The 56,959-nt window shown below is 56.4% G+C and carries 55 protein-coding genes, 1 other RNA gene and 4 pseudogenes (2 of these 60 running past the window's edge); 26 read left to right on the top strand and 34 right to left on the bottom strand.

The annotated features are described in order from the left end of the window. Positions 1-1,388 carry the 3' portion of a DNA repair protein RecN gene (gene recN / locus AB4N76_RS18195; protein ID WP_046031917.1) on the top strand. It extends 286 nt beyond the left edge of the window, so only the last 1,388 of its 1,674 coding nucleotides appear in the window; the start codon falls outside the window, past its left edge; the stop codon is at positions 1,386-1,388. A 75-nt stretch (positions 1,389-1,463) separates the two neighbouring features. Here recN and fur read toward each other — a convergent pair whose 3' ends face one another. After that, positions 1,464-1,868, bottom strand: coding sequence for a ferric iron uptake transcriptional regulator (gene fur, locus AB4N76_RS18190; protein ID WP_003197684.1), 405 nt, complete (start codon positions 1,866-1,868; stop codon positions 1,464-1,466). A gap of 97 nt (positions 1,869-1,965) precedes the next feature. On the opposite strand from fur, the gene AB4N76_RS18185 reads away from it, so the two are divergent. Beyond that, positions 1,966-2,493, top strand: coding sequence for an outer membrane protein assembly factor BamE (locus tag AB4N76_RS18185; RefSeq protein ID WP_046031916.1), 528 nt, complete (start codon positions 1,966-1,968; stop codon positions 2,491-2,493). A 61-nt stretch (positions 2,494-2,554) separates the two neighbouring features. Here AB4N76_RS18185 and AB4N76_RS18180 read toward each other — a convergent pair whose 3' ends face one another. The 3 genes from AB4N76_RS18180 to AB4N76_RS18170 are packed head-to-tail and all read right to left on the bottom strand — an operon-like array spanning position 2,555 to position 4,707. Next, positions 2,555-2,869 carry an RnfH family protein gene (locus tag AB4N76_RS18180; protein WP_046031915.1) on the bottom strand — a complete coding sequence of 105 codons (315 nt, stop codon included), beginning with the start codon at positions 2,867-2,869 and terminating at the stop codon, positions 2,555-2,557. After that, entirely contained in the window at positions 2,862-3,296 is a 435-nt protein-coding gene (locus AB4N76_RS18175; protein WP_046031914.1) for a type II toxin-antitoxin system RatA family toxin, read from the bottom strand. Before AB4N76_RS18175 ends, AB4N76_RS18180 begins: the two co-directional genes overlap by 8 nt. Positions 3,297-3,303: 7 nt before the next feature. Next, positions 3,304-4,707, bottom strand: a complete 1,404-nt coding sequence (locus tag AB4N76_RS18170) for a sodium-dependent transporter (RefSeq protein ID WP_109787586.1) — start codon at positions 4,705-4,707, stop codon at positions 3,304-3,306. Positions 4,708-4,825: 118 nt separating this feature from the next. On the opposite strand from AB4N76_RS18170, the gene smpB reads away from it, so the two are divergent. Then, a complete protein-coding gene (smpB, locus tag AB4N76_RS18165) occupies positions 4,826-5,308 on the top strand; it encodes an SsrA-binding protein SmpB (RefSeq protein WP_028623113.1) in 483 nt (160 codons plus the stop codon). 131 nt (positions 5,309-5,439) lie between these two features. Here smpB and AB4N76_RS18160 read toward each other — a convergent pair whose 3' ends face one another. Beyond that, positions 5,440-6,207, bottom strand: a complete 768-nt coding sequence (locus AB4N76_RS18160) for a GntR family transcriptional regulator (protein ID WP_046031912.1) — start codon at positions 6,205-6,207, stop codon at positions 5,440-5,442. A gap of 263 nt (positions 6,208-6,470) precedes the next feature. Here AB4N76_RS18160 and AB4N76_RS18155 point away from each other — a divergent pair, with 263 nt between their 5' ends. The 17 genes and pseudogenes from AB4N76_RS18155 to AB4N76_RS18075 all read left to right on the top strand — a co-directional run bounded on the left by AB4N76_RS18155 (position 6,471) and on the right by AB4N76_RS18075 (position 22,694). Continuing rightward, positions 6,471-8,165, top strand: a complete 1,695-nt coding sequence (locus AB4N76_RS18155) for a lactate permease LctP family transporter (RefSeq protein ID WP_046031911.1) — start codon at positions 6,471-6,473, stop codon at positions 8,163-8,165. 151 nt (positions 8,166-8,316) lie between these two features. Then, positions 8,317-9,141 (top strand): (Fe-S)-binding protein, encoded by an 825-nt coding sequence (locus tag AB4N76_RS18150; RefSeq protein WP_046031910.1) that lies wholly within the window; start codon positions 8,317-8,319, stop codon positions 9,139-9,141. Beyond that, positions 9,138-10,592 (top strand): LutB/LldF family L-lactate oxidation iron-sulfur protein, encoded by a 1,455-nt coding sequence (locus AB4N76_RS18145; RefSeq protein ID WP_046031909.1) that lies wholly within the window; start codon positions 9,138-9,140, stop codon positions 10,590-10,592. The genes AB4N76_RS18150 and AB4N76_RS18145 overlap by 4 nt, the downstream gene beginning before the upstream one ends. Further along, positions 10,592-11,263 carry a LutC/YkgG family protein gene (locus tag AB4N76_RS18140; protein ID WP_077430895.1) on the top strand — a complete coding sequence of 224 codons (672 nt, stop codon included), beginning with the start codon at positions 10,592-10,594 and terminating at the stop codon, positions 11,261-11,263. The genes AB4N76_RS18145 and AB4N76_RS18140 overlap by 1 nt, the downstream gene beginning before the upstream one ends. Then, a pseudogene (locus tag AB4N76_RS18135) lies at positions 11,260-14,071 on the top strand (FAD-binding and (Fe-S)-binding domain-containing protein). Before AB4N76_RS18140 ends, AB4N76_RS18135 begins: the two are co-directional and overlap by 4 nt. A gap of 200 nt (positions 14,072-14,271) precedes the next feature. Beyond that, on the top strand, positions 14,272-14,547 hold the full coding sequence (locus AB4N76_RS18130) for a hypothetical protein (RefSeq protein WP_046031906.1): 276 nt from the start codon (positions 14,272-14,274) through the stop codon (positions 14,545-14,547). 301 nt (positions 14,548-14,848) lie between these two features. After that, positions 14,849-15,100: a hypothetical protein gene (locus AB4N76_RS18125; RefSeq protein ID WP_077430897.1), complete on the top strand. Its 252-nt coding sequence runs from the start codon at positions 14,849-14,851 to the stop codon at positions 15,098-15,100. Positions 15,101-15,214: 114 nt separating this feature from the next. Continuing rightward, positions 15,215-15,612, top strand: a transfer-messenger RNA (tmRNA) gene (ssrA, locus tag AB4N76_RS18120). Positions 15,613-15,727: 115 nt separating this feature from the next. After that, entirely contained in the window at positions 15,728-16,522 is a 795-nt protein-coding gene (locus tag AB4N76_RS18115) for a DUF6538 domain-containing protein (RefSeq protein ID WP_460163355.1), read from the top strand. Then, positions 16,491-16,787, top strand: a complete 297-nt coding sequence (locus AB4N76_RS18110; protein ID WP_460163354.1) for a hypothetical protein — start codon at positions 16,491-16,493, stop codon at positions 16,785-16,787. The genes AB4N76_RS18115 and AB4N76_RS18110 overlap by 32 nt, the downstream gene beginning before the upstream one ends. Beyond that, a complete protein-coding gene (locus AB4N76_RS18105; RefSeq protein ID WP_460163353.1) occupies positions 16,763-17,557 on the top strand; it encodes a site-specific integrase in 795 nt (264 codons plus the stop codon). Before AB4N76_RS18110 ends, AB4N76_RS18105 begins: the two co-directional genes overlap by 25 nt. A gap of 1,107 nt (positions 17,558-18,664) precedes the next feature. Next, the gene (locus AB4N76_RS18100; RefSeq protein ID WP_460163352.1) at positions 18,665-18,952 is read left to right on the top strand and encodes a hypothetical protein; all 288 of its coding nucleotides are present in this window, start codon (positions 18,665-18,667) and stop codon (positions 18,950-18,952) included. Between the two features lie 170 nt (positions 18,953-19,122). Next, positions 19,123-19,779, top strand: a complete 657-nt coding sequence (locus tag AB4N76_RS18095) for a recombinase family protein (protein WP_460163351.1) — start codon at positions 19,123-19,125, stop codon at positions 19,777-19,779. 1 nt (position 19,780) lies between these two features. Further along, positions 19,781-20,422, top strand: coding sequence for a hypothetical protein (locus AB4N76_RS18090; protein WP_460163350.1), 642 nt, complete (start codon positions 19,781-19,783; stop codon positions 20,420-20,422). A gap of 411 nt (positions 20,423-20,833) precedes the next feature. Next, on the top strand, positions 20,834-21,355 hold the full coding sequence (locus AB4N76_RS18085) for a hypothetical protein (protein ID WP_460163349.1): 522 nt from the start codon (positions 20,834-20,836) through the stop codon (positions 21,353-21,355). Between the two features lie 449 nt (positions 21,356-21,804). Beyond that, a complete protein-coding gene (locus tag AB4N76_RS18080) occupies positions 21,805-22,236 on the top strand; it encodes a hypothetical protein (protein WP_460163348.1) in 432 nt (143 codons plus the stop codon). A gap of 47 nt (positions 22,237-22,283) precedes the next feature. Beyond that, positions 22,284-22,694 carry a response regulator gene (locus tag AB4N76_RS18075; protein ID WP_460163347.1) on the top strand — a complete coding sequence of 137 codons (411 nt, stop codon included), beginning with the start codon at positions 22,284-22,286 and terminating at the stop codon, positions 22,692-22,694. Positions 22,695-22,753: 59 nt separating this feature from the next. On the opposite strand, the gene AB4N76_RS18070 is transcribed toward AB4N76_RS18075, so the two are convergent. Together AB4N76_RS18070 and AB4N76_RS18065 are read right to left on the bottom strand one after the other, a co-directional pair. After that, positions 22,754-22,969, bottom strand: coding sequence for a hypothetical protein (locus AB4N76_RS18070; RefSeq protein WP_460163346.1), 216 nt, complete (start codon positions 22,967-22,969; stop codon positions 22,754-22,756). 586 nt (positions 22,970-23,555) lie between these two features. After that, on the bottom strand, positions 23,556-23,957 hold the full coding sequence (locus tag AB4N76_RS18065) for a hypothetical protein (RefSeq protein WP_460163345.1): 402 nt from the start codon (positions 23,955-23,957) through the stop codon (positions 23,556-23,558). Between the two features lie 99 nt (positions 23,958-24,056). On the opposite strand from AB4N76_RS18065, the gene AB4N76_RS18060 reads away from it, so the two are divergent. Then, complete coding sequence (locus AB4N76_RS18060; RefSeq protein WP_460163344.1) at positions 24,057-24,308, top strand: helix-turn-helix domain-containing protein; 252 nt, start codon at positions 24,057-24,059, stop codon at positions 24,306-24,308. Between the two features lie 550 nt (positions 24,309-24,858). Next, positions 24,859-26,114: pseudogene (locus AB4N76_RS18055) on the top strand (integrase domain-containing protein). Between the two features lie 167 nt (positions 26,115-26,281). Here the strand turns inward: AB4N76_RS18055 and AB4N76_RS18050 are convergent. The 5 genes and pseudogenes from AB4N76_RS18050 to AB4N76_RS18030 all read right to left on the bottom strand — a co-directional run bounded on the left by AB4N76_RS18050 (position 26,282) and on the right by AB4N76_RS18030 (position 30,863). Beyond that, a complete protein-coding gene (locus AB4N76_RS18050) occupies positions 26,282-26,551 on the bottom strand; it encodes a hypothetical protein (protein WP_460163343.1) in 270 nt (89 codons plus the stop codon). Then, positions 26,548-27,529, bottom strand: a pseudogene (locus AB4N76_RS18045) (integrase domain-containing protein). The gene AB4N76_RS18050 and the pseudogene AB4N76_RS18045 overlap by 4 nt, the downstream one beginning before the upstream one ends. Then, a complete protein-coding gene (locus AB4N76_RS18040) occupies positions 27,513-27,866 on the bottom strand; it encodes a hypothetical protein (protein WP_460163342.1) in 354 nt (117 codons plus the stop codon). The pseudogene AB4N76_RS18045 and the gene AB4N76_RS18040 overlap by 17 nt, the downstream one beginning before the upstream one ends. Next, complete coding sequence (locus AB4N76_RS18035; RefSeq protein ID WP_460163341.1) at positions 27,853-29,259, bottom strand: YfjI family protein; 1,407 nt, start codon at positions 29,257-29,259, stop codon at positions 27,853-27,855. Before AB4N76_RS18035 ends, AB4N76_RS18040 begins: the two co-directional genes overlap by 14 nt. Positions 29,260-30,326: 1,067 nt before the next feature. Beyond that, positions 30,327-30,863 (bottom strand): LasR-specific antiactivator QslA, encoded by a 537-nt coding sequence (locus AB4N76_RS18030; RefSeq protein WP_460163340.1) that lies wholly within the window; start codon positions 30,861-30,863, stop codon positions 30,327-30,329. Positions 30,864-31,399: 536 nt separating this feature from the next. Between AB4N76_RS18030 and AB4N76_RS18025 the strand changes: the two genes are divergently transcribed. Next, the gene (locus AB4N76_RS18025) at positions 31,400-31,732 is read left to right on the top strand and encodes a hypothetical protein (protein ID WP_460163339.1); all 333 of its coding nucleotides are present in this window, start codon (positions 31,400-31,402) and stop codon (positions 31,730-31,732) included. Between the two features lie 215 nt (positions 31,733-31,947). Here the strand turns inward: AB4N76_RS18025 and arsJ are convergent, their stop codons facing one another. The 11 genes from arsJ to AB4N76_RS17970 form a co-directional block, all read right to left on the bottom strand. Continuing rightward, a complete protein-coding gene (gene arsJ, locus AB4N76_RS18020; RefSeq protein WP_460163338.1) occupies positions 31,948-33,168 on the bottom strand; it encodes an organoarsenical effux MFS transporter ArsJ in 1,221 nt (406 codons plus the stop codon). Between the two features lie 9 nt (positions 33,169-33,177). Beyond that, the gene (locus tag AB4N76_RS18015) at positions 33,178-34,182 is read right to left on the bottom strand and encodes an ArsJ-associated glyceraldehyde-3-phosphate dehydrogenase (protein ID WP_460163337.1); all 1,005 of its coding nucleotides are present in this window, start codon (positions 34,180-34,182) and stop codon (positions 33,178-33,180) included. Between the two features lie 24 nt (positions 34,183-34,206). Then, the gene (locus AB4N76_RS18010) at positions 34,207-34,719 is read right to left on the bottom strand and encodes a phosphatase domain-containing putative toxin (protein WP_460163336.1); all 513 of its coding nucleotides are present in this window, start codon (positions 34,717-34,719) and stop codon (positions 34,207-34,209) included. A gap of 12 nt (positions 34,720-34,731) precedes the next feature. After that, entirely contained in the window at positions 34,732-35,448 is a 717-nt protein-coding gene (gene arsH, locus AB4N76_RS18005) for an arsenical resistance protein ArsH (protein ID WP_169888955.1), read from the bottom strand. Continuing rightward, positions 35,441-36,514, bottom strand: a complete 1,074-nt coding sequence (arsB, locus tag AB4N76_RS18000; RefSeq protein ID WP_169888953.1) for an ACR3 family arsenite efflux transporter — start codon at positions 36,512-36,514, stop codon at positions 35,441-35,443. Before arsB ends, arsH begins: the two co-directional genes overlap by 8 nt. Before the next feature lie 17 nt (positions 36,515-36,531). Continuing rightward, the gene (locus AB4N76_RS17995) at positions 36,532-37,002 is read right to left on the bottom strand and encodes an arsenate reductase ArsC (RefSeq protein WP_169888951.1); all 471 of its coding nucleotides are present in this window, start codon (positions 37,000-37,002) and stop codon (positions 36,532-36,534) included. A 27-nt stretch (positions 37,003-37,029) separates the two neighbouring features. Continuing rightward, a complete protein-coding gene (locus AB4N76_RS17990; RefSeq protein ID WP_010455862.1) occupies positions 37,030-37,401 on the bottom strand; it encodes a metalloregulator ArsR/SmtB family transcription factor in 372 nt (123 codons plus the stop codon). A 9-nt stretch (positions 37,402-37,410) separates the two neighbouring features. Next, on the bottom strand, positions 37,411-37,824 hold the full coding sequence (locus AB4N76_RS17985; protein WP_046056646.1) for an arsenate reductase ArsC: 414 nt from the start codon (positions 37,822-37,824) through the stop codon (positions 37,411-37,413). Positions 37,825-38,145: 321 nt separating this feature from the next. Continuing rightward, on the bottom strand, positions 38,146-39,501 hold the full coding sequence (locus AB4N76_RS17980) for an FAD-dependent oxidoreductase (protein ID WP_460163335.1): 1,356 nt from the start codon (positions 39,499-39,501) through the stop codon (positions 38,146-38,148). A gap of 11 nt (positions 39,502-39,512) precedes the next feature. Beyond that, positions 39,513-40,016: an arsinothricin resistance N-acetyltransferase ArsN1 family A gene (locus tag AB4N76_RS17975; protein ID WP_460163334.1), complete on the bottom strand. Its 504-nt coding sequence runs from the start codon at positions 40,014-40,016 to the stop codon at positions 39,513-39,515. Positions 40,017-40,080: 64 nt separating this feature from the next. After that, complete coding sequence (locus AB4N76_RS17970) at positions 40,081-40,578, bottom strand: MarR family winged helix-turn-helix transcriptional regulator (protein WP_092238472.1); 498 nt, start codon at positions 40,576-40,578, stop codon at positions 40,081-40,083. Positions 40,579-40,716: 138 nt separating this feature from the next. Between AB4N76_RS17970 and AB4N76_RS17965 the strand changes: the two genes are divergently transcribed. Then, a complete protein-coding gene (locus AB4N76_RS17965; protein WP_460163333.1) occupies positions 40,717-41,919 on the top strand; it encodes an MFS transporter in 1,203 nt (400 codons plus the stop codon). 53 nt (positions 41,920-41,972) lie between these two features. On the opposite strand, the gene AB4N76_RS17960 is transcribed toward AB4N76_RS17965, so the two are convergent. Continuing rightward, positions 41,973-43,043 (bottom strand): flavin-containing monooxygenase, encoded by a 1,071-nt coding sequence (locus tag AB4N76_RS17960; protein WP_460163332.1) that lies wholly within the window; start codon positions 43,041-43,043, stop codon positions 41,973-41,975. A gap of 37 nt (positions 43,044-43,080) precedes the next feature. Next, a complete protein-coding gene (locus AB4N76_RS17955; RefSeq protein ID WP_460163331.1) occupies positions 43,081-43,431 on the bottom strand; it encodes an ArsR/SmtB family transcription factor in 351 nt (116 codons plus the stop codon). Positions 43,432-44,191: 760 nt separating this feature from the next. On the opposite strand from AB4N76_RS17955, the gene AB4N76_RS17950 reads away from it, so the two are divergent. Beyond that, positions 44,192-44,506: a c-type cytochrome gene (locus AB4N76_RS17950; protein WP_460163330.1), complete on the top strand. Its 315-nt coding sequence runs from the start codon at positions 44,192-44,194 to the stop codon at positions 44,504-44,506. Positions 44,507-44,575: 69 nt separating this feature from the next. On the opposite strand, the gene AB4N76_RS17945 is transcribed toward AB4N76_RS17950, so the two are convergent. The 7 genes and pseudogenes from AB4N76_RS17945 to AB4N76_RS17915 form a co-directional block, all read right to left on the bottom strand. Then, a complete protein-coding gene (locus AB4N76_RS17945) occupies positions 44,576-45,088 on the bottom strand; it encodes a nitrous oxide reductase accessory protein NosL (RefSeq protein WP_046046015.1) in 513 nt (170 codons plus the stop codon). Positions 45,089-45,112: 24 nt separating this feature from the next. Next, positions 45,113-45,944 (bottom strand): annotated as a pseudogene (locus AB4N76_RS17940) (ABC transporter permease). Continuing rightward, positions 45,941-46,864, bottom strand: a complete 924-nt coding sequence (locus AB4N76_RS17935) for an ABC transporter ATP-binding protein (RefSeq protein WP_046046013.1) — start codon at positions 46,862-46,864, stop codon at positions 45,941-45,943. The pseudogene AB4N76_RS17940 and the gene AB4N76_RS17935 overlap by 4 nt, the downstream one beginning before the upstream one ends. After that, positions 46,861-48,123, bottom strand: coding sequence for a nitrous oxide reductase family maturation protein NosD (locus tag AB4N76_RS17930; RefSeq protein WP_460163329.1), 1,263 nt, complete (start codon positions 48,121-48,123; stop codon positions 46,861-46,863). The genes AB4N76_RS17935 and AB4N76_RS17930 overlap by 4 nt, the downstream gene beginning before the upstream one ends. Positions 48,124-48,198: 75 nt before the next feature. Then, positions 48,199-50,118 (bottom strand): TAT-dependent nitrous-oxide reductase, encoded by a 1,920-nt coding sequence (nosZ, locus tag AB4N76_RS17925; RefSeq protein ID WP_460163328.1) that lies wholly within the window; start codon positions 50,116-50,118, stop codon positions 48,199-48,201. Positions 50,119-50,192: 74 nt separating this feature from the next. Then, a complete protein-coding gene (gene nosR, locus AB4N76_RS17920; RefSeq protein ID WP_460164622.1) occupies positions 50,193-52,319 on the bottom strand; it encodes a transcriptional regulator NosR in 2,127 nt (708 codons plus the stop codon). 903 nt (positions 52,320-53,222) lie between these two features. Further along, entirely contained in the window at positions 53,223-54,425 is a 1,203-nt protein-coding gene (locus AB4N76_RS17915; RefSeq protein WP_460163327.1) for a cytochrome P450, read from the bottom strand. A 199-nt stretch (positions 54,426-54,624) separates the two neighbouring features. On the opposite strand from AB4N76_RS17915, the gene AB4N76_RS17910 reads away from it, so the two are divergent. Beyond that, on the top strand, positions 54,625-54,972 hold the full coding sequence (locus AB4N76_RS17910; RefSeq protein WP_460163326.1) for a hypothetical protein: 348 nt from the start codon (positions 54,625-54,627) through the stop codon (positions 54,970-54,972). 311 nt (positions 54,973-55,283) lie between these two features. Here the strand turns inward: AB4N76_RS17910 and norW are convergent, their stop codons facing one another. Further along, the gene (norW, locus tag AB4N76_RS17905; RefSeq protein WP_460163325.1) at positions 55,284-56,417 is read right to left on the bottom strand and encodes an NADH:flavorubredoxin reductase NorW; all 1,134 of its coding nucleotides are present in this window, start codon (positions 56,415-56,417) and stop codon (positions 55,284-55,286) included. Continuing rightward, positions 56,414-56,959: the end of an anaerobic nitric oxide reductase flavorubredoxin gene (norV, locus tag AB4N76_RS17900; RefSeq protein ID WP_046046006.1), read on the bottom strand. The gene runs 897 nt beyond the window's last position; 546 of the gene's 1,443 nt are visible here — the last part of the coding sequence; its start codon lies beyond the right edge, outside the window; its stop codon occupies positions 56,414-56,416. Before norV ends, norW begins: the two co-directional genes overlap by 4 nt.

The following is a 56,959-nucleotide window of genomic DNA, read 5'->3' as shown; positions in this document are numbered from 1 at the left end:
TCATCACTGCCGAAGGCCGCTCCCGCGGCTACATCAACGGTACGCCCTGCCCTCTCGGCGACCTCAAGGCCCTGGGCGAGTTGCTGATCGACATCCATAGCCAGCACGAACACCAATCGCTACTCAAGACCGACACCCACCGCCGCCTCCTCGACGAGTACGCCGGAGCCACGGACCTTGCCCGCCAGGTACAACTGGCTGCCCAGCGCTGGCGCCAGACGCGCCAGGAGCTCGAACGCCTTTCCAACTCCGGCGACGAGCAGCGCGCTCGCCATCAATTGCTCAGCTATCAACTCGAAGAACTCGAAAACCTCGGCCTCGGCGAAAACGAGCTGGAACAACTGGAGCAGGAACACAAGAACCTCACCAACGCCGAAACCCTGCTGGGCATCTGCCGACAAGTCGTCGAGCAATGCAGCGAAAGTGATTCCGGCAACGTCCTGAACGCCCTGACCGCCAGCCTCAACCGTCTTTCGAGCGTGAACAATTCAATCGGCGCCCTGGGCGAAGCCAGCAGCCTGCTGACCAGCGCACAAATCCAGGTAGAAGAAGCCGTGGGTGAGCTGAACCGCTTCCTCGATAACTTCGACGCCGACCCCGCGCGACTGCAATACCTTGAAGAACGCCTGGATGCGATCTACACCATGGCACGCAAGCACCGCATCCAGCCGACTGAAGTCGCGGAGATGCAGCAGCGGCTGCTGGATGAAATCGAAACCCTGAATGCCAACGACGAATCCATCGAGCGGCTCAGCGATGAGCTGGCCTCCTATGCCCGTCATTATCAGGAGCGCGCGCGTGAACTGAGTGACTTGCGCCATCAGGCGTCGAGCAGCCTGGCCAGCGCCGTGGAGCAGGAAATCCAGCGACTGGGCATGCCGGGGGGCCGCTTCACCATCGAACTACGACCCAACAGCAGCGATGAGCTGTTACCCAACGGGCTCGAACAGGTAGAACTGCTGGTGAGCGCCAACCCTGGACAGCCATTGAAAGCCTTGGCCAAAGTAGCTTCGGGTGGCGAACTGTCGCGGATCAGTCTCGCTATTCAGGTGATCACCGCACAAACCTCACGCGTACCAACACTGGTGTTCGACGAAGTGGACGTGGGTATCGGTGGTCCGACCGCCGAAATCGTCGGCCAACTGCTGCGTCGACTTGGGGAGCGGGGGCAGGTGCTGACAGTGACTCACTTGCCGCAAGTGGCAGCGCAGGGTCACCAACACCTGTTCGTACACAAGGTGCGGGGCGAGGATGCAACTCATACGGCTGTCTCCAAGCTGAGCAAAAATGATCGCATCGAAGAAGTGGCGCGGATGCTGGGAGGCATCGACCTCACCAAGGAATCTCTGGCACACGCGAAAAAAATGGTCGTTACCGCAAAAATTTAGGAACAGCAGACAGCACGAAGGCGACCCTGGGGTCGCCTTCGTTCGTTTCGCGAATCTGAAATTCGCGCGACATGCTTACTTTTTCTTGCGTACGTACAGCACCAGATTGTGATCAACCATCTCGAAACCATACTTGTCGACGATGGCTTTCTGCAGGCGCTCGATTTCTTCGTCGAAGAATTCGATCACTTCGCTGGTTTCGACGTTGACCATATGGTCGTGATGCTTGCCGTCATCCAGCTCAAAGACCGCGTGGCCTCCGTCGAAGTTGTGCCGCACCACAAGGCCAGCTGCCTCGAACTGAGTCAGTACACGGTAAACCGTGGCCAGACCGACGTCCTCACCAGCCTCCATCAGCGCCTTGTAAACATCTTCGGCACTCATGTGGCGTTGCTCGGCGGAATCGAGCATTTGCAGAATTTTGACCCGTGGCAGGGTCACTTTGAGGCCGGCTTTGCGTAGTTCGCTATTTTCAACCATGGTCAGCTTTCTCGCGATGCTGCTTCGCAGCTTCTCTTAATGCGGGTATGATCGGCGTTTACGTTGTCCCAGCCAAGATAGTGGAAGTCGCCCACCGATGCAAAACACCAAGCTCTTGCTAACCAGTTTCACCTTTGTGGGACTGCTCGCACTCGCCGGTTGTTCATTCCCCGGGGTTTACAAAATCGACATCCAGCAGGGCAATGTCGTCACGCAGGACATGATAGACCAGTTACGCCCGGGAATGACCCGCAAGCAAGTACGGTTTATCATGGGCAACCCTCTGTTGACTGACACGTTCCATGCCGATCGCTGGGATTATCTGTACAGCCTGCAACCGGGTGGCGGTGAACGCCAACAGGAACGCATTAGCGTTATCTTCAACCCAAATGACCAGCTTGTCAGCCTCTCTGGTGATTTCATGCCAGGCGTGAGCCGCGACGAAGCCATTCTCGGCAAGGACAGCGGCACCACAGTCGCTGCGCCAGTGGAAAACGTCGAGAAGCCGAAACCAGAAAAACCGGCCAAGCCTGGTTCGTTGCTGGATCAGATCCAGAAGGACGTCGACGGTGTAGAAACCGTTCCAGTCCCGACGCCAGAACCGCTGGACACCACGCCGCAATAATTTGCGACGCAATAAAAAACCCGGAATGTCCGGGTTTTTTATTGTCTGGAATTTGATCGAATCACTGATTCCGTGCTTTGGCCTCGGCAGCCTTGGCTGCGCGCAACCGGCGAACCTCCTTCGGGTCGGCCAGCAAAGGTCTGTAAATCTCGATGCGATCCCCAGCCCGAACCCGTCGACTGTCCGGGTCAGCGATAACCTTGCCGAAAATCCCTACAGGACAAGCCGCCAGATCCAGCTCCGGAAACTCTGCACCAATGCCTGAGCATTGCACGGCGGCTCGCACCGTCGATGTTGCTGGCATCGTTACGCAGAGCAATACCTGGCGATCCACGGCGGCATACACCACTTCGACCTCAATCACCGACTCAACCATGTATCTGCTTGGCGCGCTGGCAGAACGCGTCCACCAGCGTGTTGGCCGCCTGATTGAACAAAGGCCCCAACGTTGCGCGAACAATCGGCCCGGCGTAGTCGAACGACAGGTCCAGACTGATCTTGCAGGCCTTCTCAGTCAGCGACTTGAACACCCACACGCCGTGCAATTGGGTGAAAGGACCTTCCTCGAGGTTCATTTCGATCGATTGCCCCGGCACCAGAGTATTTCTGGTGACGAAATGCTGGCTGAGGCCGCCCTTGGCCACACCCACGCTGGCACGCATGTACTCAGGCGAAATTTCCAGCACTTCGGCGGCCGAACACCACGGCAGAAACTCGGGGTAACGCGCTACGTCGTTGACCAGGTCATACAGCGCTTGTGCCGGATACGGCAGCAAGGCCGAACGTTGAATATGCGTCGTCATGTCAGCGTCACTTCCACAGCTGGGCGGCAAACACTACGAGAATGCCGATGGGCGCCACATAGCGCATCAAGAACAGGGACAGACCAAACAGCATCGGGCTGCGGATCGACAACTCGTCGCGCACCGCTTCACGCCCCATGATCCAGCCCGCAAACACCACGAAACACAAACCACCGAGTGGCAACATGATCCGTGAGGTAAAGAAATCGATCACACCAAAGAAGTCCAGACCACCGGTCGCCCCCCATTGGTAGAGGTGGAACATCCCGCCATCGTTCACGAAAAACTTGGCTTGCTTCCAGATATTGAAGGAAAACACGGTACCCAGACCGACGAACCAGCAGGAGAAAGCCAACCAGAACGTCACCCAGGCGCGGCGGATTTTGGTGCGTTCAACCAGGTAAGCCACCATGGGCTCAAGCAGCGAAATCGCCGAACTCCAGGCAGCCACCGCAACCAGCACGAAGAACACTACGCCCATCAACTGACCAAACGCTACGTTGCCGAAAGCAAATGGCAGGCTGACGAACATCAAGCCAGGGCCTTCGCTCGGGTTCAAGCCCGCTGCGAACACAATCGGAAACAACGCCAGACCAGCCACCAGCGAAACGAACGTATCCAGCAGCGCCACGCCCACGACGGTCCCGGAAATCGACGAATGCTTTGGCATGTAGGCGCCATAGATCATGATCGAACCGACACCGACGCTCAGCGAGAAGAACGCGTGCCCCATGGCAGGCAGCAAACCGTCGAGTACTTTTTCCGGGTGGAAGTCGAACATGAAATGCACGCCTTCCATGAAGTGGCCGGTGGTCATGCTGTAACCCAGCAGCACGATGACCATCACAAACAGCAGCGGCATCATGATCCGCAAGCTGCGCTCAAGCCCGGCGACCACGCCTTTGGCGATCACCACGGCAGACAACAGCATGAAAATCGTGTGCCAAAGTGTCAGGCGCCACGGATCGGCGATCACATTGCCGAAGTACGCGCCGACCTGGTCAGCCGTCACGCCCTGGAAGTCGCCTCGCCCCATGTCGATGATGTAATCCAGCGACCAGCCACCGACCACACTGTAGAACGACAGGATCAGCAACGCCGTGATCATCCCGGCAAATGCGCCCCACGACCATTTGGCCGAATGCCCCGCTTCAAGCGCCAACACCTTCAAGGCGTTGGCCGGACTTTGCCGGGCACGACGGCCTATCAGGGTTTCGGCCAGCATGACCGGCACACCGATCAGCGCGATACAGGCCAGAAACATCAGCACGAAAGCGCCGCCGCCATAGACGCCGACCATGTAGGGGAATTTCCAGATACTACCCAGGCCCACGGCCGAACCGGTCGCGGCGAGTATGAAGACCCAGCGGCTAGCCCAACTGCCGTGGACAGAAACCTTGTCTGTCGACATCGTTATCACGCCCAAGCGTTCAAAAAAGAGGCCGCATTGTCCGGGATTCAATCAACCTGCTCAAGCACGTAGCGATACCGTAGCCGACTCGCGCGCAACTCCCTATAATGCCGCCCCTATGGCTAAACAGAAGAAACACCCAACAGGGACCATCGCGCAGAACAAAAAGGCGCGACACGATTACTTCATCGAACATCGGTTCGAGGCTGGTCTGGTCCTGGCCGGCTGGGAAGTAAAAAGTCTGCGGGCAAGCAAGCTGCAACTGGTCGACAGTTACGTGCTGCTCAAGGATGGCGAAGCCTGGCTGCTTGGCAGCCACATTACGCCCCTGATGACCGCCAGCACCCACGTCATCGCTGACCCGACCCGCACCCGAAAGTTGCTGCTCAACCGCCGCGAGCTGGAAAAGCTCGCCGCGGCCGTGCAACAGAAAGGTTATGCCTGCGTATGCTTGTCCTGGTACTGGAGCAAGCACATGGTCAAGTGCGAGATCGCACTGGGCAAGGGCAAGAAGGAATACGACAAGCGTGATACCGAACGCGAGCGCGACGCCGGTCGCGAGTTGCAGCGTGCGGTGCGCAACAAGGGCAAGGAAGATTAATTCTCTTTCTGCCTGAGACCGCTTTCGCGAGCAAGCCCGCTCCCACATTGGATTTGTGAACGACACAAAACAAATGTGGGAGCGGGCTTGCTCGCGAAGGCGATAGCACAAGCACCACAAAGCCCCACTGACTACATCCCCTTGCGCCGCTCCGCCCGAGCCATGCGCTGCACTTCCTGACGCACTTCCTCCAGCACTTCCTGCACATACAAAATGTGCCGGCTGGAGACTTCCCGCGCCTGCTCCGCCCGCCCCTCGATAATCGCCAGGTACAACTCCCGGTGCTGCGTGATCAGCATGTCGCGGGTTTCGGTGCGCTGCTTGTACATGCCGCCAATATTGGTCACCACGTTGCGCTTGAGCAGATCGAACAGCCCGCGAATGGTGTGCAGCAACACCGCGTTATGACTGGCCTCGGCAATTGCCAGGTGAAATTTCGCATCTGCCGCACCCTCTTCAGCCCGACTGACGTCATCGTGACGCGAATAACAGTCCTGCAACTCATCAAACGCGGCCGTCAGCCGCTCACGGTCCACATCGGTGGCACGCAAGGCCGCGTAGTAAGCGCAGGACGCTTCCAGCGTGTGGCGAAACTCCAATAGATCGCGTTGCGCCTCAGGGTTATTTTCCAACAGCTGCAGCAATGGATCGCTGAAGGTCGACCCCAACGAATCGACGACGTAATTGCCACCGCCCTGGCGACTGACCAGCAAACCCTTGGCCGCCAGCTTCTGAATCGCCTCGCGCAATGAAGGGCGTGACACACCGAACTGCTCAGCCAGCGTGCGCTCGGCCGGCAAGCGCTCACCAGGCTTCAGCGTGCCTTCCAGGATCATCCCTTCGAGCCGCTCGACAATATCGTCAGACAAACGGCGCTGACGAATCTGATCAAACCCCATAACTCAATTCTCCACGATCCCGACAGCTTGCCGGGATCTCTATTCTGGCCTATTGGCGCGACGCCAGCATCTGGCAAGACGACGCTCGATCAAACCGATCCGATGCGCTGCACACGGCTTATTCGACAAAAGTTTTAGGGCGGCAAATTGACACGCCGCGCATAAGGCTTTTACCCTAGCCAACAGCGATTGTAAATTGGTATTACCAATTAACCAAAAACGCTGCCCAGTGCCTGACCAACAACAATTAGGGGCCACCCCATATGCAAACCTGGCAACAGCTCTACACCCCGCTCGGCAGTCTCGGCGTCTCCGCCCTCGCAGCCGTCATCCCTATCGTGTTTTTCTTCCTGGCGTTGGCGGTGTTCCGCCTCAAAGGTCATGTGGCCGGCAGCATCACCCTGGCGTTATCCATCGCCGTGGCGATTTTTGCCTTCCAGATGCCGGTCGACATGGCGTTCGCCGCCGCCGGTTATGGTTTCGCCTACGGTCTCTGGCCCATCGCCTGGATCATTGTGGCGGCGGTGTTCCTCTACAAACTGACGGTCAAGAGCGGTCAGTTTGAAGTCATCCGCAGCTCGGTACTGTCGATCACCGACGACCAGCGCTTGCAGGTTTTGCTGATCGGCTTCTGCTTCGGCGCTTTCCTGGAAGGTGCAGCCGGTTTCGGCGCGCCGGTAGCGATTACCGCCGCACTGCTCGTTGGCCTGGGCTTCAATCCGCTGTATGCCGCGGGCCTGTGCCTGATTGCCAACACCGCGCCGGTAGCCTTCGGCGCCCTGGGCATCCCGATCATCGTCGCCGGGCAAGTGACCGGCATCGACGCGTTCAAGATCGGCGCCATGACCGGTCGCCAACTGCCGCTGTTGTCGCTGTTCGTGCCGTTCTGGCTGGTGTTCATGATGGACGGCCTGCGCGGCGTTCGGGAAACTTGGCCTGCTGCCCTGGTGGCTGGACTGAGCTTCGCCATCACCCAATACTTCACGTCCAACTTCATTGGACCGGAACTGCCGGACATCACCTCGGCCCTGGCCAGCCTGATTTCGCTGACCCTGTTCCTGAAAGTCTGGCAGCCGAAACGCGCCGCGGGCCAACACATTGTCGGTGCCGTCTCCGCGTCCGTGGTGACCGCCAGCGCCGGCGGCTTCGGTCAACCGCGCACCACCGTGGCCTCGCCTTACAGCCTCGGTGAAATTTTCAAAGCCTGGTCACCGTTCCTGATCCTCACCGTACTGGTCACCATCTGGACCCTGAAACCGTTCAAAGCCATGTTCGCTGCTGGCGGCTCGATGTACAGCTTCGTATTCAACTTCGCCATTCCGCACCTGGACCAAATGGTGATCAAGGTTGCTCCGATCGTGGCGGCGCCGACTGCCATTCCGGCGGTGTTCAAACTTGACCCGATTTCCGCGACCGGCACGGCGATTTTCTTCTCTGCGCTGATCTCGATGCTGGTTCTGAAGATCAACATCAAAACTGGTCTGACCACTTTGAAAGAGACCTTCTACGAACTGCGCTGGCCGATCCTGTCCATCGGTATGGTGCTGGCGTTCGCTTTCGTCACCAACTACTCGGGCATGTCTTCGACCATGGCTCTGGTGCTGGCGGCGACGGGTGCAGCGTTCCCGTTCTTCTCGCCGTTCCTCGGCTGGCTGGGCGTGTTCCTGACCGGTTCCGACACCTCCTCCAACGCACTCTTCAGTTCGTTGCAAGCAACCACCGCGCACCAGATCGGCGTCAACGATGTGTTGCTGGTGGCGGCAAACACCAGTGGCGGCGTGACCGGCAAGATGATCTCGCCACAATCGATCGCCGTGGCCTGCGCCGCGACCGGTCTGGTGGGCAAGGAATCGGATCTGTTCCGCTTCACCCTCAAGCACAGCCTATTCTTTGCAACGATAGTCGGCTTGATCACCCTGGCCCAGGCCTACTGGTTCACCGGCATGCTGGTGCACTAAGTACTACACGTTAAAAAGCAAAAACCGACGCCGGACCACGATTCCGGCGTCAGCAATTCACAACCCGGTCTGCAAGGCTGCTGAAAGCTTCCCTCTCTATATTCAGCAGCCTCAGCGGACGGATAACCGGGACCACCCGGAGACACGCCTGATGAGCGAGCTTTTTTACAACGCCGTGCCGAATGCGACCCGCGTCGCCCCGCCACTGCACGAGCCTCGGCAATACCCTAGCGAGAAACCGTCACGGGTTTACCTGTTCGGAACCTGCGTGGTGGACTTGTTCTACCCCGAAGCCGGAATGGACGCGATTCACTTGCTGGAACGCGAAGGCATTCGTGTCGAGTACCCGCAAGGGCAAAGCTGCTGCGGACAACCGGCCTACACCTCGGGTTACACCGAGCAGGCAAGGACGGTGGCGCGCTCGCAACTGGCGCTGTTTGCCGGGGATTATCCGGTGGTGGTGCCGTCGGGATCGTGTGCCGGGATGTTGCGCGAACACTACGCCGACTTGTTCAAGGACGAGCCGCAGACGTTGAAACAGGTTCGGGCCTTGGCGGCCAGGACGTATGAGCTGGCCGAGTTCCTGCTGTTTGTCTGCAAGGTGCAGCTCAAGGACAGCGGCGAGCCGGTCAAAGTGGCGCTGCACACGTCGTGCTCGGCACGCCGCGAAATGAACACCCACCTGCACGGTCGCGAGTTGTTGGCGCAATTGAGCAACGTAGAGCGGGTCAATCACGATCACGAAAGTGAATGTTGTGGCTTTGGCGGGACGTTCAGCGTCCGTATGCCAGACATTTCCGGTGCGATGGTGGTGGACAAGACCCGGTCGTTGAAGGAGTCCGGCGCGCACAAGGTACTCAGTGCCGACTGCGGTTGCCTGATGAACATCAACGGCTCGCTGGAGAAACAAAAGGAAGCGCTGCGCGGCCAACACCTGGCCAGTTTTCTCTGGCAGCGAACCGGAGGTGCCCAATGAGCACTTCCTCGATTATTCCTACGGTTGCCGTAGAAGAGGATTTTCGCGCCCGGGCTCACAAGGCTTTGGACGACAAGCAACTGCGAAACAACTTTCGCACTGCGATGGATTCACTGATGACAAAACGGGCAGCGTCCTTCAGCGATGCCCACGAAAGAGAACATTTGCGAGCGCTGGGCAATACTGTCCGCGCCCGTGCGTTATCCAAGTTGCCCGACCTGCTCGAGCAGCTTGAACAGAACCTGACCCGCAACGGTGTGACAGTGCACTGGGCGGAAACGGTGGACGAAGCCAATGGCATCGTCCTCTCGATCATCCGCGCTCACGAGGGGCGGCAAGTGATCAAGGGCAAATCGATGGTCAGCGAAGAGATGGAGATGAACCATGTCCTCGAGGCTCAAGGCATTGAATGCCTGGAGTCGGACATGGGTGAGTACATCGTCCAGCTCGACCACGAGAAGCCTTCACACATTATTATGCCGGCGATCCACAAGAATGCCGGTCAGGTCGCGTCCTTGTTCCACGACAAACTTGGCGTGGAATACACCAAGGACGTTGACCAACTCATTCAGATCGGTCGCAGAGTCTTGCGGCAGAAATTCTTCGAAGCGGACATCGGCGTCTCCGGCGTCAACTTCGCCGTGGCCGAAACCGGCACCCTGTTGCTGGTGGAAAACGAAGGCAACGGGCGCATGACCACCGCTGTCCCACCCGTGCATATCGCCGTGACCGGCATCGAAAAAGTCGTGGAAAACCTGCGTGACGTGGTGCCACTGCTGTCGCTGCTGACCCGCTCGGCGCTGGGCATTCCGATCACCACCTACGTCAACATGATCTCCGGCCCACGCCAGGAGCATGAACTCGACGGCCCCCGGGAAGTGCACCTGGTATTGCTCGACAACGGTCGCAGCCAGGCGTTTGCCGACAGCGAATTGCGCCAGACCCTGAACTGCATCCGCTGCGGTGCCTGTATGAATCATTGCCCGGTCTACACCCGAATCGGCGGCCACGCCTATGGGGAGGTTTACCCTGGGCCTATCGGAAAAATCATCACGCCGCATATGGTCGGCCTGGCGAAAGTACCGGACCACCCCAGCGCTTCATCCCTGTGCGGCGCTTGCGGCGAAGTCTGCCCGGTAAAAATTCCTATCCCTGCATTGCTGCGTCGCCTGCGGGAAGAGAACGTCAAAGCCCCGGACAGCCCGAATCAGGTCATGCGCGGTCAAGGCAGCAAGTATTCGCGCAAGGAGCGGTTCATCTGGAACGCCTGGGCCAGGCTCAACAGTTCGCCGACGCTTTATCGCCTGTTCGGTTTTTTCGCCACTCGCCTGCGTGCCCTCACGCCGAACAATGTCGGCCCCTGGACGCAAAACCACAGCGCGCCAAAGCCCGCCGCCCGCTCACTGCACGACATGGCCCGCGAACACCTGGCCAAACAGGGAGACCGTTGATGAGCGCCAAGCAAAACATCCTTGCCAAGTTACGGAAAAGTCTGACCGGCACTACGCCCGTGCCTGACGAATTCGACGTCGAACTGGTGACCGCGCCCTACACCTACACACCTGAACAACGCATTCCACAACTGCGCAAACTGATGGAAGCGGTGCACACCGAAATCCATCTGACCTCCAGCGAAGCCTGGCCTGCATTGCTCGCCCAACTGCTGCGTGATCGCCAGTTGCCAAGCCTGCTGATCGCCCCGACGACGCCCCACGGTCAACGCATCACTGCGCACTGGACGAATCATCCTGAGCTGCCGGCGCTCAAAGCCTACGACCGTCCAGTTGAAGAGTGGAAAGCCGAGCTGTTCAACGACACCCCGGCCAGCCTCACCGGCACCCTTGGCGCCATTGCCGCAACCGGCAGCCTGATTCTCTGGCCGACGCGTGAAGAACCGCGCTTGATGAGCCTGGTACCGCCGGTGCATTTCGCGCTGCTCAAGGCCAGTGAAATCCGCGACAACTTCTATCAGGTGCAGCAGGAATTCAATTGGGCCCAAGGCATGCCGACCAACGCTTTGCTGGTATCCGGCCCGTCGAAAACTGCGGACATCGAACAAGTCCTGGCCTACGGCGCGCATGGACCGAAAGACCTCGTGGTTCTGATCCTGGAGGACCAATGAGTCTACCGACGGCGTTCCTCAGAGATGCAGAAAAACTGATCCCCCACGAGCGACGTTTCGACGACCCGCTATCGACCCTGGCCTTTGGCACTGACGCCAGTTTCTATCGGCTGATTCCGAAGCTGGTGATTCGCGTCGAGTCGGAAGACGAAGTGGTCTCGCTACTCAAGTTGGCGCAACGGGATCATGTCCCGGTAACGTTCCGCGCCGCCGGCACCAGCCTGTCTGGTCAAGCCATCAGCGATTCGGTGCTGATCGTGTTGGGGGATAACTGGAATGGTCGCGAGATCCGCGGCCAAGGCACGCAAATCCGTCTGCAACCGGGCGTGATCGGCGCGCAGGCCAACGCCTGGCTGGCACCGTTCGGCCGCAAGATCGGCCCGGACCCGGCCTCGATCAACGCCTGCAAAATCGGCGGTATCGTCGCCAACAATGCCAGCGGCATGTGCTGCGGCACGGCGCAGAACACCTATCACACCCTGGCCGGCATTCGGCTGGTGCTGGCCGATGGCAGTCGCCTCGATACCGAAGATTCGGCCAGTGTCGCGGCGTTTCGCCAAAGCCACGCCTCGTTGCTCGAACGCCTGGCGACCTTGGGCCGCGAGACCCGCGCCAATGCCGAATTGGCTGCGCGAATCCGCCACAAATACCGTCTGAAAAATACCACCGGCCTGTCACTCAATGCGCTGGTGGATTTCGACGAGCCTGTGGATATCTTGAGCCACTTGCTGGTGGGTTCCGAAGGCACCCTCGGTTTTATCAGTGCCGTAACGTACGACACGGTGATCGATCACCCGAACAAGGCGTCCGCGCTGATCGTATTCCCGGATGTGGAAACCTGCTGCAACGCCGTCAGCGTACTGAAAAGCCAGCCGGTGTCGGCCGTGGAACTGCTCGATCGCCGCAGCCTGCGCTCGGTGCAAGACAAACCCGGCATGCCGTCTTTCGTACAACACCTGTCGAACAATGCCTGCGCGCTGCTGATCGAATCCCGCGCCGCATCGTCCACATTGCTGCAGGAACAACTGGCGCAGATCATGGCGTCGCTGTCTTCGTTCCCGGTGGAGAAACAGGTCGACTTCACCGAAGACCCGGTGGAAAACGCCCGTCTCTGGGCGATCCGCAAAGACACCTTCCCCGCCGTCGGCGCCGTGCGCAAAACCGGCACCACGGTGATCATCGAGGACGTGACGTTCCCGGTGGAACAACTGGCCATCGGCGTCAATCGCCTGATCGAGTTGTTTGACAAACATCACTACGACGAAGCGATCCTTTTCGGACACGCACTGGAAGGCAATCTGCACTTTGTCTTCACCCAAGGCTTCAACAACCCGGAAGAAGTCGCACGCTATCAAGCGTTCATGGACGACGTGGCGCAGTTGGTGGCGGTGGAATTCGGCGGCTCGTTGAAGGCCGAACACGGCACCGGTCGCAACATGGCGCCGTTCGTTGAGCTGGAATGGGGCAGCGATGCCTACCAATTGATGTGGCAGCTCAAACGCCTGCTCGACCCCAACGGCATTCTCAACCCGGACGTGGTGCTCAGCGAAGACCCGCAGATCCACCTCAAGCACCTCAAACCATTGCCGGCCGCCGACGAGATTGTGGATAAGTGCATCGAGTGCGGTTTCTGTGAGCCGGTCTGCCCCTCGAAAGGCCTGACCCTGAGCCCGCGCCAGCGCATCGTGATCTGGCGGGATATTCAGGCGAAAAAGCGGGCGGGCGCTGATACCACCGAACTCGAAGCGGCCTACGAATACCAAGGCATCGACACTTGCGCGGCCACCGGTCTTTGCGCTCAACGTTGCCCTGTCGGCATCAATACCGGCGAGCTGGTGAAAAAAGCTGCGCAGCCGTCACGCAACACGTACGAAAACTGCCAACTGGCTGGAAGGCACTTTCGCCACGGCGCTGCAAGGTGCACGTTTCACTCTGCACGTCGCCAATGGCGCACGGATGCTGCTGGGAGCACCACGCCTGGCGAAACTTTCGGCGACGCTGACGAAGCTGTCCAAAGGTCAGGTCCCGCAATGGACCAACGCCATGCCGCAGCCGGAAAAAGCCATTCGCTTCAGCCCCACCGTATCGGACGAACGCCCTCGCGTGGTGTACCTGGCGGCGTGCGTGTCGCGGGTCATGGGCCTGGCGGCGGCGGATAAAGAGCAGATGTCGCTGTACGACAAAACCCGTGGGCTGCTGGAAAAAGCCGGTTACCAAGTGGTCTTCCCGGACAACCTGGACAACCTCTGCTGCGGGCAGCCATTCGCCTCCAAAGGCTACGCCGAACAGGCCGAACACAAGCGCCAGGAGCTGATCGGTGCATTACTGCACGCCAGTCGCGGCGGGCTTGATCCGATTTATTGCGACACCAGCCCGTGTACGTTACGGCTGGTTCAAGACCTGGGGGAAGTTCGACTCGACCTGTACGACCCGGTGCGTTTCATCCGTACGCATTTGATGGATCGCCTCGACTTCACACCGCAGGAAGCGCCGATTGCAGTGCACGTCACGTGCAGCACTCAGCACCTTGGGGAAAGTCAGGCGCTGATCGAACTGGCGCGCAAATGCAGTAAAAACGTGGTGATTCCTGAAGGTATTCACTGCTGCGGGTTTGCCGGTGACAAAGGTTTCACGACGCCCGAACTGAACGCCCACTCGCTGCGCACGCTCAAGGACGCGGTTCAGCAGTGCAGCGAAGGGATCTCTACCAGCCGCACTTGTGAGATTGGTTTGACGCAACATGGCGGCATTGACTACCACGGACTAGTCTATCTGGTGGACCGCGTTACCCAGGCTAGGGTGCCCTGATAGCAGGATCTAAAGGAAGAAGCATAGGCATGCCGTGCTTATGCTTCTTGCTGGAAACGACAGATTTAAAGCAAAAAAAAGAACCCTGACGTGCCGCCGCAGTCCACTGACCAAGTCCCGCTAATGCGGGACCTCCTAAAAAATCGGTAGACCGTTTTGATGGCCAGCAATGCCTGGTCCTTCAGTCCAAGGAGAAACACATGAATCGTTCTGTGCTTTTAGGTTTGTTCGTTACTGCTTCCATGATGGCTTCCACTTCGTTTGCGGCCGAAAAAACCCAATGCGATGTCAACCTGCAAACCATTGAAAACGGCAAGGCACAGGTTCCTCAGGAAATGGCGGACCAGGTGGAGGCCTCCGTCAAGCAGGCCAAAGCCGACCAGGCAAAAGGCACCAAGGAAGGTATTGATGATTGCATCGCCGAGACCAACGACATCATCAAGACCATCACCGACGCGCACAAAGGCGGGAAGTAACTCAGCTCCGGGCCAACCTTCGGGTTGGCCTTCTGGGCCGTGTTGGCGTGCTGCCTCCAGCAAATACGAAGCAAACCAAAACCCGTCAATTGCGGGTTTTGTCGCATCTGGGGTCTGGTAATCCGTTTTAGTGCCATTGCTCCTGTCACACAGTTTTTTCATCGCTTTTCTGCAAAAACCGAATTCCTGTGCCGCTCCGTAGTCTTTTGGATAAGCCCATCAATCGTGGATTATTTTTCAGACTCGGCCGAGCCGCCCGCCCATGCGGCAGCACCGAGACCATCAGTTCGAGGAGATACCCATGAAACGTACCGCACTCGCTGGTCTGTTCATTTCTGCTGCAATGCTGGCCTCTCCCGTATTTGCTGCGGACAACAACCTGTGTACGAGCAAGCTGCAAGAGCTCGAAGCCAAAGTGAATTCGCTGCCAGCGACCTCCAGCAATGCGCCGGAGATCAAAAGACTGTTGGCCAGCGCCAAGGCTTCACAAGCCGCCAACGATGAAAAAAAATGCGCCACCGAGGCCAGCCAGGCATTGTCGATGGCAAATTGAACAAGGAACCACCCCATGATCAATCGAGGCCAACCTTGCGGGTGGCCTTCTGAGGCGTGTTGGCGTACACTGCAGAGGCTTGTTGCTCACTTTGATTCACGGAGCAACAGGCTCGGGGCCGTTTAGGATTCGACGCCGGTTGCGAAACTTTAGGTGCATGCCGAGTTGGTAACAGAACTCGTAAATCCACTGTTGCAACTACTTATAGTTGCCAATGACGAAACCTACGGCCAGGAATTCTCTCTCGCTGCGTAAGCAGCTTTAGATCCTGAGCTTCTGGTACCTTCGGGTCCAGCAATCACCAGGGGATGTCTGTAAACCCAAAGTGATTGTCATATAGAACAGAATCGCCGTGCAGTACGTTGTGGACGAAGCGGCTAAAACTTACACAACTCGCCCAAAGCACCCTGCCCTTCGGGTCGCTGAGGGTTAACTTAATAGAAACGGCTACGCATGTAGTACCGACAGCGGAGTACTGGCGGACGGGGGTTCAAATCCCCCCGGCTCCACCACCACCTGTCACAAAGCCCCGACTTTCGGGGCTTTGTGCTTTCTGGACCTGCTCTTTCCGGCAGGTGTGCCATTGAGGTGTGACATTCTTGTGGGGCATCACTCGGTCCCCCCTGCATGAAACGCAACCCTTCCTACCTGACCCTCAATCGTCATGGCACCTTCTATTTCCGCATCGTGATTCCAGTCTCCCTGCGCACCATACTCAATGGCCAGCGAGAAATTAGACGAACCTTGAAAACAGACAGTCGTCGATTGGCCTGCAAACGTGCCCGGCAGTATGCTGCCCGCTACGAAGCAACATTTGACAGAGTGATTAAGATGGTGATGCGCGACGAGCTCGGCCTTACTGAATCCGACTATGCGGAAATGATGGAACTGATGGAACTGATGGAGCCCATCCCTGACTTTTCTGACCCGCTTGATGCAAACAAGCCTGTTGAACCAATCCTATCGAACGAAGAAATTGAGACTCGACAGCGCCGCCGAGAGGTGGAGCGCTTACTCGCTGGCGCTTACGGGCGATCCATTCCCGTTGAGCTGGAGCCCCTGGCTACACAACTGCTTGAGCACTCACGAACCTATCAGCCAACCGAACTTCGCAGTGCATTACCGAAACTTCGCGATGAGCTTGTTCGGCTCGGCCTCTCCCCACAGCAGGGCACGACAGCGGCTACAAACGCACTCTACACGCCTTCGAAATACGATCCGGAGATGACTGACTGGACCTTGTATGAGGTCTGGAAGCATCAATTGGGGGCGGGACAAAGCCGACACTTCCTCAAAAGGAGGTCAGGCGAACCACGGAGGCACACGCGAAGAGTCAGAACGCCGCGCCCGGGTCATGACTGTTCTCACGCGGCACAAGCCTGTAACACGATTGAGCAAGCTCGACTGGCAGACGGCTTATGACGATGCCAAGAGGATTAAGATCGGCGCCAATGCATCCGTTTCACCAGAAGCGACGGCTGTCGAAGAGATTCTGACTGACGACCCTGAGCAGATGATTGGACATGAGCGAGTGAGTGCGCTCATTACGGCAATGAAGCAGATCCAAAACCATGCAAGGCACCTCGACCTGACATTGGTCAGGGTAGATGATTTGATCATCAAACCGGTGCAAGAGAGGAAGACTGTACGCCTCGAAAAGGTGTGCCGTTTTCACCGGATGACGTAGAAGCGATCTTCTCCGGATACATCTTCCGAGGCGCGATCCCGCCTGAGCGAACGAAGGCATATCCGTTTTGGTTCTGGATGCCGATAGTGGGCTACTACACAGGCGCACGCACGAATGAGATCGCACAGCTTGATGTAACAGATATTAGGGTGATTGAGGGGCACCCATGTTTCGACATCTGCGCCGACGAACCAAAAGTGTTTGAGGCAAAGCGGGTCAAGAAGCATGAAGCCAGACAAGTGCCGATTCACCCACGCCTGATTGAGCTGGGCTTCCTCGACTTTGTTGAAAGCCAGAGACATGCCCGTCAGAAAAAGCTGTTTGGCGATGGCCTCACCTACCTTCGTCCTCGCGACGACGACACCGAGCACAACAAGGAAGGATGGGCCAAATCTGCCGGTAAATTTTTCAATGAAAAACCTAAGGGGTATCTAGTAAAAATAGGTGTTCACGTTTCCAACGACGGAAAAAGTCTCTACTCATTCCGACACACACTAGAGACAAATCTGCGCCATGCACGACGTGACGGCAAACCGGTGGATCAAAGCATCATTGATGCCATCACAGGCCACGCCCCCGACACTATAGCGAGCAAATACTATGATGGAGGTGCGACCATTCAACAAAAATTTGACGCTCTGCTACATCAACCACTGCCAGCATCCTTAGCGAATCTCACCAGCTATCAAGCAGATTTCGTCGATCGGTTCGGGGATATTCTGACCAAAAGTCTTGCGGCTCATCGAAAGAAGCATCCGCGCAACCTATGACTTACCTGACAACCTACTGAGCCACCAAAGAGCCTGCACCTCTGCTGCACGCCCGGATTTGCTTGGCGCGTGCGGCAGAAGAGCACAATCTCTCAAACTGAATATACTGGCTACTTTGCATCCACTTGTCCCGGAAACCACGCTCGCCATGCTGCATCACTACACCACAGTGAAAACCCTCGAATTGATTCTTCAGCATCAAACGCTGCGGTTCACTCGAATGGACCAGTTTGATGACGTAAGCGAAGGCCGGTCGCTGGGCCCCTTACCTTTCGGAGCGCGAATGTTTGCAAGCTGTTGGTCTGCAGCCGATGAGGAAAGCATTCCACAGTGGGCGATGTACGGAGACGCCATGCGGGGAGTCCGACTATCCTTGCGCTCTGACCCTTTCACTTGGCATCCAATCGATATCAGGTGGCACGACAATTTTCAGTTCATTGACCTAGAAGCTCCATACAGCATTGAGGAGATGCTCGCCGCGAACATCACGCTAATCCCCACGCCCTTGATGAAACAGACATTTGGTCGGCCAGTAAACTACGTTTCGGATGTCTCTGCCGCGATTGGACCATTTGTCACGATAACCGGTGACGACAGCATCACACTCCATGGTGAAGGCACTGAGATCGCATTCTTTAAGTCTGACTCGTGGGCATTCCAACAGGAGCATCGGTTCGTATTGGTCGCGGCGCCGGGTCCAACAGAGCCGTTTGCCGGCGACCCATCGGCATATATTGAATGTAGAAAAGCTTGGCATCGGAGTGGCGTCGATTTCATAAGGGGTATCCCCAGCCCCCTTCACATCGATTTGAAGCTTGACCGCAACGCGTTAAAGGATGCAACGATCTTGGTAGGACCTCTTGCACCTCCAGGCACTATGGAAATCGTTGAGTCGCTTATCGCTCGCTTTGCGGTAGGAGCCTCCGCCCGCGAAAGTAGTTTGAGGGGCTCGATTCGCCCAAAGTAGCTAGGCCGTCACCGGCGGATATATGTGATCTCGTAGGGCTCTACCCGCCTCCCTTTAGGCATTAGCTCGGTAGAGCCAGCAGAATGTTGTCACGATAAAGGCGGTATGCCAGCATGGAGTACCTGATCTAAGGACTGCACATGAACAAGCTGCTCACTACCGCGTTATTGCTGCTGATGACCGCTCACACGTCGGCCGCTACTTATGATCCTTGCATTGAAGCTGGCAACCAGATCCGAGAGATCGCAGAAGCCCGCGACGCAGGCGTCATGATGAGCAAGTTTCTGATTGAACGGACCGGGAAATTTAGTGACGACCAGGAACAGGAATCGTATTTTCGCGTTGCCGCCACTGTCTTCCTCAATCCAACTGCAACCGCCGAAAAACTCGAAGCTGCTGCGATTGATGGCTGCAGCCAAGAGTTCTAGTTATATATCGCCATTGCCCCCTCCCAACATCAATCCGGCGCTATCGAAGGAGTAGACGTATCTGGTAGCTCGATAGCCAGGAGAAAGTCACTATCAAATACCTATTGCAGATAGCTATGTGATTCAACTATCATTTGTCTATCGAACTTAACGATAAAGGATAGTCAGCAGTGAAAGCGCACCTCTACCTCAGAGCATCGACAAAAGACCAAGACGCCAACCGTGCAAAAGCTGCCTTAGTGTCGTTCGCTACCGAGAAAGGGTTGAGCATTGCTGGCGTGTATGCGGAGAACATCAGTGGAACCAAGCTTAACCGTGCAGAGCTGATCGCCTTGCTTGATTCGGCCGAAAGTGGAGACGTACTACTGGTTGAGTCTGTAGACCGGCTCAGCCGCCTCTCACAAACTGACTGGGACACGCTTAAAGCCACTATCAAGGGTAAGGGTCTCCGGCTAGTGGTAGCTGACCTGCCAACAAGCCACATGCTGGTTGAAGCGAAGGGAATCACTGGTCAAATAATGGACGTGATTAACAACATGCTGATCGATCTCATGGCAACCATGGCCCGGCTGGATCAAGAGAAACGCGTAGAGCGCATCAAGCAGGGCTTGGAGAACAAGAAGGCTGCTGATCCTGAATGGAAACCAACAGGCAAGAGTAAGAACACAGCAATATGGGCAGAAGTCGAGTCGTTGATTCAGAAGCATCCAACAATGTCTGCGGATCAAATTGCCAAGCTGGCTGATTGCGGAGTGGCAACGGTTTACCGCATCAAGCGCACGCTGAAACCTATGACGTCTCACGTTCTCGTCCCGAAGGAGGTCTGAAATGGCAGGCAAAAAGGCGACACCAGAGCAATGCACTCAAGCAGTCATCCTTCGAGAGGCTGGTTATACGCTCCCGGCAATCGCGAGCCGTTTAGATCTCAGTATTAGCACCGTGCAGCGCGTCCTCAGAGTGAACAAGGTTGTAGCTGGCGCCACCACACAGGCCCTCATCGAGAAAGCCCGAGAAGATATGCTCAATGCGGCCTATGCCCTAGAGCAAGTTCAACGCACCGCCGCTGCTTTGGTCTTGGACGATCTCGCTATCAGTCATCAGATCAGGGCGAAACTGGCGGATTGCGTTGGCCAGCTTGATCCAGCCGACTCCGGGACCCCCAGAGCTCTTGCAGCTAGCGCAACGACTCTGAAGCTCACACAAGACGTAACACGACGCGCTTTACCTCTTGATAAGCTGAACATGGCTCTGGACGTCGAGGAACTACCTGAGCTTCAGATTCATATCATGAGTGAATACGATGTAGCCAGAATGCGAGCGGAGCAACGCAAGGAGGAAGCCGAGCTGAACGGAGACACTGAAACGGTGGGAGATGAGATCGAAACACTGCACTGGCTTGAGCACAGGCAGAAGCAGCACGATGACACGTTGATGCTAAGCAATGACGACATCATCATGGAAGGGTTCTGACCAGCACTTGACCATGCCATGACCGGTCAGTGTCAAAGTCTTAGAACGCGGTGTAAGTATTGAACACCCTGGCGACATCCAGGAAGACATCAATTTGAAAATTCGTCCTTTCAGGACTGCATTCGAGCTAGGCCATGACAGACCCGCAAACCACCAATACGAGCGGTCCTTTTCCAAAATCTGCCACTTTAAAAGCGCCAGCAAAAAATCGCTGCACGCCAGCTGTCGCGGGCGTCGTGGCCGGCTTCTACACGTCCTACGTGAAGAACCCTAGCAGTATTAGCGATATTAGAAGTAGGGAAAGTAAGAGACCAGACACGGATCGACACGCTCATAGCCAACAATGCTCATCTCCAAGGATTAGCTCAAGAGGCTGCTCATGGTCTATCCCTTCCAGACTGGAAGAGAAGGTTGCCTGCTGATACGAAGAGAGCTTTCAGTTTCCTTGGCTTTGCACTGCGGCCTAATGCTCAAGCGTTCACATTTCGTCTAGGGCACGAAATCGCAGATGCTGCATTATCAGCCGCGAAGGGCCCGATAGATTTTCTCTCAGCGCTCATGAGAACGCGTGGGATCAGAGATATCGCCTTCGTCACAGAGTTCACCGACAGTAAAAGCCTAGAAAACCACCCCTTTCATATCCACGGCGTTGCCAGAATTCCGGGTGGCGTCTCAATTCAAAGCATCCAAGAATTGCTCGCCCCCAAACCAGATCTGAAGATAGACCCCCCGATAAAAGGTTACCGGTTGCGCGGAGACAATAAAGCTATCGAAGTTACTCAGCTTGAAACCCCGGGCGCTTGGGTATCGTACACAGGCAAAGAGATTGACTTCACCGCGCACCGGCTTCAGTCCGGTCCAGATTACGCAAGCCGGTCGGCCACTCTCGCAGGCCGCGAACTCTATGAGGCTATGCGCGCGTGGCTGCGCTAGTAAAGCGTCGTAGACAGGAACAGTAAGACAAAATAGAGCCCCTCAAAAACGGCCATCGACTGGCCTGCGAAGATGAGCCCGTGCCGGTTGAATCGCACAGATCTGGCCGACGTAACAGTATCGCCTTGCTCGCTTCCACGAGCTTTGTGCATTCCGGACGACCGTGTATAGGTGGCTCTAGAGGCTCTCAGGAAAGCGGTCGCGACGGATTACAGGCAGCGTCACAAAAACATCGCGGTCGACATTCAGAAGCATCGCAGCCCCGCGCATTAGCTATCTACTGCATCAAAGAACATCACCACAGCTGAAACTGTGACTGCGATGAAGCACAACGCACCCGGACTACAGCCCCCACATACTTCTTGTGAGGCCCAGACGCTCTATAGCGACATCGGAATCTGACTCAGGCATAGTCCTCCTTCGAATGAGAGCCAGTCACGCAGGTGAGCATGTTTTGGAAGAACTTAGCAGTTGTCGGCATAGCAGCATGCTGGCTCGCCGGCTGCGCTACCAGCCCAACCCCGGGAAACGTTGCGACACAAGTCCCGCTGGATCGCATTCTAGAAAAGAGTTATCTCACGCCGGACATTTACCGCACTGAGCTGGTGATGGTGGTACGAGATACGGGCTTTATGGGCAGCGGGCTTCAGCTCATCTTCAAGGTAGACACTCACCCGGTAGCCGCTTTGAAACCCGGGGAAAAGGTCGAGGTGTATCTTGCGCCAGGTAAATACGTTTTCGTGGCAGAGCAAAACCCTAACGTCTTCGACGAGCCTCCCGGCGAATCGGCGGTTGACATCATCCAAGGTCAGGGGAATAAATTCAGGCTACGCCTGATTCCTGAAGATGGCCCGAAATTCGAACGAACAATCCAACCGTAAATGAGTGGGTAAGTGAGGCCGAGAGCCCGATCGGGCAGAGGTCAGCCATGGATGTAAATTTTCAACTACTACCAATCGATGGCGAAATCGTCATTGTTGAAGACGATGTACTATTGCTTGGCTTGATGAAGGATATCCTGCTGGATGTCGGTGCGCAGTGCGTGGCATTTTCTACTGCCGATGACGCACTTATACATATGCTGGGTTCCGACACCCGGTGCGCGTTAATGATTGTTGATCACGGAGTACCGGGGCAGGTGCAAGGGGCTGAGCTTGCAGAACTTGTAAGACACAAGTGGCCAGAGACCCACATCATAATCACCAGCGGATGGACCCAAACGTTCATAGGCATCCCAGCCGGCACTGCCTTCCTTCCGAAGCCTTGGTCGCTGGAGGAACTCGTGAGAGCGGTTGCGAACCAGCTCCAGCCGGGCGTTCCACCCGACCGAAACATCTAGCTAGCGTCCCGTACGCTTTGATTCTGGCACCGTGCATCGAATGCGCAATGGCATACGAATCACGACCGCCGAATACGCAAAATCGCATCTGTAACTGCTCGTGCGTTTGTGTCCAGCGTTTCAAGCGCCTTGGTTGCATTGAACGAGACATCCCCAACGCCATTTTCAGCCAACCAGTTGGTGATTTCCTCCAAGGCAGCCGCAATGGCGTGTTGATTATGCAAAAGCAAGGTTAGTGCATCCGCCGTGGCGATTTTCACTTCTAAGTTGTCCATCGCTACCATCCTGGAATGATGAGCTGAAAATACTAGCTCATCCCACAGCGGCTCAGGCATGGAGCGCAGGCTATTTGAGGATGAAACTATCCAAAGCGCGCATGTCTCTTTTTGCGTCCGAGATCTGACTACGACACAGCCGTTGTTGCAGACTTAGATCTTCAGCCGATGGTGATGGATTACTCTTGATGCCTAGCCTGCCTATCGTCTCACCCTGCGCTTCGACACGTCGAATTAGTGCACGCACCTTCACAGGATCCGTCCCTGGATAGACCCTGAGCGCGTCTCTGAGACTGTCTACATAAGTAGCCCGCATGTCGTCGCGGTCACACTCGATTAAGCCTCCTAAAATCGTTCCAGAGCGTTCTACGATCTGTGAGATCTCATCTTTATCCTTCTTAGAAGGCGCCGATGTTGCGATGAGTGGGACGAGAAAAATTGCACACGCCAACCTTTTCATGACAAATCCTTATGTGTGGGGCCTAGTCAAGGACGCCAGGGGGGGGCAGAACGAGCAGTGACGCTTTGCAGTCAGGCATTACACACCCCATCGCGAAGAGTCCCTGCTTATCTCAGTAGTTCGCAATCAGTTGGCAACGACCTTCGTTGTCATGATGCAGTTGGTAGAGGCCTTCTCCCAGGGATTGTCAGACTCGCAGAAAGCCATGGGGGTCATGGGGGTTCCGTTTGCAGACCAAGAGTTGGATGGGACACGCTCGCGAATGTCACTAGCCTCTACTAGTCCGGAACATATCTTCTCCGAAGTCAGTACAGCGCCCTTTCCGCCGAAAGCAGGGCGGGTGTAGGTTTTAGCGTCGTAAGCTCTGACCACTTCGATAACAACGCAAGAGCTATCTTTTTGCTTGCCCTTATTAGCGAACTCACAGCGAGCCTCGCCGTTCATTTTGGCGCTGCAATCCGCCTGGATGTCGGCAAATACGGGAGTTGAAGCAAGTAGCGATACAACGAGCACGGTGGCTTTTTTCATCACGGAGGAACCTTGGTTCTAGGGGGAGAGGCATATGTGACGGTGGCAAACGACCTGACAAAGCCGAATTATGCTAATCACAGTATGTAGAACCATAGTATGCAGGCAGTCAGATTTGCAAGCATGACTATCAAGCCTCATGACTGCCCTCTCGTTAGTATATTCGCCGCGAACGTGCGACGTAGACGCCTTGAGCTCGACCTCTCTCAAGAGGCTCTTGCTGAGCGGGCCGGAGTCCATCGCACCTACATTGGAATGCTGGAACGCTCTGAAAAGAACGTCACGATCTACAACATCTGGAGGCTCGCCTCGGCTCTGGATGTTGCGCCCTCATCGCTTCTGATTGAATAGATACGCCCTTAGCATAGGAATACGCCGAGTCGATATCTCAGGCTGCCTGGTCCACGCTGAAGAGTTATTACGCGCTCTCGTTCCCTAACCCTAGCTATGAGAAAGCCAACGTCTCAGCTCCGGCCTCAGGAGCTAATGCAAAGCTACTCCTTTGATCTACGGACGGCGGTTCAACTCCCTTTTGAGCATTTCGGAATCGAGCCTATCTTGTGAATATCAAACGAGCATCGTATGGTTAGCGCTCTACCATCATCCAGCTCCACTAGAGTGTGACACTACCGGCGCGAGCGTTATGGCAAAGGCGCGGAATTCGGGGGTATGAGCGGAGCCGCTGTGTAAGGTTTCGAGTCCCCCGGCTCCACCACTTCATCATCTAAAGACGTCCACGGACGTCTTTTTTGTGCCTAAAATCCAGTAAACACGGGGGTTTCAGGGCTACTGGGGGCTTTCCAGATTTTTTGAGTTCCAGTCGGTTTGGTATTCCCAATGGTATTCCCGACTCCCCGGCGCTAATCTTGGGAATACCAAAAGGTGTCATGGAGTACTTCTCATGTGCGCTCAAACCACCCGCCTCTCCGACCGCCAGCTCAAGGCGGTCAAACCGAAAGACAAGGATTACGTCCTCACGGATGGCGACGGGCTCCAGCTGCGAGTCAGGGTCAATCGCTCGATGCAGTGGAATTTCAACTACCGGCATCCCGTCACCAAGAATCGAATCAACATGGCGCTCGGCTCTTATCCCGAGGTTTCTCTGGCACAGGCCAGGAAGAAACCGTTGATGCCAGAGAACTGCTTGCACAGGGCATCGACCCCAAAGCTCAACGCAATGAACTGCTGGACGCCAAACGGGCGGAAACGGAACACACGTTCGAGAATGTGGCCACCGCGTGGTTCGAATTGAAGAAGGATTCCGTCACCCCGGCGTATGCCGAGGACATCTGGCGCTCACTCACACTGCATGTATTTCCAAGCATGAAATCAACGCCGCTATCGGAAGTGAACGCACCAATGGTTATCAAGCTGCTTCGCCCGATTGAGGCCAAAGGCAGCCTCGAGACGGTTAAGCGAGTGAGCCAGCGCCTTAATGAGATTATGACCTACGGCGTCAACTCCGGAATGATCTTTGCCAACCCTCTCAGCGGCATTCGAGCGGTATTCAAGAAACCCAAGAAAGAGAATATGGCCGCACTACCACCTGATGAGCTTCCGGAGCTCATGATGGAAATCGCGAACGCCAGCATCAAGCGGACGACCCGCTGCCTGATCGAATGGCAACTTCATACCATGACCCGCCCTGCCGAGGCGGCCACCACTCGATGGGCAGACATCGACTTCGACAAACACATCTGGACCATCCCTCCGGAGCGAATGAAAAAGCGTCGTCCGCACACAATCCCGCTGACCGAACATGCACTCTCGTTATTGGAGACGCTTAAGCCCCATAGCGGCCACAGGGAATATGTGTTCCCGTCAGATAGAAACCCGCGCACCCACGCGAATAGCCAGACAGCCAACATGGCGTTGAAACGAATGGGCTTTCAGGACCGCTTGGTCAGCCACGGCATGCGCTCCATGGCCAGCACAATCCTGAACGAGCATGGATGGGATCCGGAGCTAATCGAAGTCGCGCTGGCGCATGTCGATAAAGACGAAGTTCGAAGCGCCTACAACCGGGCGGACTACATCGAACGCCGGCGTCCGATGATGGCCTGGTGGAGTGAACATATCCAGAAGGCGGCCACCGGCAGCCTGTCGGCATCGGCCATCAATCAAACCAGGGACCGCAACGTCGTACCGATACGCTGAGCATCCAAAGGTTGGCGACGCCGGCGACAATCCGTGTCGTGCAGCAGGGCGACAGAAGTGACGACTGTCGCTAAATCTCTGGCATGCCTGCGCTTCTTCGGCTAAGCCTCTGAGTATGGGAAGGCTCCGCATTCCCATACTCAGGGGCTCACGCTTAAAAGCGTCTATCAGACAACCACGAGTTGCGCCTTTCTGCGGCGGATCAACCCTGCTGTCAATTCGTAGTAGTAGACGGTAGCTGGAGCTGAGCATCGCAGGTAGTGCTCCAGAAACCATCTCACGTGTTTGTCCCTCCAGGACCAAGGAGTTGCGCAACTCCAGCGCTCACGAATTACCTCGTGCATCCTTTCTGCCTGTCTGATGTGCCTTTGCCGCGTGGCATGCGCACCTTTGAGCACAGGGCTCAGAAACAACGCCATGTCGAATTCAAACTTCATCGCCGGCCTCCGATGTAGGCACTCACCACATCGATGCGGTTATGTCCCAACTCATGGCTGATCTGCTGTCGTGCACGCTGATCAAGCTCTCGATCTTCTCGGTGACCAAACCCGCCATTTACCGGCGCAGAGAGGCCGGTCAGTTGCTCATAGCGCTCACAGGCGTAGGCCGCCCGCAGTTCATGAAAGCCTTTCAATCCATGCTCATGTAGGAGGTCTCGTGCCGGCCGCACGACTGTCCGCATGAAGTCTTTGTAGCTTTCATCGGGCGCCAACAAATTCCGGCTGCCATTGGGTGAGGGTCGCACGGGCCCAATCCAGGGCATCGAGGACTTGATCGGTGACCGCGACCCAACGCGGAGCGGATGCGCCTGACCGACCACCTTTGGTGCCATCCTGAATGTTGATCTTGCCCAGTCGTTGGGCCTCTCGTTGCAGCCGAGGCAGGTCCGCCAAGATCGCTTCACGCAAGCGCATACCAGCCTCCCGGACGAGGAGCACAATGGCACTCACCCTCGATTGCTGTCGCTCAGACAGCGCATGCGCAATCAGTCTGACCTGCACACGGTCCTGCCCTTGCGGTGCCTCAAAACGAACGCTTGAGCGCTGCCGGCCTAGTGCCTTACTCGGACTGGGGATTTTAACGTACTGATCACCGCGCAGCGCGGCCATCGTTCGGTTGACGCTGGACAGGCGGTTTTGCGCGGTGGCAATTCCGACGTTGCCCTGGTCAACTTGCTCCCGCATGTGGGCGGCGTACAGCATCAGGATCTCGCGGTCGATCTGTCGCGCGTCATTGAGCCTCGGTCCTTCCTCGGATCTGCACCAACGCACGAATGCCTGCCAGCGATCGCTATGGGTTTTGACGGTAGCAAAATGGCCGCCCCCAAACAGATCTCTCAGGGCTTCCGGGCCGGCATAGCTGAGTTGGCGACCGAAGCCGAAATTACACCCAGCTCGCTTACCGACCCGAGCCATTTTTCTGCTCCTGATCGACTGCAGTTAGCTCATGCAAGAGGGCTCGCCAGTTCGCACTCACGATGGCGAGCTGGACCCAATCAGTCGGGCTAAAACACAGCGTGTTATTGATGACGTAGAGATGCGCACCCTCCTCTTTCAACCACTGAATGATGGCTGTCGTCGAGACAATAGCTTTATGGGTGGTGGCGACACCGGCGACACCGGCGACAACCCTTGTCCTGCCTGGCTTTGAGGGTGGCGACAAAGTGGCGACAGTAGCGGCGACAAACTGCGCTTTCGGCTCCTTTTGGCGCTGAGCCAGATGGTTACGCAACGCCTCATCAAGATTGAACATGACGCACCTCAAAGGTATGCCCGTCGGTGATCAGCCACTGATGATCAATCAACTCGACCAGCAGCTTGGCGGCATGACGACTGCTCTTACGGGCAAAGCGGGGACCGTTGCGATTCAGCTCTCGAATACTGAAGCGTTTCCAATTCTTGATCTGCAGCCAGCGCAGCAGCCGGTCCGCCTCTTCCTTTGCCCGGCACACCGGCTCCTGTTCGGTCAGGCGCTGGATCTCGGTGAGGTAGTAGCCAACTAAGGTCGAGGCCCGTTGGATATGGTCGACCTCCACGACACAGCTCTCCTCCACCACGGCCAAAATGCCAGCGACGCGCAGCAGGTTGTCGGCGGCCTTCGATCCGCTGGGCTGCACGCTGGCCAGCTCACCAAACTCACCCAACTGGGCTTCGATGGCATCATGCAGATCAATCCAGCGACGACGAGCCAGCGGACTGAGGCTCAGCGGTGACAGCTGCAAGGCACCGTCAGCGGAAAGTGACCAAGGCTGATAAAACAGCGCCGAAAGGCGGCGCTGATATCGCTTTAGGGCAGCGTCTTTGGACAAGTCGACAGCCTGGTAGCTGCGTTGTCCGGCCAGGCTGGTGGGCCAAGTAATCAGGCAGCGACCGAGAATGCCTTGCCCCTGCAGCATCGGATCACTGAGTAACTGCATGGCCAAGTACGGTTGCAGCATCAAGTGCAGGCTCACGCGCCGGTCATAAGCCCGCAGGCTTTCGCCCGCCATGGAGCGCGCACGATCAATCGGGCTACCGTCCCAGAGCGACGATAAGGTCGTGACCGCTTTTAAACGGTTATCCCGACTCATGGTGCTGCTGCCGAGGAACTGTCCGCCTTCGTCACAGAACAGGCCCATGCTGGGCAGGTCATGGCAGAGCCCTTTGATCAGCGCCTCGATAGTTGGATCCGTGGTGATCAGCCGAGGGGCCGAGGGCTCCGCTTCGAGCAGTACGCCGTTTGTGGGGGCGGGACTGGCAGGATTGATACGCTGCGCCTGTCGCTGTGCGGCACGGTACCGAGCAAGTTGTTCGCGGTAGCGCTGCCACTGTTCACGTTCCCATTGTCGTGCTGAAAGCAATGCAAATCGGTCGGCCGCCGTCTTGCGATCACCAGATGCGGCCACTGTGATCAGGTACAGCGACAGGGGATAGTTTCTCCCGTCGAGCTGTAATCCCGCATGGCCTTGAGTGGCCAGCGCCGAGGCAGCCAAGACCGATTGCGCGGCCAGTGCCCGGGGCACACCGATGACCTCGGCCATGCGCTCAACCGCGGGCCCAAGAATTCCACCAAGTGCCTGGACCGGATAGGGTTCAGCCACGGGATTCGACTCGATTAACGGTCGAGGTGATCGTGGGAGTTCAAGCTTCGGATCTAACTGCTGCATGTGCACTCTCCTGGGTGATGGCTGGCTGTCCTCACGTACTCCCGCCACGGCTGTTGAGTGTTATCAGGGATCAAGGCCCCTGCGGCCTGTGAGGTGTTCACTGGCGCGGAACGTGCGGCTCCTTACGACCGGGAGCGAGGGCATGAACCCATGAATCTGGCCTCCTTGGCGCATCCGAAGAGGCGGGCGGGCGGAGGCTGTGCCGACTGACGAGTTCAGCACCTGGAGATCCTGGGTGGGAGAAGGCAAAGACATGGACACCTGGGGCATGCCTGACTGTCAGTCAGGTGCAGCACTTCCATGGGCTGCGGCACCGGTGTCTGTGTCGTTGCGGATAGCGACGAATCGGAGTTGTCAGGTCGATTGTCACGAGGAGAGTTGCGGCAATGCCCCGTACGGCGTGGCTTGCAGCAGCGGTAGAGCGCCCGTCTCTTTCCAGAAGAAAGAGACGGGCGCAGGTTGGCTCAATGAAATGGCCAAGCGGATAGGTTGCTGCAGCGCAGCGAGGAAGGTTCATCGTCTGCCGCAGTGGGCAGATAAGTCGAGTAGGCATCCATCACCCTTGGAGAGTGACCGTGCGAGCCGCCGGACGCTAATCGCACTTCGGAAGAACCACCACGCTAATGGCGTAGCCTTAAAGGTTCTGGCTACCTGGGCTGGTGCTGTCAACGACAGCGGTCCGTGCGCCAATTTTTATACCCACTCGAAACGACGGTCAAGCGTCACGACCAAGGCGTGCGAAAAGTGGCGACTGTCGCCAGTTTTGTCGCCACGCTCCAGGCCTCGTTCTGCATAGGTTGTCGCCGCTGTCGCCGCTGTCGCCACTCCTCCATCCATGGCCCCACGAGCAGATCCGTTCTGACACTGAAGCGGCACTTCGCTAGATAGAGATCGTGGGCAATTTACCGACGTGTAAACGACGGCGTGGCGCCAATTGAAATTTAAAATGGGGTGATGGAATGAGGTGGCTTTGAAAAAGGGCTAGTGAACCCTCCGATCGGCGCGATCAAAGATCGCTGGATCGGAGGGTTTGGCGGAAAGCAAAGTTTCAGACGTCAAATACCGCCTCAAGCATCAAAGTTGGCTGATTGGGAGGTGGGGGCCTCGCGCCGCATGCTCAACGTCTGCTGCAACCGCAGCAGAAAACCGGCCTCGAACGCTTCTTGAGAATCACCTGGGCGATGACGCTTTCGGTTCTGCGCCAGTGCCCACCATAGTGGTAGTGATGAGCCGTCAAGCCAGGTCTCAGCACAAAGAACGCCGTCCTCAATCATCGGGCCGAATTCATTGCCCCATGGGGTTCGAATACCAGGACAGCCTTCAGCGGAGGGGACAGAGAAGTACTCACCGATCTGTTGATGAGCGCGTTGAGCAGGGATACCTGTCAGATATCGGAACGCCTTATCAAACAACACGGCGGCATCATCCAGCAGCTCTACCGCCAGCTCAACGTCCTGCGGAAAATGCAGCAGAATACTCTGTGCTCCATTTAGCCGAAGAGTGGCTGCCTGCCGCAGTTTAATCGCAGCATCTTCAGGGGTAAGCGATGCAGTATCAATGGTGTTGGGTTTGGGCAGACCGACTAGAAGCGAGAGCTCAAACATCACGGAATCCTCCGAGATAGTTTGCGGTATGAAACAAACAGCCAGGGCGGCGCACGAGCTTAAAAGGGGGACAGGTCATTTTCCTTATCTCCTCGGACAGTTAAGGAGCCGTCCACCCAGCCGTTCTGACACGAAATAGGTGGCGGACCGTACGGGGGTCAGAAACCGGCGTCCGAGGGAACCGGCCAGGCCGAAGCCTGCCCCGCACGGACCGCCATAGAAAAGCAGCAGCTAAGCCTTTGTAAGCGCTTAATCGCTGGCTATGGCGCCATGCGCCTCGAACAATTCAGGTTCTGACACCCGGCCACGGGACTGACCGCGACGGGACAAAGCGTAAATGTGAAGCCGCGACAACACAAGCATGCAGTATCAATAAACTCTGCATCCGATGAAAGCTGCCGGCCAGACGCTGACGCTCCCCGTTATCTGCCGGCCGCCCCCCCGTTTCAGGCCTGACCCAGCGTCTCTCGACTATAGAATCCGGCCATGCTGATAGAATTAGACCGGTTATACATAACGCCCTTAAGAGAAATGGTATGAATACCGAGTTGACGGAAGAAGAAATGCGTAAGGCGCTATTTGGCGTACCGGAGTCCTCTGCCACGGAAACTCATTCACACTTACAAGACACTGTTCCGGATGTCTTGATGGTGCAACCGGTAAAGACAGCGAAGAAACAGAAAGTCTCAAAAGGCTTCACACCCAGACTGAGAGTCACGCTACGGGTGGGAAATGAATTTGAAGGCAAGATGCACGAGATGGTACATGAGGCCGATACGCTGAGCTCCCTAGTTGCGGAGCAAGAAGCTACCAAGACGGCCAGAAAAAAATTCAGGTTCGTGGAAGTGGTATCGATCAAGTCGATGTAATTGCCCCCGTGAATTGGTTCGCTCGCACTGCATCAAACTATCTTCGGTTATCGCGGGCCACCCACCGGCCGGGGGCCTCAAACCTCAGAGTACGTAATCGTATCGCTGACGGGCTTTAACACTGCCAACCTATCCAAACTCTCAATACTTAACCGATCGCCGGTCCGAAGCTCCATAATTGACGGTGGCAACAGACAGAAATCGGCCAAAAGCAATCATTCACTACATGCGTGACGAGGCAATGCAATCGAAATCAAAGCTGCAAACACCAAGAATGCACTCGATATCCATAAGCACGCTTCCAGTCCATACATCTGATAGATCCAACCGGATAGCACCGTGCCGATCAGGCGGCCCATGGCGTTCGACATGTAATAAAAACCCACATCCAACGACACTCCGTCTTCCTTGGCGTAAGAGACAATCAGGTAGCTGTGCAGCGACGAATTCACCGCGAACAGCACGCCAAAAACCATCAGCCCACCCAACAACACCACCTGTTGCGACAGTCCGGTGTTCAGCCCGAGAGCAATTGCCGCCGGCAGACCCGCCAGTGCAAGTGCCCAAAGAAATGCCGCACGACCATCCGGTACATGCCCACGTTTTTTGCCGGTGATGTTGGGTGCAAAGGACTGCACGATGCCGTAGCCGATCACCCAGGCCGCGAGGAAGCCACCAACCTTCCAGAAGTCCCAGCCGAACACGCTGCTCAGGTACACCGGCAAGGCCACCACAAACCAAACATCGCGGGCGCCGAACAGGAACATTCGTGCCGCTGAGAGGATATTGATCGCCCGGCTCTTGGACAGGATGTCCCGAAATTTGGGCTTGGCTTTGGCTTTGCCCAGGTCCTTCTTCAACAGGATCAAGCTGCTGATCCAGATCAGCGCCAAGACACCCGCCATGGCCAGCAAGGCGCCTTTGAAGCCGATGAGTGCCAGCAAGGCCCCGCCAAGAAAGAAGCCGACACCCTTGAGTGCGTTCTTCGAGCCGGTGAGGATCGCCACCCACTTGTAGAGCTTGCCCTGCTGCCCATCAGGAACCAGAAGCTTGATGGAGCTTTTGGCACTCATCTTGTTCAGGTCTTTGGCTATTCCCGACAGAGCCTGGGCCCCCATCACCCAAGGGATGGTTAGCGAGGTTACCGGAACCGTCAGCATCAACAGCGCCGCAACCTGAATGCCCAGTCCGATGTTCATGGTTCGGTTCAGACCCAGCCGGGCGCCGAGATAACCGCCCACCAGGTTGGTGATCACACCAAAGAGTTCGTAGAACAGAAACAACGCCGCGATTTGCAGTGGGCTGTAACCCAACGCGTGAAAGTGCAGCACCACCAACATGCGCAAAGCGCCGTCGGTGAGGGTGAAGGCCCAGTAGTTGCCCGTCACGAGCAGGTACTGCCGCACTTCCGGAGCGAGGGCTGACAACGCTTTCATTACCGCTCCTTAGACTGCCCGACCGACCATTTTGGCCAGTTCGACGGTGCGATTGGCATAGCCCCATTCGTTGTCGTACCAGGCATAGAGTTTGACCTGGGTGCCATTGATGACCATGGTCGACAGCGCGTCGATAATCGATGAGCGAGGGTCGGTACGGTAGTCGATGGACACCAATGGACGCGTCTCGAAACCAAGAATGTCTTTCAGCTCGTTCTCGGAAGCGTCCTTGAGGAACTGATTTACCTCTTCGACAGTGGTGGCCCGCTCGACCTCGAAGACACAGTCAGTCAGCGAAGCGTTGGCCAGCGGCACACGTACGGCGTGACCATTCAGTCGTCCACGCAGCTCCGGGAAAATTTCGGCGATGGCGGTGGCCGAGCCGGTGCTGGTCGGAATCAAACTCATCCCCGAAGCACGCGCACGGCGCAGATCCTTGTGCGGCTGATCGAGAATACTTTGGGTGTTGGTCAGGTCATGGATGGTGGTGATCGAACCGTGGCGAATGCCCAGCTTTTCGTGGATCACTTTCACCACGGGTGCCAGACAGTTGGTGGTGCAAGAAGCAGCGGTGACGATTCGATGTTCAGCCGGTTTGAACAGCTGATGGTTGACGCCCATGACGACGTTCAACGCGCCTTTTTCCTTCACCGGAGCGCAGACCACCACACGCTTAACGCCCTGATCCAGGTAAGCCTGAAGCACAGCGACGGTTTTCATCTTGCCGCTGGCCTCAATCACCAGATCGCAATCCGACCAGTCGGTGTCCGCAATCGCTTTGTTCGCGGTCACCTTGATGCGCTTGCCGCCAATCACAACATGATCGCCTTCTGCACTGGCTTCGTTGTGCCAACGACCGTGCACAGAGTCGAAGTTGATCAGGTGCGCATGGGTTACTGCATCACCTGCCGGATCATTGATCTGCACGAACTCGAACTCTGGCCAGCTCCAGGCTGCTCGCAGAGCGAGGCGACCGATCCGACCGAAACCATTGATGCCAACTTTGATAGCCATGTTGTTGTGCTCTGTATCTGCTGGTCAGTGGGAGTTCGACTGGGTGTCGAACTGGCCGATGTACTCAATGTGGGCTGGATGCTGAATGGCACGCGGACGCAACGACTGAACATCGCGGATGGCATCGCTGAATGGCACACCGCTCTCGATCAACAGTTGAGCGGCGACCAAACCGGTACGGCCCGAGCCGCCCTTGCAATGGATGGCGATGGTTTTCCCTTCGGTCAGCAGCTGCTGGAGTCGCGGATGGTGTTGCGCCCATGCGGCTTTAAATGCTTCGCCAGGGGCTTGATCGTCTTCTACTGGCAGGTGAAACCACTCGATGCCGAGCATCTGGCATTCTTCGGGCAGCAGGTCGATCTCGTTCTGAAGCAACTCCTTGGATGGCATCAGCGTCAGCAACGCCGATGCACCTGCATCCTTAAGGGTTTGCAACGCCTCGAAAGGTCGGGTGTCCTTCGTGCCTGGGCACGGGGTGAAGATCAATTGGCCATTGAACTGTGCCAGAGGCAGTACGGAATAAGGGTGTTGTTGCACGGTGAAATATCCTCAGATGGAGCGCTGATTGACACGTTTCATGAGTTCTTCCGCTGACTCTTTGCGCTCGGAATAACGATCAACCAGATAGTCCTGGCGGTCACGAAGCAGCAGCGTGAATTTCACCAACTCTTCCATCACATCAACGACACGGTCGTAGAACGGAGAAGGTTTCATCCGGCCGTTGTCGTCGAATTCCATATAGGCCTTCGGCACAGAGGATTGGTTGGGGATGGTGAACATGCGCATCCAACGTCCCAGCACTCGTAGCTGATTGACCACGTTGAACGACTGCGAGCCACCGCATACCTGCATGACCGCGAGGGTTTTGCCCTGGGTCGGGCGTACCGCGCCCATCGCGAGTGGCACCCAGTCGATCTGCGCCTTGAACACTGCGCTCATGGAACCGTGACGTTCTGGAGAGCACCAGACCTGCCCCTCGGACCACAGCATCAGCTCGCGCAGTTCCTTCACACGGGGGTGATCGTCGGGAGCGTCGTCTGGCAGCGGCAAGCCCGACGGATTGAAAACCCGCGCCTCGGCGCCGAAGTGCTCCAGCAATCGAGCGGCCTCCTCGACCAGCAGGCGACTGAAGGACCTCACACGGGTCGATCCGTACAGCAGCAAAATGCGTGGCTTATGGATAGAGGTCTTCTCGATGCCCAGCTTGTCAGTCGATGGGAGATCGACCAGTTCGGTATCGAGTTGGGGGATGTGGTCATCAAACATAGTCTTTGTCCTGCGCAATGGCGCTCTTGGATTCATCGAACCAGCGGCGTTTCAGCCAAAGGGCCACACCGACCAGGGAAATCAGTACCGGTACTTCCACCAGCGGACCAATCACCGTGGCAAAGGCGACCGGGGAAGCCAGGCCAAAGGTGGCAATGGCCACGGCAATCGCCAGTTCGAAGTTGTTGCTTGCGGCTGTGAAAGCCAATGCGGTGGTGCGCGGGTAGTCAGCCTTGAGCAGCTTGCCCATCCAGAAACTGATGAAAAACATCACCACGAAGTAGATCGTCAGAGGGATCGCGATACGCAATACATCCAGCGGCAATTGCAGCACCACATCACCCTTGAGGCTGAACATGGCCACGATGGTCAACAACAGTGCCACCAGTGTCAGCGGGCTGATCTTTGGAATGAAGCGCTCCTGAAACCAAGCTTCACCTTTACGGGCAATGAGGATCTTGCGAGTCAGGAAGCCTGCCAGGAACGGCACACCCAGGTAGATCAGGACGGACTCGGCAATGCTGACAAAGCTGGTCTCAATCACACTGCCTTCCAATCCAAACAGCGGCGGCAGCAGACCAAGGAAGACCCAGGCATACACACTGAAAAACAGGATCTGGAAGATGCTGTTGAACGCCACCAATCCGGCGACGTACTGATTGTTGCCACCTGCGATCTGATTCCAGACCAGCACCATCGCGATGCAGCGAGCCAAGCCGATCAGGATCAGGCCAGTCATGTATTCCGGCTGGTCCCGCAAGAAAATGATCGCCAGTGCGAACATCAGCACCGGGCCGATGACCCAGTTCTGGACCAAAGACAAAACGAGGATGCGCTTGTCCTTGAAGACTTCCGGCAGTTCCTCATAACGAACCTTGGCCAGAGGCGGATACATCATCACGATTAAGCCTATAGCGATGGGGACGTTGGTTGTGCCCACAGAAAGACTGTTGAGCCACTGCGGCCAGCCTTCGAACAGGCTCCCCAAACCGATGCCCAAGGCCATGGCGAGAAAAATCCACAGGGTCAGGTATCGGTCCAGGAAGGAAAGGCGGCTTTTACTCATGGTCATTGCTCCTGTGGTTACAGCGTGCCAATCAGGGCCAGCTCTGCCTTGAGCTGTTCGGCACTCAGTTGGGCAAGCGGTAAAGCCAAGAAAGCTTCAATACGGGTTTTGATCTGCTCCAAGGTGGCTTCAAAAGCCGCCTCGATCTCTTCTTGAGTCCCCTGGTATTCCGAAGGGTCAGCCAGCCCCCAGTGGGCTTTGGTGGCGGGTCCAAAAAATACCGGGCAGGCTTCACCAGCTGCCTTGTCGCACACCGTGATGACGAAATCAGGTGCCAAATTCACATGGACATCGCTGGACTTACTGAACAGCCCGAGCGTCGACATACCAGCGTTTTCCAAAGTTTTGAGACTCAGCGGATGCACTTCGCCTTTGGGTTGACTGCCCGCGCTGTAGGCTTTCATGCCTTCCGGTGCCAAGTGATTGAAAACCGCCTCACAAAGGATGCTGCGACAGCTATTGGCAGTGCAGAGGAACAGGATTTTCATCGAGCGATCTCGTAGTCGAAGGCGGAATCAGGCGATTTTGCTTTCACAGCACACGGCTGCCCGTTCAGGACGGTCACCCATTTCATCAAGGCGTTTGGCATCAGGGCTCAACCAGTGCTTGTTGCTTTCCAGCACGGTGGTCAGCACTTGATGAACCCAATCAGGGAGATTCGGGTGCAGTCGGTAATACACCCATTGGCCTTGCCGACGGTCCGACAACAGGCCGCAAGTACGCAGTTGCGCCAGGTGCCTGGAGATTTTCGGCTGACTCTCGTTCAACGCGCAGGTCAGCTCGCAAACACAAAGCTCTCCTTCACGGGTGATGAGCATCATCGTGCGGACCCGAGTGTCGTCAGCAAGGCATTTGAAAACAGTGGTCGGTGTCAGATGGTCAGCCATATCGTTTTCTCAGTGTTTGTTTTTGACCAAGACGAACATCTTGATGCGCTCATGAATTTCGTGAAGGGTGTGACGGAAGGCATCGGGTTTGGTGCTGGTGACCGGGTCTTCAAAACTCCAGGCCAATGCCTCACCCGCTCCAGGTAAAGACAGGCATTCCGCTGCGGCTTTATCACACAAGGTGATGACGTAATCGAAACGCTCACCACGGAATTCGTCTATCGACTTGCTACGTAATCCTTCGGTGCTCACACCGATGTGTGAAAGCGCCTCGAAGGTGCGCGGATCTACCTGAGTTGGAGTTGTGCCGGCGCTGAACGCCTCGAAATGCTCCGAATCGGTATGCCTCAGCAACGCTTGGGCCAACTGGGAGCGTGCAGCGTTGGCAGTACAGACGAACAGGACACGGGCTTTGCTGGTCATTGTGAAGCCTCAGCTCATATGCGGTTTAACGAATATATGTTTTTCCGCATGCAAGGTAAAGAGTCAACGACCCATTAATCCATCAAAACGATTGGACTCCGCCGAGCACCTTCAATGAAAGCTGTGTATTAAGGCGCTAGCCAGCCTTCCGTGTCTCTTCAAATATCTGCGGCGGTGTATATATGGTTTCTGTAATGAATCTGTTACTCACCCAGAAATAGGTCGCTCCTTGGTTCAAGGACTACCTGGACGTGCAAAAGAAAATAAGAAGGTCGCCCCTAACCCGCCCCGGTCATCGAGGGCGGGTTCGGTTGCTGCGCACTAGGCTTTGCAACAACCCGGCGAGGTACGAGGCGCGGCCTCAAGGATTGTCTCTCCGGTGCCACAACAAGACGTCTGACTTGCCGAATCCTTCAAGCGATCATCGACTTCATCGAAATCCGAGTTGCAAATGCCCGTTTCCGGGAGGATCAGCTCAACCCTTTTGGCCGCATCCCAATCACCCGCCAGCGCCGCGACGACAGAGCGAACTTGCTCATACCCAGTCATCAACAAGAACGTAGGCGCCCGACCATAGCTCTTCATCCCAACAATGAACAAACCTTCCTCAGGATGGGCAAGTTCTATCGCGCCATGAGGTCTGACCGTACCGCAGCTGTGCTCGTTGGGATCGATCATTGGAGCGAGCAACACTGCGCTTTGAGTTGCGGGATCAAGTGCGATACGCAACTCGGCGAGCAGGCTCATGTCAGGTCGGAATCCGGTCGCCACAATGATTTGGTCCACAGGTGGAAGTATCTGGTCTCCCGCCTTCACAACCAACCCTTGGCCATTGCCTACAACCTGATCAATAGCGACGTTTTTGAACAGCTCGATCACGCCGTCATTCAGCAATTGGCGAATCTTCAGGCCGAGCTTTCCGCGCTCTTCCAATTGATCATTCGCACCACCACCCAGAATGCGCTCAAGAGAATTACCCCGGATCGCCCATAGCACTTTGGTTTGCGGTGCCTCCTGAATCAGACGCACCAGATCCTGTAGGGCGTTAAACGCGGAGTGACCACCACCCACCACCAGCACTCTTTTGTTGGCATAGCGATTCCGCGCACGACCCAGCACCTCCGGAATGCCGTACGCAATGTGCGCTGCATGCTCGATCTCGCCCAATGCAGGGATGCCATGGGCGCCCATCCAGTTTGGTGTCAGGTAGGTGCCCGAGGCATCAATGACAGCACTGGCAAGCACATCCTGTTCACCCGCCGGCCCTGCGACACGCAGTAAAAAAGGAGCTGCCGATCTGCCCTGGGTCTTCATCACATCCTGACCGACGCGAGTGGCTGCCAGAACACGGGTATTGAACTGCAAGTGACGCTTGATCTGTTCGAGGTCGGCGAAAGGTCGAACAAACCGGTCCAGCAGTTCACGACCCGTTGGATACTCGCTCTCCGGTGGTGGAGTCCAACCATCGGCCAGCAGAAGATTGGCCGCCTCCTTGTCCACATTGAACTGCCACGGAGAGAACATCTTCACATGCGCCCATTCTTCAATGCTGGCCCCAGCCTCCGGACCAGCTTCCAGGATCAGCGGAGTGATACCTCTGGCCAGCAGGTGAGCGGCTGTGGCGAGGCCCACTGGGCCTGCACCGATTATGGCGACGGGAAGGTGAGTGTTATCCATGATCGACTCCTTCAGGTTGGCTGATTGTTCGCGAACAGGCGCTCGACAATCGCGCAGTCGAGCCAACGTCCTTCTAGGCAGGCGTGTTTTTCATATACCCCCACTTGGCGGAAACCGCAGGCTTCGCACAATGCGAGGCTGGAGTGATTGAAGGTAAAAATGCGTGAAAGGACTTTCCAGAATCCGCGAGCTTCGGCTTCTTTCAGCAGTGCCTGAAGTAACTGTTTGCCTAGCCCCTGGCCGCGAACACTGCGATCTAGGTAAATGGAAAAATCCGCAATGCCGTCGTAACAGGCACGAGCGCGATAACTACTGAGTCCTGCCCATCCAACAACCTGATCCGTCTCATCGACCATGACCAACACTGGATAGCGCTCCATTGATTTGATGCGATCAAGCATGTCTGCCGGGCTTCGAGGAGTCGTTTCAAACGTAGAGCTACGCTCCTCGATCCCCTGGTTGTAGATGGCGGCTATTGAAACAGTGTCTTCAGTTTCAGCTAAACGAACTCGCATTGTTGGAGCCCCATTACGTTGGTAGTAACAACATTATTGGCAAAAAAAGGGAAGTTCTTCTCTTTCATTCCTTGCTCTTCACGGCTGGGCAGCACTCATTCACGAGCCCGCAGCGAATCTCCGTGGCCCGCGTGATCTGCCTGAGCAAACTCAGCGCTCCCTGCCTGGCTTCAGCTGACAGGTTCTCGATCATCGCTCGCTCCTCTGCAATCAGGTCAGCTCTGATTTTCTCGTATAGCTCACGCCCAGCATCCGTTGCCTGGATTCGTACTGCACGCCGATCTTCATCATCCTCAACACGTGACACATACCCCTTGCGTTCCAGGGTATCGATCACTCGACTCGCCGTGCTCTTGTCCAAGAACATTTCTTCGGCCAAAACCTGAAGGCGCAGCGCGCCCCTTTTGACCAGCGTCTCGACGGCATAGCATTGGGTGACCGATACGTCGTAACAGCAAATCCGATCACGATCACGGAACTGATGGACGCGAACCAACTGATTCAACGCTTCGTATAGGTCCTCGGAATCCTGAGTCAGCTGATCGTTTTTACGCTTCGTCATAACCGTCACAAATTAGTTGTTAGCTGCAACAATAATCCTGGTATCCCGAAAGCGTCAACACCGATCTCTCGGTTGACGATAACCAAAGGAAGGCGATAGCTTGTTGTTACTGACAACAAAAAAATGAGCACGTCGGTCATGACACTTCCAGAACAGACCCATCCCCCGATCAATCGCTCCAGACTTGTATGGGTGATGGGTTTTACTCAAATTCTCGCCTGGGGTTCGACCTACTACTTGCCCGCAGTGCTTGCGTCTCCGATAGCCAAAGAGACGGGATGGTCCATCACCAATGTGGTGGGTGGCCTGTCTTGGGGGCTGCTGATAGCGGGAGCGTCCTCGCCGGCCGTTGGTCGTCAGATTGATCGCCATGGTGGGCGTTCGGTCCTAGCCGCCAGTTCACTGCTGCTGGCTCTCGGGATGCTATTGATGGGGCTCGCGGAAAACGTTGCCACCTACTATGTCGCCTGGACCCTGATCGGCGTTGCCATGGCGGCAGGCTTATACGACGCGGCGTTCTCAACCCTGGGACGACTTTTCGGGGAGGAGGCTCGAACGTCAATCACCGGGCTGACCTTGTTGGGTGGCTTCGCCAGCACCATAGGTTGGCCGGTGATAGCGGGACTGGAGAGTTGGATCGGCTGGAGAAACGCCTGCTTTACCATCGCCGCAACTCATCTGCTAATCGGATTGCCCATTCATGCGCTGTTGATTCCTGGAAGCACAAAACAACCGCCCCATCCCGTAACAGTAGTATCACCCAATGCATCCGAGCTTCGCCCTAGGGCCACCAACCAATTGTTCTTGTTGATTGCCGCCATGCTGACGGTTCTGGCGTTGGTCGTATCAGGTATCTCAGTACACCTACTCAATGTCCTCAAGCAATTGGGAATCGCGACTGCCGTTGCCTTGGCCATCGGCATGGTGATTGGTCCTTCGCAAGTCCTGGCACGGGTGGCGGAGTTTTCCATAGGTAGGAACCTCCATCCAACCTGGTCCGCACGAGCCGGTGTGTTGCTTTGTTTGATCGGGCTTGGACTGCTGATTTCAGGCCTGCCCTGGCTCGCCTTTGTAGCGATAGCACTTTACGGCGCCGGTAACGGCATCCTCACCATCGCTCGCGGCACCCTCCCCTTGGCGCTGTTCGGGCCTCAAGGATATGGCGCACGAATGGGACTGCTCGCAAGACCCGTCCTGGTCGCCCAAGCCTGCGGTCCGATCGCCGCCGCTTACGTTCTGGACAGCTTCGGAGCATCGGTACTGCTTAGCGTGATGTGCGGGTTTCTGTTGCTGTGCTTCATCGCCACTTGGCGTCTGCCAATTACGCAAAAACGCAGATAATTATGATTTTCCGGTAGACGCCGTGTTGAGCAGAAAAAAGTCGATACCCAGCATCAAGCGAACACTGGATACGATGCATTGTGAATGAAGCGCATCAAGCCAGGGATGATGTGAGAAGCATCCGGTCCAACGCCTCTAAGGGTTGCCGAAGCAAAGTTGCGCTGCTTCGGTAATCCCACAAAATACAAACCCGGCACGTGCTCCGCCTTCCCCTTGCGTTGGGTCAGGCTTTCATTGCCCGCCACATGCAGACCTGCCAAAAAACCAAGGTCCGGACGAAACCCGGTCGCGAAAACCAAACTGTCTACGTCAGTGTGCTGCCCATCAGCCCAGATCACGCCCGTTGACGTTATCTCCGTGAACATTGGCTTGCGCTCAAAAAGTCCCCGCTTGATCGCTCGACGATAGGTGCCATCATCCAGCACAGGGGTACTTTGGTCATTCAGCCAACGAGTCTTCTCCATCCCTGTCCACTTGAGCCAAGCATGAAAGTCCACACCGAGGATCTTTTGCGGAAAAAACCGAATCGATTCCCTTGTCGCCAATACGACGCTGCTGACTTGAGCCAACTCATGGGCAATTTGTACAGCTGAGTTGGCCGCACCTATGACCACTACTCGTTGATCACTCAAGCGGTCGACATTTCGGTAATCAGCACTGTGTAAACGTTGCCCGCGAAAACTCCCCAGCCCCTGAATGTCAGGGATGAACGGCTGATTGAATCCGCCAGTGCAAACGATCAATGCTTTTGAGCAGAAACGCTGACCATCAGATGCCTGAAGCAAAAAGAGTCCATCCTCCCTACGCACTCTCTGGACGCGTATGTTCTGCCGAATGGGTAGCTGGAAAGCGTCCGCGTACTGCTCCAAATAACGTACGACTTCATCGCGTAGCGGATAGTGCTTGGCTTCAGCTGGAAAGGGCATCCCAGGTAACGATGAGTAAGCAGCAGGGGAAAAAAGCCTTAGGCTGTCGTAGTAGTTGCGCCAGTTTCCACCTGGCTGGCTCTCAGCATCCAGTATGAGAAAACTGAGATTCTGCTGCCGCAGATGCCAACCGCACGCGAGCCCAGCTTGGCCCGCACCAATAACGATGACATCCGTGGGCTCATTAATTATGTTCATGTATGCGCACTCATGCATATATTGGAATGATAAAAAACTACTCAGATACACCAGGGCAGCAAAACGGAGCCAGACTCTTCATGTGCTGAAGCATGGCTTCGAGTCGTGTCACCACTGCCGGTCCATCCACCTCGTAGAACATCTGCCTGCTGACCTTGGTAGCGCGGACGATGCCGGCCTCTAATAGGACTTGCAGATGACGGGACACCACTGAACGCTCTTGAGGTAGCCCTTCGGCAATCTCACCGATATCTGCTCGCCCCAGTTGCATGACTCGCTTGAGCACAGCTACCCGCGACGGCTCGCACAGAGCTTTGAAGAAGGCTCCATCGAGAGAGTCGATGGCAGCATCAATTGCACGGGAACGCGTAGAGGTTCGGTTTGTCATGCGGATGACTATATGTGCATATCCATGCACGCGTCAATTGACCGAATGAACGTCAACAACAGATATCAATAGCGCCTGATCAATGACTGCAAGCTCCAGAATGATGAATTCGACCATCAGTTCTGGGTCGATTTCTGCCTTCCACGACGGGCAGTAAACGGCCAAAAGCAGACGGTCGTGACAGGCAGAGAGCAGCCAAAAGCGGACCCATCGAGGAAGGCTATCTGCGCTCGCTCTTTAGTTCGAGTTACCATGGGGCGTTGTGCGACCTCATTTTACCAGGGGCGGTAGGCAAGCGTCGGCGACCGTATCTTCTGAAAAAACTTTAATGCTAAAACAAATAAAAGTCAGTCAGCGAACAATGATCTTCAAACTAATTAATTACAACCATCTAATCTTCATACGCCCAATATTGTCGATTCAAACCATAAAATTCAACGTCAAGCAATCTAGCGTAACGAAGCAATAATTCCTGAATGCGACTCAGCCAACAAAGAGCAAGCGGCGATTAAATCTAGATAATGGCCTACCACCCTATAAATACACCTAATAAAATGAACATTTACAAAAAACTAAGCATCTAATGAGAGTGGCAAGGCTACCTTTCACACAAGCGGTTGGCGTATCAATAATAATTCGCCGATGCAGAAACAAGCTTGCCTGACCATAAATATAAACTTCATAATATTCAACACGATGCCTGTTGGATAATCCGGGAGCAGGTCGACTCGAATCTGCTTCATTGTCTGAGGAGACACTGATGAAAAGTATTCTTGTTCCATTGCTGGCCCTGGGTGCCGCGCTGACTCTGCAGTCAGCTCAGGCCCTTGATGGCGAGGCGCTCTTCAAGAGTAAACCCTGCGTTGGCTGCCATATGATCGACGCCAAAATGGTCGGGCCAGGCTATAAGGAAGTGGCGGCCAAATATGCCGGCCAGGCCGACGCATCGGCAACTCTGGTCAAGAGCATCAAAGAAGGCAGTACAGGCAAATGGGGGCCGATCGCAATGCCGGCCAACCAGGTGACCGATGAAGAAGCCAAGACCTTGGCCGACTGGATCCTGACGCTGAAGTAGGATTGCCCGAGAAAAAACACCCAAACCGCAGAAGCGAGCCCGCTCTCTTCTGCGAAACGGGCCACTCGACTACATCGTCGGGGTTTGCTGCAAAAGACTCAGATCGATCTCCTCAAAGCGCAACACCTTGCCGCCCTGCTCGCTGGCCAGTTTGCGTGCGGTCGCTTCTTCGGAAAATGACGCCAGGACCACACCCATGGAACCTTTAAGCCCAGTACCCACGACGTAGTAGGCTTTGGTTGCATCAATCAGAAAATGGTCGTCGGGTTTCTCCCAGGCACTTTTCCCCATGTCGTGCACATACAATTTCGCCTCAGTGTGGTGATTCTCCGGTTGAAGCCACCATCCGAGCATTTCCGCAGTGGAGCAGAATTTCTTGACCGTGCCTTTTTCCACGACCTCGCCCTTGGGCCCCGGAAAGTCGGCGATGACCATCCCGCAGACATGACACTCGTCACTCTGATGGAAGGCCACGGGCCCAAGGGTTTGCTTTTCCTCTGCGCGATCGTTGCACGCCGCCAATCCCAAACAGGTAAGGATGACGACCAGGGCGCGGAGCCAGGCCAGGTACAGAGTGTTCATCTCATTGTTCCCGAGTGTAAAAAATCAAGACAGCCGACGGCGAAACATCCAGTAGGCCAGCAGCAACGAAACCCCCAACCCAGATCAGCAGACAGAGCCAGAGCAACGAAGCCGGTACCGGTAAATCGCTGCTCAATGCCATTAGGCCGACAGCATTGCCGCTGCCTTCGAAACCGGAGAGATTGATCAGGCGATAAATGTCGGTCGGGTTGAGCAGCAGTAACCACGGCAACAGGTCCGGGTTGAAGCTGCCTTTACTGAGCACCAGCAACGCCAGCAGCGCCAGATCGAACACCAATACAAAAAGGAACCACACGCCCAACGCCATTCCGGCGGCACTGGATTTTTCACTGGCCTTGCTGCTCAACACGTAAGCCAGCGCCAGGAACACCCAGCCCAGCAGTGTGGACGACACCATGAAACGGCCGAACGCCCAGAGCAACAGCCCTAACTCGACATCATCGACCAACAGGGCGATGGCCACGGCGGCACAGCCAAATCCGATCAACGTGGCCAAAGCCAGGATCAGGCCGTGACCGACAAACTTGCCCAACAGAATTTGTCCACGGCCCAGCGGATAGGTCAGCAACAGCATCAGCGTGCCGCCCTCGTCCTCGCCGACGATGGCATCGTAGGCCAGCAACAGCGCGATCAGCGGCATCAGGAACGTCGCCAGGCTGGCCAAGCTGGCGATGGTTGCCGGAATCGACGTGAAGCCTACTTGCCCGGATGCCGCCGCGCCGAGCCAGGCGATACCCACCGCCAGAATGGCGAACAACAGACTGATTGCCAGAAGCCAGCGATTGCGCAGCCCGTCGCTGAACTCTTTGCCGGCGATACTCCAAATCTGTTTCATGGATGAGGGCCTTCTGTGCCGGTAGTCGCACGATTCATGTAATAACCGTAGAGGTCCTCGAGGGATGGCTGCAGTATCTCGATGTCCTGGGGCTGATCCTCGTGGAACAACTGGCGTAACAGATCGACTTTATGGCCGTTGACAGCCATTACCTCGACGCCGTTGCCGCCGATGGCCGTGGCGGTGTGCCCGGCGGCATTCCAGCGCTGCAACCACTGCTCGCGCCGGGAAAGACCACTGGCACGGATCCGCGCCGGCAAGTCGGCGTCTTCGCGCAGGCTGGACAGACTCCCGATCGCCTGTAAGCAGCCATTGGCCAGGATTGCCGCACGGTTGATATGCGCCTCGACGCCTGCCAACACATGGGAGCAAAGGATGATGCTCGCGCCCTGTTGGCGCAGACGGTCGATCAACAGATAAAGATCCTGGGTGGCGATCGGGTCCAGCCCCACCGTGGGCTCGTCCAACAGCAACAGACGCGGCTCGCCGAGCACTGCCTGAGCCAGGCCCAGCCGCTGGCGCATGCCCTTGGAATAGGTTTTCACCCGTCGGTCTGCGGCCCCCGTAAGGCCGACCTGCTCGAGCAAGTCGTCCACTTGCGTCAGGGCTGCGCCTTTGAGGCGAGCGAAATACCGCAGGGTTTCGCGGCCACTGAGTTGCGGGTAGAACGTCACGTTTTCCGGCAAGTAACCCAGTTGGCGACGCACGTCGGCTTGTGCCGGTCGGCAACCGAGGACGTGCACCTGACCGGCGCTGGCCTTGAGCAGACCAAGGATCAATTTCATCACCGTGGTCTTGCCCGCACCATTGTGGCCAAACAAGCCCAGCACCTCGCCTTCACCCAGACTCAGGGTCAAATCGCGCAACACGGTCATGCTGCCGTAACGCTGGCTTACGCCTTCGATCTCGACGACGTTCATAAGGTCGGCCGCTGTGTTTGAGGCATCGTCGGAAGGTTCATCAACGGGAAACTGTCTTTGACCCCCGGCGATTTCGTCACGGGAAAACTGCTCTGAACCCAACGCAGTAATTGAATGCTCGGGCTATTCATCAACAGACGAACCTGCGGATACAACCACAGCAGACGGTCGACGTTGTCATTGGGCTCGTAGATCACATCGCCCACCGCATCGTTATTGCGGTCCCAGCCCAGGTAATCGCTCCAGTAATTGCCCCGGCCATCCACCGACCATTCCTGCAAGCGGGTGGCGACGTATTTGACCTGCTGCTGATTGTCGACGAAGGCGTTGTCGGCGATCCGGTTGTCTTCGGAGCCCGCAGTGAGGTGAATCCCCACCGCGCTGCGTTCGAAATGGTTGTGTTCGATGACATTGAACAGCGAGTTGTAGATGAACAGCGCCTTGCCCTCGGCACCGCTGACCATGCCGCCATCGGCGGAACCGCTGCGCACGTCGCTGACGAAGTTGTCGCGCAACTCGGAATAGGTGATGTAGTTCATCAGGATGCCGTAGCTCTCGTCCTGCTCGGACCGGTTGCCAATCACCGTCAGTTTGCGGCTCTGCATCAAGGCATAGCCGGTGCGTGTGCGGCGGGTGGTGTTGCCGAGCAACTGGTTGTCGTTGGCGTACATGTAATGCACGCCGTAGCGCAGGTCCTCCAGGGTATTGCCCTGCAGCAGGTTGCCGTTCGACGTGTCGATATAGATCCCGTCGCGGGTCAACCGCACGTGATTACCGATCACCTTGGCGCCGTGCACGGCATACAGATGAATCCCGTTGCCGCGATCCTGGGAGCGAATGCTCGGGTCGCCTTCGATATCATTGTTGATCAAGCTGACATCGTGAGTGCTGTCCACCCAGATGCCGAAGCCTGGCCCTTTCATGCGGTTACCGCGTATCACCGCGCCCTGCGCTTTGGGACCAATGAAAATTGCCGCGTTCATCGCCGTCATGTCGCGCCCCCAGTCGAGCAATGTGCACCCCTCGATCCGCACGTCGGGGGCGCTGATGAACAGCGCGTTGCCCTGCCGTTGGGCATTGATGACCGCACCTTTTTCGCAATCGATCTGCATCGGCTGATCGACACTGAACTGCCCTGGGTACTCTCCGGCCGGCAACGTCCAGTGGTGATCGCCATCGGGTTGCAGGGGCAGCTCGGTGATGGGCCGTGGCGACGCCTGGGCGAATACCGATAGCAACACCAACACCAAAAGTGCCATGCCGTGTAGTGAGTCATCTGCCAGGGATCTGCACACTGCGTTTACCTTTTTCGCGGCCCCGATGTGCCCAGCCGCTCAAGCCTTCTCGACGAGCATTCGGCCGACCATTTCCATGTGCAGCGCATGGCAGAACCAGCTGCAGTAATACCAATGCAACCCCGGCTTGTCGGCGACGAAGGTGATCGATGAGGTCTGCTGCGGACTGATCTCCATGCTCACACCGTGGTTGGTCATGACAAAACCGTGGCTCACGTCCTCCACCTTATCGATGTTGGTGATGGTCACCGTGACCTCGTCACCCTGCTTGACGGTGAACTCGGTGACACCGTAGACCGGGGCCATCGAGGTCATGTAGACGCGCACCTTGTTGCCGTCATGGATGACCTTGTTGTCGGTCTCCAGTTTGATCCCGTCCTTGGCGGCGACCGCCACGGTCTCGGCGAAAAACGGGTCGTCGCGGTCCCAGATCTTTTTGGTCCGGATCTGGTCGCGACGGGCCATGACGCAATCGTGGGGTTCGGCGAAGGCCGGGCCGTCGTGCACCAGTTTCATCTCGTCGCCGGAAATATCGATCAACTGGTCGTTCTCCGGGTGCAGCGGACCGGTCGACAGGAAGCGGTCCTTGGAAAACTTGCTGAGCACCACCAGCCACTGGCCGTCGGCCTCACTGGTCTCGGTCAGCGAGGCATGGTTGTGGCCCGGCTGATACTGCACGTCGAGTTTCTGCTTGATGCAGTTGACCTTCTCGCCGGTGTACGCGCGAACGGCCTCATCGACGTTCCACTTCACCACCTGGCTGTCGATAAACAGCGTGGTGTAGGCATTGCCGCGACCGTCGTAGGTGGTGTGAAGCGGGCCAAGACCCAACTCCGGCTCACCGACCACCACGTCGCGCGGGTCCTTGAATTTGTCGTCGAACAGATCATCCAGCTTGGCGGTGGCGATGATCGTGCAGGTCGGCGAGAGTTTGCCGGCGGCGATGAAGTACTTGCCATCGGGGGTCATATTGATCCCGTGGGGGTTCTTCGGCACCGGGATATAGCGCGTGAACTCGCTGTCCTTGCCCTCGGTTTTGCGACCATCGACCACCGGTGACTTGGCGTCACCCAGGGTGATGAACTTGCCGGCCTTGATCGCCGCTTCGATGCGCGGGATGTTGAACACCACCACCCAGTCGCGCTCGTTGCGCATCATGCCGCCCAGGTCGTAGGCCTTCTCCGAGTTGTAGCAGGTCGAGGCCGCGTACTTGCCGGTGTAATCGGCGTCGGTGTTATCGAGGTTGCCCTCGACGATCACCTGGAAGGCCATCTCCATTTTTTCGGCATCAATGACGTTAAACATCGTGTAGCTGTTCTTGTCCTGCAGGTCGAAGGTGCTGCCGTCATTGGGGTGCGGAATGACGAACTCGGAATTGGCGAACACGTACTTGGTGTGCGGCATTTTCTGCAGACGCAACCCGTGAATGGTCTGCACGTTGGGCACGGTGAGCATCTTGTCGCACTTCATGATGTCCAGACGGATACGCGCAACGCGGCTGTTGGCCTTGTCATTGATGAACAGGTACTTGCCGTCGTACTTGCCATCTGTCATGGACAAATGCGGGTGGTGGCAGTCGCCATTCTGGAAGTGGGCGCTGTCGCCCATGACCCGTTTGCTTTCGTTGGTCAGGCCCCAGCCGGTAGCGGAATCAACGTTGAACACCGGGATGCGCAACAACTCACGCATGGATGGAACGCCCATGATCCGCACTTCACCCTGATGGCCGCCGCTCCAGAAACCGTAGTACTGATCCAGCTCGCCCGGCCCCACATGAATTTTCGACTGCGCGTCCTTGGCCGCCGCGGCCCAGGACTCGCGGCTGAATACCGCGCTACCCAAGGCCGTACCACCCGCCAGCGCAACGCCGGTCAGGGCTGAGACGCCGAGGAAACCGCGTCGGTTAAGGCCTGTGCCCTTCACCGTTTCATGATCTTTTTTCGACTTGTTATCGCTCATGGGTTTTGCTCCATCGGAGGCAGATAAAAATAAGCTCGGTCAATCCTTGATCCCTCGCGTGCTGCAAGGGCGGGTCAGGGTTCGAACACTTGCACCACTGGAATCAAGTCGGCGTGCGCTGGCACGGGGGCTGGTTTGTCCCGTGTCTTGCGCTTGTTCTTGAGTATCAGTGGCGGGCATTTGTTTTCGTTGTGATAGGTCATCTGGCAATCGAGGCAGTAATGGCACTCGTTGGCGTTGATGTGGCCATCCGGGTGAATCGCCTGGATCTCGCATTCCTTGGCGCACAGCTGGCAGGGCGTGCCGCATTCCTTGCGGCGTTTGAGCCAGTCGAACAGCCGCAGCTTGCTGGGGATCGCCAGCGCCGCGCCCAACGGACAGACGTAGCGGCAATAGACTTTACGGGTAAAGATGTTGATTACCAGCAGCGCCACCGCGTAGGCCACGAACCACCACTGGCGATCGAACTTGAGGGTGATGGCGGTCTTGAACGGTTCGACCTCGGCAAATTGCTCGGCGGTGGTCATCGACTCCAGGGAGATGCCGAATAACACCAGCAGAATGATGTACTTCACGGCCCACAAGCGTTCATGCAACGCAAACGGCAATTCAAATTGCGGCACCTTGAGTTTGCGCGAGGCTTCGTTGATCAGTTCCTGCAAGGCGCCGAAGGGGCACAGCCAGCCACAAAACACCCCTCGCCCCCAGAGCAGAATGCTGGCGGCGGTAAAGGTCCAGAGGATGAACACAATCGGGTCAGTGAGAAACAGTTCCCAGCGAAAGTTTTCAAACAAGGCATGGGCGAAGGTCAGGACATTGACCACTGAAATCTGCCCCAGGGCGTACCAGCCGATGAACACCACGGTGAAGACCAAATAGACGCGACGCAGCCAATGGAGGAAGCGCGGGTATTTGGTGAAGGTGTCCTGCAGGAACAAAATCACCATCAACACAGCCAGGGCCGTGCATAAGATCCCGATCTGAAACGCTTTCTGGTACCAGATATTGACCCACGTCGGTCTGTTGGCAACCTCGATGGCGGCCAGTTCTTCGGCGCTGGGCGGTGGACGCAACAGGTATTGCTCGGGCAGTTGGTAAGACAACTCGAAGCTACTGAACACGCCGTTGACCGCGCCGGTCTGGCGACGTACCAGCAACTCCAGGGACCAGGGCGATCCCGGATCAAACTTCGCCAGTTCGCGCACAATGAAAATCGACATTTCAGTGAATTCCGGCATGCCCTTGGCAAACACGTCGGAGAGCCGCTGATGGTCCATGTCGCGAAAGCTGATGACGTTGCCGAACTGGCGCAATTGCACCCGATCGAAAATCCCGCCGCGCACGTACCCCGAGCCTTTATAGGAATACTGGCCGCGCCCCAGCACCGCGATGGCCTGCTCGCCGGGCTTGAGGTCCTGCATGAGGAAACGATACTGATTGTCGCCCAGCAAATTGCGACCGATGGCTGGCGGGTTCAAATCAGCGGTGTACAGCTCGATAAAGGTCTCATCAACCTGATCGGCGGCGGCGTTGTCGACGCCTTCGGCTTCGGTGCCCTTGAAGGCGGCGTCGACCTGGCCACGGGTCAGGTTCAAGCGGCGGATGGCGCCGTTGCCAGTCAGTTGTTCCCAGGTGGCGGGTTCGTAAAAGTCCTGGCGCACCGTGGCGGGCTTTTGGTTTGCGCCGCCCTTGTCCTCAATCAGCTTGAGCGATACGGCCACCTTGTGCGCAGCGCGCATGATGATCTCGTTGACCACCATGACGGTCACCGTCGCTCCAGCGATCCCATCGACGGTCACCGCCTCTGGATCACTGGAGTGACCGACGACCACCCTTCGGTCGGCCTTGATCCCTTTGTATTTGGCATCGAAGGCATGAAGCTTTTCCACGGGAATGCCGATCAGCAGAATCGGCTCATGGTGTTCCAGCACATAGGCATCTTGAATAACACCGTGGGTATCGAGGATGACCTGCATGTTGATCGGTTTGCCCGAATAGGCGGGAATATCCACCACGTCCTGACTCTGGAACACATAACCGAGCAACGTTTTTCCGGTGCTGATGGTGCGAACCTTGAACTCGCCGTCAGGCTCTGAAAGGCTATCGCTGCCAGGAAAGGTTTTTTCTATCCGCTGCTGCTCCAGTCCGCCGTATTCCTTCGCTTGCAATCCAAGGCAGGCACAAAACAGCATGACCAGCATCAGTATTTGCCCATAGTTGAATGGGTGCGGATAACCGGATTTTGTGCGCGCAGGAATAATCATGGGTTCACTGAGCTTTCGATCCCTACTGAATGACCAGAAGGAAACATTTAAGCTCGGACGCCTCTTTATTGGATTTATGCTCTCAACAGTCCTCCTTACACACGAACATAGCAAACAGATTCAACCCGCAGAATTCGAAAAGTTTCATTCTTGTAAAACAGTAATAGTTCAGTATTAATTTATTTGCGTTTTCACACCAGTTAAACATCAACGCAACGCGCCCCCCCCAACACGCCGAGTCAAGCATCAAGGGCATAAGAGAGTCGACCTTCGCATGCAAAATGAGCAGGCCAGTCTATGAGTTATAGCTTTTTCGTCTAACGGCGTTGCTCCCGTCCGTCCCAGATTAAATAGTTACCGCTATATGGATTTTGATCGCGGCGACTAGAAAATCTATCAGCCGACATCAATGATCTATCACCACAACACCTGACATTTAATATTCAGCAAAAACCACAGCAACTTAAGAAATCGTCAAAATAGCAAACTTGAATCAATTAACACTTTCGTAACGCTGCTAATTATGTCCGGCACGATAGTGTTTAACTTGGACAGCCATCGGCCTTGGAACAAGGGAAAGCTCGTCGGGCACAAGGCTGCGCTCCGAGTCAGAGACATCTGAGCCATTCGAGTGTGGCTCCAACTGGCGGAGAAGTCTCACGTCAGCCCATGGGTCAGTTTTCAATCAGCGCCGACAGCTGCACCTCCACGCTGGAATGAAGGACAACCAATGCGCACGGGGCATTGGCTACTTGCTCTGACTCCATGATGCGGGCTTCATCCGCCCCACATGTCTGTCCCGCCACCTACGCCGTCCAGCATAAAAGGCCAGTCCCGGGATCATCGGATCTCGGGGGTCAGACAGGCTCCCAACGCTTGGGAAGAAGGTTTCTGAATCCGCAGGGGTAGAGAAGAAAATCCGCTGGCAGGAAAAAACGCGTTCACCGGTTCCTTATCCGGCGCCAGTGTGATCCGGTTGGTGCGTGCAAGCAGTTCTTCCATCACGATCCGTAGCTCCAGTCTTGCAAGCGGTGCACCGGGGCAGACATGAATCCCGGCACCATAGAGCAGGTTCAGCTCGGGATCGCGGTCGAGGCGCAATTCATCGGGATCCCCAAAGACCGCTTCGTCCCGATTGGCGGACGCCCAATTGAGGGCGATACGCGAACCCTTCGCCAGCGTGCGCTGGCCCAGCGTGACCTGTTTCGTAGTCACCCGACGGTTCATGATCAGCGGTGCATGAATACGCAGTATTTCATCGATGGCGGCAGGTAACAGCGCGGGTTGTTCGCGCAATTGCTGCTGCCACCCGGAGTTGATGGCCAGATAATGCGCGAGAATGCCGACTGAGGCGGAAATGGTTCCGAGTTCGCCGACCGTCCAGTTACGTAAAATGCTGACGATCTCGTCGTCTGTCAGAGGCCTTCCCAAGGACTGATCACGTAGCAAGATGGTTGTGATGTCGTTCGGCGCAGCAGCGCCGGCTGTACGGCGCACGTCCAGCAGATCCTTGATGTAACCGTCAAACTCGAGGGCCACGGCACGCAGGGCAGCGTCGTCTCTGGCCAGCGTGGCCGAGTGATTCTTCAGCGTCCACAGGCGCAGCGGTTCATGAAGATCGGCCGGCCAGCCCAGCCAGGCACACTGGATCTGCAACGCAAAGATCTGGGAAAATTCCCCTATCAGTTCGCAAGGGCCTTCATCCGGCAACGCCCGCACCAGACGAACAGCTATATCACGGCACCCTGGGGCAAAGGCATCCATACGCTCTGGGCTGAAATAAGGCTCGATGAGGCTCCGGTACACCGTATGCTCGGGCGGATCCATGCCATTGGGGACCGAGGGGAAACGCGAGACGGCATTACTGAAGGTTTCATGATCCTTAAGTACGCGCAGCACATCCTCATGCCTGAATAAGGACGTATAGCCATATTGACTGTATGCGACCGGGCAACGGTGGCGCATGTCGTCGTAGGCGGTCGTCTGATCCTTTAACACGGCTTCAGACCTGGGATCCCAATCAGGTTGTGATTTCTTGTCCATCGTTTACTCCATAAACCCGTCCCGCTGAATCCGGAATCAGGGTAGCAAGGTTTGTCGACCTACCCGTACTCGGTCGGGATATGTCGGAAAAGCCCGCTAGACTGAAACCGTGCACGATGTCCACTACGTCGGCATCACCCGGGTGAAGTCTGTACGGGCTTGTAGGAAAATCGGGCCACCAGCTGGCCAGGGAGATGTGATGAGCAAGCTTCAGCAGTGGTTAAACTCGCAGGGCAGCACTGCGCTGTGGGTGGTGTTCTGGCTCTACGGCGTAGTGCTCAGCAATGTACTGTTTGGCCTGATCCTGGTCGCCTTCAACAAAGTTGCCCCCTCCCTGTTCGGTCTGATGCTGCTGGGTTTTGTGGGCTACACCGCTTGCATGCTGAATGCTGTATGGCGCAATGCGGATAATGTCCGTGACCCCCTCTACGGTCAGATCGCTCGTTTCCTCACGGTGGCCTGGTCGATCAATGCGGTATTGGTTTCGGGATTTCTCTTCCTGAGCCATCTGAATGCCATGGCCTTCCCCCTGCCGCTCCCTTTTTAACTCCAAATAACCAGGGCCCTCAACGTGGGCCTTGAACGTTAAAGCCCTGATTATTTACCTTCTCGATCTGGTCAAGCCTCAGCAGCCCCTCAGCTATTGCGTCGAAAACAGCGGCAGGCGCGCGATGTCAGCCTGGGCCATTTCAATCTCGGCGATGGCATCCTGGGCGTGATCGGCCTTTACCCAGGTCATTGCGGAGTCACCAATGATCGCGCCAATTGATTGTCTGCATCGTTGATCAATATCAAGTCCATGATTTCTGGCGATCGCCAACTCGATTGGGCGAACCGGTTGAGCTCTGCCTGTTTGATTTACAACGCGAGTTGACGCAGCAATGCAAAGGCCTGCTTCATTTGGTCTTCACTGACGACGAACGCCCGTAGCTTCCCTGCCATGTCCAGCCCTTTGGCTACCAGCCCCTGTGACTCAAGGCTGATTTGCCATTGCAAGTCCTTCCGGCTGGTTTCTCCGGCCAGGTGCAGCGGCATTTCCGGGGTCTTGATCTTCACCAGCATCGCCGGGAACTTCACTTGCTCATCGCCACCCAGCACATTACGCGCCAGGGTCATGGCGCTTAACTGAATGGGTTGTAGAAACGGCAGCAGCTTGCCTTGGATTTGCGCGCAATCGCCAACGGCAAATATGTGTGGGTCAGAGGTGCACATGCGTTCATCAACTTCAATGCCACGATCAACCCGTAAGCCCGCCTGCGCCGCTAACGTCGTATCAGGTTTCAATCCGATTGAGGCAATGATCACATCGGTGGAGATGTGCCGGCCATTGGACAAAGTCGCCAACAGGCTATCGTCTCTTTTTTCAATGGATTCCAAAGCCTGGTTGAACACCATTTCGACACCCATCTGGCATAACCGATGCTGCAAGCGGCTACTCACCTCAACAGGCAGCAACGATGCCAGCAGGCTGCAGGACTTATCCATCAGTACCACTTGCTTTCCGGCACGATTGACGTCCATTGCCAGTTCACTGCCAATCAAGCCGGCCCCCAGGATCAGTACGCGCTCTGCCGCTCTCAGAGCATGTTGTGCATGACGGTATTCTTGCTGACTGTTCAAAGTCACCATCCACTCCCGTCCGGGAATCGGCGGAACGATGGCTTGCGCACCCGTGGCAAGAATCAGTTTGTCGTAGCTGAATGCCTCACTGCCGGCGTTGATACGCTTGTTTTCGCGATCAATTGCAGTCAGCTGGCAACCCGCATTCAGGGTTAACCGATACATCTCGGCAAACTCCGCCGCAGACTGACGAGTCATGTCGTCCGCGGTCTGATTGAGACTGATGACGTGACTCAGGTCGGGTTTGTTGTACTCATCGCAACTGTCTGCGGCGATCAACCGAATGGGCACCGCTGCATCGAGCCTGCGCAAGTTCTTGACCACCTGACGAGCCGCGAAACCGGAGCCCACAATGACGATTTCCTTGTTCATTTCGCCTCCGATGCAAGCTCATCGAATACCGATTTACCCAGTGAACATTCAGGGCACAGGAAGTAATCAGGCACATCACTCCAGGCCGTAGCGGCCTGCACATCCTGCATCGGCTCCCCGATCGCCGGGTCGTAAATCCATTGGCAGACACTGCACTGCATGCGCGGGCCGTTGTCCGCGATGGGTTCTGCCTGGGCAGTGGCGGTGGCTGCAGGTCGTGCGACTTGTGCTTGCGTCGATGAATGCAGCGCCCATTGCCGAGCGATTTCGCGGCCATGAGCTCGGCAAACCTCAAGCGAGTCACCGTCTGGCCGCCACTTGGCTTTGAGCGCCAATGTGGTTTCAAAACCAGCGTCCATCAAGCGCGTCTGGATACGGTCTACCGCCCCGCCATTCCAGCCGTAACTGCCAAACGCCGAAGCCTTTTTGTTACGAAAACGCATCCCGGTTATTTCCTCCAGCAGCGCGGCGACTTTCGGCATCATGACGTTGTTCATGGTGGACGAGCCCACCAGAACACCTTTTGAGCGGAACACGTTGGT

This window comes from Pseudomonas sp. S2_F03 (genome assembly GCF_054668335.1).
Note: the sequence above shows the minus strand (reverse complement) of the source record. Positions and strands in the feature narration are given on the sequence as shown.

Bases quoted from the DNA above. Each gene is read 5' to 3' on its own strand.
- fur (WP_003197684.1), bottom strand. From the start codon at position 1,868: ATGGTTGAAAATAGCGAACTACGCAAAGCCGGCCTCAAAGTGACCCTG.
- AB4N76_RS18185 (WP_046031916.1), top strand. From the start codon at position 1,966: ATGCAAAACACCAAGCTCTTGCTAACCAGTTTCACCTTTGTGGGACTG.
- AB4N76_RS18180 (WP_046031915.1), bottom strand. From the start codon at position 2,869: ATGGTTGAGTCGGTGATTGAGGTCGAAGTGGTGTATGCCGCCGTGGAT.
- AB4N76_RS18175 (WP_046031914.1), bottom strand. From the start codon at position 3,296: ATGACGACGCATATTCAACGTTCGGCCTTGCTGCCGTATCCGGCACAA.
- AB4N76_RS18170 (WP_109787586.1), bottom strand. From the start codon at position 4,707: ATGTCGACAGACAAGGTTTCTGTCCACGGCAGTTGGGCTAGCCGCTGG.
- smpB (WP_028623113.1), top strand. From the start codon at position 4,826: ATGGCTAAACAGAAGAAACACCCAACAGGGACCATCGCGCAGAACAAA.
- AB4N76_RS18160 (WP_046031912.1), bottom strand. From the start codon at position 6,207: ATGGGGTTTGATCAGATTCGTCAGCGCCGTTTGTCTGACGATATTGTC.
- AB4N76_RS18155 (WP_046031911.1), top strand. From the start codon at position 6,471: ATGCAAACCTGGCAACAGCTCTACACCCCGCTCGGCAGTCTCGGCGTC.
- AB4N76_RS18150 (WP_046031910.1), top strand. From the start codon at position 8,317: ATGAGCGAGCTTTTTTACAACGCCGTGCCGAATGCGACCCGCGTCGCC.
- AB4N76_RS18145 (WP_046031909.1), top strand. From the start codon at position 9,138: ATGAGCACTTCCTCGATTATTCCTACGGTTGCCGTAGAAGAGGATTTT.
- AB4N76_RS18140 (WP_077430895.1), top strand. From the start codon at position 10,592: ATGAGCGCCAAGCAAAACATCCTTGCCAAGTTACGGAAAAGTCTGACC.
- AB4N76_RS18130 (WP_046031906.1), top strand. From the start codon at position 14,272: ATGAATCGTTCTGTGCTTTTAGGTTTGTTCGTTACTGCTTCCATGATG.
- AB4N76_RS18125 (WP_077430897.1), top strand. From the start codon at position 14,849: ATGAAACGTACCGCACTCGCTGGTCTGTTCATTTCTGCTGCAATGCTG.
- AB4N76_RS18115 (WP_460163355.1), top strand. From the start codon at position 15,728: ATGAAACGCAACCCTTCCTACCTGACCCTCAATCGTCATGGCACCTTC.
- AB4N76_RS18100 (WP_460163352.1), top strand. From the start codon at position 18,665: ATGAACAAGCTGCTCACTACCGCGTTATTGCTGCTGATGACCGCTCAC.
- AB4N76_RS18090 (WP_460163350.1), top strand. From the start codon at position 19,781: ATGGCAGGCAAAAAGGCGACACCAGAGCAATGCACTCAAGCAGTCATC.
- AB4N76_RS18080 (WP_460163348.1), top strand. From the start codon at position 21,805: ATGTTTTGGAAGAACTTAGCAGTTGTCGGCATAGCAGCATGCTGGCTC.
- AB4N76_RS18075 (WP_460163347.1), top strand. From the start codon at position 22,284: ATGGATGTAAATTTTCAACTACTACCAATCGATGGCGAAATCGTCATT.
- AB4N76_RS18070 (WP_460163346.1), bottom strand. From the start codon at position 22,969: ATGGACAACTTAGAAGTGAAAATCGCCACGGCGGATGCACTAACCTTG.
- AB4N76_RS18065 (WP_460163345.1), bottom strand. From the start codon at position 23,957: ATGAAAAAAGCCACCGTGCTCGTTGTATCGCTACTTGCTTCAACTCCC.
- AB4N76_RS18060 (WP_460163344.1), top strand. From the start codon at position 24,057: ATGCAGGCAGTCAGATTTGCAAGCATGACTATCAAGCCTCATGACTGC.
- AB4N76_RS18050 (WP_460163343.1), bottom strand. From the start codon at position 26,551: ATGAAGTTTGAATTCGACATGGCGTTGTTTCTGAGCCCTGTGCTCAAA.
- AB4N76_RS18040 (WP_460163342.1), bottom strand. From the start codon at position 27,866: ATGTTCAATCTTGATGAGGCGTTGCGTAACCATCTGGCTCAGCGCCAA.
- AB4N76_RS18035 (WP_460163341.1), bottom strand. From the start codon at position 29,259: ATGCAGCAGTTAGATCCGAAGCTTGAACTCCCACGATCACCTCGACCG.
- AB4N76_RS18030 (WP_460163340.1), bottom strand. From the start codon at position 30,863: ATGTTTGAGCTCTCGCTTCTAGTCGGTCTGCCCAAACCCAACACCATT.
- AB4N76_RS18025 (WP_460163339.1), top strand. From the start codon at position 31,400: ATGAATACCGAGTTGACGGAAGAAGAAATGCGTAAGGCGCTATTTGGC.
- arsJ (WP_460163338.1), bottom strand. From the start codon at position 33,168: ATGAAAGCGTTGTCAGCCCTCGCTCCGGAAGTGCGGCAGTACCTGCTC.
- AB4N76_RS18015 (WP_460163337.1), bottom strand. From the start codon at position 34,182: ATGGCTATCAAAGTTGGCATCAATGGTTTCGGTCGGATCGGTCGCCTC.
- arsH (WP_169888955.1), bottom strand. From the start codon at position 35,448: ATGTTTGATGACCACATCCCCCAACTCGATACCGAACTGGTCGATCTC.
- arsB (WP_169888953.1), bottom strand. From the start codon at position 36,514: ATGAGTAAAAGCCGCCTTTCCTTCCTGGACCGATACCTGACCCTGTGG.
- AB4N76_RS17995 (WP_169888951.1), bottom strand. From the start codon at position 37,002: ATGAAAATCCTGTTCCTCTGCACTGCCAATAGCTGTCGCAGCATCCTT.
- AB4N76_RS17990 (WP_010455862.1), bottom strand. From the start codon at position 37,401: ATGGCTGACCATCTGACACCGACCACTGTTTTCAAATGCCTTGCTGAC.
- AB4N76_RS17985 (WP_046056646.1), bottom strand. From the start codon at position 37,824: ATGACCAGCAAAGCCCGTGTCCTGTTCGTCTGTACTGCCAACGCTGCA.
- AB4N76_RS17980 (WP_460163335.1), bottom strand. From the start codon at position 39,501: ATGGATAACACTCACCTTCCCGTCGCCATAATCGGTGCAGGCCCAGTG.
- AB4N76_RS17975 (WP_460163334.1), bottom strand. From the start codon at position 40,016: ATGCGAGTTCGTTTAGCTGAAACTGAAGACACTGTTTCAATAGCCGCC.
- AB4N76_RS17970 (WP_092238472.1), bottom strand. From the start codon at position 40,578: ATGACGAAGCGTAAAAACGATCAGCTGACTCAGGATTCCGAGGACCTA.
- AB4N76_RS17965 (WP_460163333.1), top strand. From the start codon at position 40,717: ATGACACTTCCAGAACAGACCCATCCCCCGATCAATCGCTCCAGACTT.
- AB4N76_RS17960 (WP_460163332.1), bottom strand. From the start codon at position 43,043: ATGAACATAATTAATGAGCCCACGGATGTCATCGTTATTGGTGCGGGC.
- AB4N76_RS17955 (WP_460163331.1), bottom strand. From the start codon at position 43,431: ATGACAAACCGAACCTCTACGCGTTCCCGTGCAATTGATGCTGCCATC.
- AB4N76_RS17950 (WP_460163330.1), top strand. From the start codon at position 44,192: ATGAAAAGTATTCTTGTTCCATTGCTGGCCCTGGGTGCCGCGCTGACT.
- AB4N76_RS17945 (WP_046046015.1), bottom strand. From the start codon at position 45,088: ATGAACACTCTGTACCTGGCCTGGCTCCGCGCCCTGGTCGTCATCCTT.
- AB4N76_RS17935 (WP_046046013.1), bottom strand. From the start codon at position 46,864: ATGAACGTCGTCGAGATCGAAGGCGTAAGCCAGCGTTACGGCAGCATG.
- AB4N76_RS17930 (WP_460163329.1), bottom strand. From the start codon at position 48,123: ATGGCACTTTTGGTGTTGGTGTTGCTATCGGTATTCGCCCAGGCGTCG.
- nosZ (WP_460163328.1), bottom strand. From the start codon at position 50,118: ATGAGCGATAACAAGTCGAAAAAAGATCATGAAACGGTGAAGGGCACA.
- nosR (WP_460164622.1), bottom strand. From the start codon at position 52,319: ATGCTGGTCATGCTGTTTTGTGCCTGCCTTGGATTGCAAGCGAAGGAA.
- AB4N76_RS17915 (WP_460163327.1), bottom strand. From the start codon at position 54,425: ATGGACAAGAAATCACAACCTGATTGGGATCCCAGGTCTGAAGCCGTG.
- AB4N76_RS17910 (WP_460163326.1), top strand. From the start codon at position 54,625: ATGAGCAAGCTTCAGCAGTGGTTAAACTCGCAGGGCAGCACTGCGCTG.
- norW (WP_460163325.1), bottom strand. From the start codon at position 56,417: ATGAACAAGGAAATCGTCATTGTGGGCTCCGGTTTCGCGGCTCGTCAG.